At 51.6% G+C, this 57,671-nt stretch carries 46 protein-coding genes (1 of these 46 running past the window's edge); 23 read left to right on the top strand and 23 right to left on the bottom strand.

The genetic code is table 11. The features are described 5' to 3' along the window. From yeiB to mglC, 5 genes are all read left to right on the top strand, one after another. A protein-coding gene (gene yeiB, locus HEM79_RS06545; protein WP_176242217.1) for a DUF418 domain-containing protein YeiB crosses the window boundary here: on the top strand, positions 1–861 show its 3' portion. 297 nt of this gene lie to the left of the window's left edge; only the last 861 of its 1,158 coding nucleotides appear in the window; its start codon lies off the left edge, out of view; its stop codon occupies positions 859–861. 141 nt (positions 862–1,002) lie between these two features. Beyond that, positions 1,003–2,043, top strand: coding sequence for an HTH-type transcriptional regulator GalS (gene galS / locus HEM79_RS06540; RefSeq protein WP_176242215.1), 1,041 nt, complete (start codon positions 1,003–1,005; stop codon positions 2,041–2,043). Positions 2,044–2,322: 279 nt separating this feature from the next. Continuing rightward, positions 2,323–3,321, top strand: coding sequence for a galactose/glucose ABC transporter substrate-binding protein MglB (gene mglB / locus HEM79_RS06535; RefSeq protein WP_001036964.1), 999 nt, complete (start codon positions 2,323–2,325; stop codon positions 3,319–3,321). 60 nt (positions 3,322–3,381) lie between these two features. Next, positions 3,382–4,902: a galactose/methyl galactoside ABC transporter ATP-binding protein MglA gene (gene mglA / locus HEM79_RS06530; protein ID WP_176242213.1), complete on the top strand. Its 1,521-nt coding sequence runs from the start codon at positions 3,382–3,384 to the stop codon at positions 4,900–4,902. A gap of 15 nt (positions 4,903–4,917) precedes the next feature. Continuing rightward, a complete protein-coding gene (gene mglC, locus HEM79_RS06525) occupies positions 4,918–5,928 on the top strand; it encodes a galactose/methyl galactoside ABC transporter permease MglC (protein WP_001275121.1) in 1,011 nt (336 codons plus the stop codon). 126 nt (positions 5,929–6,054) lie between these two features. Here mglC and preA read toward each other — a convergent pair whose 3' ends face one another. From preA to HEM79_RS06485, 8 genes are all read right to left on the bottom strand, one after another. Continuing rightward, a complete protein-coding gene (gene preA, locus HEM79_RS06520; RefSeq protein WP_176242211.1) occupies positions 6,055–7,290 on the bottom strand; it encodes an NAD-dependent dihydropyrimidine dehydrogenase subunit PreA in 1,236 nt (411 codons plus the stop codon). Next, positions 7,284–8,522 (bottom strand): NAD(P)-dependent oxidoreductase, encoded by a 1,239-nt coding sequence (locus tag HEM79_RS06515; RefSeq protein WP_176242209.1) that lies wholly within the window; start codon positions 8,520–8,522, stop codon positions 7,284–7,286. The genes preA and HEM79_RS06515 overlap by 7 nt, the downstream gene beginning before the upstream one ends. A gap of 264 nt (positions 8,523–8,786) precedes the next feature. Continuing rightward, a complete protein-coding gene (locus tag HEM79_RS06510) occupies positions 8,787–9,026 on the bottom strand; it encodes a DUF2542 family protein (protein ID WP_000383083.1) in 240 nt (79 codons plus the stop codon). A 2-nt stretch (positions 9,027–9,028) separates the two neighbouring features. Continuing rightward, complete coding sequence (gene sanA, locus HEM79_RS06505; RefSeq protein WP_000920075.1) at positions 9,029–9,748, bottom strand: outer membrane permeability protein SanA; 720 nt, start codon at positions 9,746–9,748, stop codon at positions 9,029–9,031. 184 nt (positions 9,749–9,932) lie between these two features. Further along, entirely contained in the window at positions 9,933–10,817 is an 885-nt protein-coding gene (cdd, locus tag HEM79_RS06500) for a cytidine deaminase (RefSeq protein WP_000553574.1), read from the bottom strand. A gap of 130 nt (positions 10,818–10,947) precedes the next feature. Next, positions 10,948–11,643, bottom strand: coding sequence for a CidB/LrgB family autolysis modulator (locus tag HEM79_RS06495; protein ID WP_000968208.1), 696 nt, complete (start codon positions 11,641–11,643; stop codon positions 10,948–10,950). Then, positions 11,640–12,038 (bottom strand): CidA/LrgA family protein, encoded by a 399-nt coding sequence (locus HEM79_RS06490; RefSeq protein ID WP_001516704.1) that lies wholly within the window; start codon positions 12,036–12,038, stop codon positions 11,640–11,642. Before HEM79_RS06490 ends, HEM79_RS06495 begins: the two co-directional genes overlap by 4 nt. Before the next feature lie 130 nt (positions 12,039–12,168). Beyond that, on the bottom strand, positions 12,169–13,077 hold the full coding sequence (locus HEM79_RS06485; protein WP_000024643.1) for a LysR substrate-binding domain-containing protein: 909 nt from the start codon (positions 13,075–13,077) through the stop codon (positions 12,169–12,171). 126 nt (positions 13,078–13,203) lie between these two features. Between HEM79_RS06485 and mhbT the strand changes: the two genes are divergently transcribed. The 6 genes from mhbT (at position 13,204) to dusC (ending at position 19,189) form a co-directional block, all read left to right on the top strand. Then, entirely contained in the window at positions 13,204–14,562 is a 1,359-nt protein-coding gene (gene mhbT, locus HEM79_RS06480) for a 3-hydroxybenzoate transporter MhbT (RefSeq protein WP_176242207.1), read from the top strand. 11 nt (positions 14,563–14,573) lie between these two features. Next, positions 14,574–15,602, top strand: coding sequence for a gentisate 1,2-dioxygenase (gene gtdA, locus HEM79_RS06475; protein WP_176242205.1), 1,029 nt, complete (start codon positions 14,574–14,576; stop codon positions 15,600–15,602). 15 nt (positions 15,603–15,617) lie between these two features. Then, positions 15,618–16,319 carry a fumarylacetoacetate hydrolase family protein gene (locus HEM79_RS06470; RefSeq protein WP_000196041.1) on the top strand — a complete coding sequence of 234 codons (702 nt, stop codon included), beginning with the start codon at positions 15,618–15,620 and terminating at the stop codon, positions 16,317–16,319. An 8-nt stretch (positions 16,320–16,327) separates the two neighbouring features. Then, the gene (gene maiA / locus HEM79_RS06465; RefSeq protein ID WP_176242203.1) at positions 16,328–16,972 is read left to right on the top strand and encodes a maleylacetoacetate isomerase; all 645 of its coding nucleotides are present in this window, start codon (positions 16,328–16,330) and stop codon (positions 16,970–16,972) included. 14 nt (positions 16,973–16,986) lie between these two features. Next, positions 16,987–18,180 carry a 3-hydroxybenzoate 6-monooxygenase gene (locus tag HEM79_RS06460; protein WP_000170159.1) on the top strand — a complete coding sequence of 398 codons (1,194 nt, stop codon included), beginning with the start codon at positions 16,987–16,989 and terminating at the stop codon, positions 18,178–18,180. 61 nt (positions 18,181–18,241) lie between these two features. Further along, positions 18,242–19,189 carry a tRNA dihydrouridine(16) synthase DusC gene (gene dusC / locus HEM79_RS06455; RefSeq protein WP_001525051.1) on the top strand — a complete coding sequence of 316 codons (948 nt, stop codon included), beginning with the start codon at positions 18,242–18,244 and terminating at the stop codon, positions 19,187–19,189. Positions 19,190–19,560: 371 nt separating this feature from the next. On the opposite strand, the gene yohP is transcribed toward dusC, so the two are convergent. Then, positions 19,561–19,644 carry a small membrane protein YohP gene (gene yohP, locus HEM79_RS06450; RefSeq protein ID WP_000691708.1) on the bottom strand — a complete coding sequence of 28 codons (84 nt, stop codon included), beginning with the start codon at positions 19,642–19,644 and terminating at the stop codon, positions 19,561–19,563. A 223-nt stretch (positions 19,645–19,867) separates the two neighbouring features. Between yohP and mdtQ the strand changes: the two genes are divergently transcribed. Together mdtQ and HEM79_RS06440 are read left to right on the top strand one after the other, a co-directional pair. Further along, positions 19,868–21,304 (top strand): multidrug resistance outer membrane protein MdtQ, encoded by a 1,437-nt coding sequence (gene mdtQ / locus HEM79_RS06445; protein ID WP_176242201.1) that lies wholly within the window; start codon positions 19,868–19,870, stop codon positions 21,302–21,304. Positions 21,305–21,356: 52 nt separating this feature from the next. Beyond that, a complete protein-coding gene (locus HEM79_RS06440; RefSeq protein WP_176242199.1) occupies positions 21,357–22,118 on the top strand; it encodes an SDR family oxidoreductase in 762 nt (253 codons plus the stop codon). 125 nt (positions 22,119–22,243) lie between these two features. Here HEM79_RS06440 and HEM79_RS06435 read toward each other — a convergent pair whose 3' ends face one another. Beyond that, on the bottom strand, positions 22,244–22,822 hold the full coding sequence (locus tag HEM79_RS06435) for a DedA family protein (protein ID WP_010356678.1): 579 nt from the start codon (positions 22,820–22,822) through the stop codon (positions 22,244–22,246). Between the two features lie 169 nt (positions 22,823–22,991). Here HEM79_RS06435 and HEM79_RS06430 point away from each other — a divergent pair, with 169 nt between their 5' ends. Both HEM79_RS06430 and pbpG read left to right on the top strand, forming a co-directional pair. Beyond that, positions 22,992–23,579 (top strand): Yip1 family protein, encoded by a 588-nt coding sequence (locus HEM79_RS06430; protein WP_176242197.1) that lies wholly within the window; start codon positions 22,992–22,994, stop codon positions 23,577–23,579. Between the two features lie 173 nt (positions 23,580–23,752). Continuing rightward, positions 23,753–24,685, top strand: coding sequence for a D-alanyl-D-alanine endopeptidase (gene pbpG, locus HEM79_RS06425; protein WP_010347193.1), 933 nt, complete (start codon positions 23,753–23,755; stop codon positions 24,683–24,685). Between the two features lie 120 nt (positions 24,686–24,805). On the opposite strand, the gene dld is transcribed toward pbpG, so the two are convergent. After that, positions 24,806–26,521: a D-lactate dehydrogenase gene (gene dld, locus HEM79_RS06420; protein ID WP_085460934.1), complete on the bottom strand. Its 1,716-nt coding sequence runs from the start codon at positions 26,519–26,521 to the stop codon at positions 24,806–24,808. A 195-nt stretch (positions 26,522–26,716) separates the two neighbouring features. Between dld and bglX the strand changes: the two genes are divergently transcribed. From bglX to yehW, 5 genes are all read left to right on the top strand, one after another. Further along, the gene (gene bglX / locus HEM79_RS06415) at positions 26,717–29,014 is read left to right on the top strand and encodes a beta-glucosidase BglX (RefSeq protein ID WP_000871476.1); all 2,298 of its coding nucleotides are present in this window, start codon (positions 26,717–26,719) and stop codon (positions 29,012–29,014) included. A gap of 148 nt (positions 29,015–29,162) precedes the next feature. Continuing rightward, positions 29,163–30,080 (top strand): glycine betaine ABC transporter substrate-binding protein OsmF, encoded by a 918-nt coding sequence (osmF, locus tag HEM79_RS06410; RefSeq protein WP_065227243.1) that lies wholly within the window; start codon positions 29,163–29,165, stop codon positions 30,078–30,080. A gap of 6 nt (positions 30,081–30,086) precedes the next feature. Next, positions 30,087–31,244 carry an ABC transporter permease gene (locus tag HEM79_RS06405; protein WP_176242195.1) on the top strand — a complete coding sequence of 386 codons (1,158 nt, stop codon included), beginning with the start codon at positions 30,087–30,089 and terminating at the stop codon, positions 31,242–31,244. Then, the gene (gene yehX, locus HEM79_RS06400; protein ID WP_176242193.1) at positions 31,237–32,163 is read left to right on the top strand and encodes a glycine betaine ABC transporter ATP binding protein YehX; all 927 of its coding nucleotides are present in this window, start codon (positions 31,237–31,239) and stop codon (positions 32,161–32,163) included. Before HEM79_RS06405 ends, yehX begins: the two co-directional genes overlap by 8 nt. A gap of 4 nt (positions 32,164–32,167) precedes the next feature. Continuing rightward, positions 32,168–32,899 carry a glycine betaine ABC transporter permease YehW gene (gene yehW, locus HEM79_RS06395; protein WP_176242192.1) on the top strand — a complete coding sequence of 244 codons (732 nt, stop codon included), beginning with the start codon at positions 32,168–32,170 and terminating at the stop codon, positions 32,897–32,899. Here the strand turns inward: yehW and HEM79_RS06390 are convergent. Both HEM79_RS06390 and mlrA read right to left on the bottom strand, forming a co-directional pair. Continuing rightward, positions 32,880–32,987, bottom strand: a complete 108-nt coding sequence (locus tag HEM79_RS06390; protein WP_001216965.1) for a protein YohO — start codon at positions 32,985–32,987, stop codon at positions 32,880–32,882. The genes yehW and HEM79_RS06390 overlap by 20 nt on opposite strands. 59 nt (positions 32,988–33,046) lie before the next feature. Beyond that, the gene (gene mlrA, locus HEM79_RS06385) at positions 33,047–33,778 is read right to left on the bottom strand and encodes an HTH-type transcriptional regulator MlrA (RefSeq protein ID WP_001240390.1); all 732 of its coding nucleotides are present in this window, start codon (positions 33,776–33,778) and stop codon (positions 33,047–33,049) included. 221 nt (positions 33,779–33,999) lie between these two features. On the opposite strand from mlrA, the gene btsS reads away from it, so the two are divergent. The 3 genes from btsS to HEM79_RS06370 are packed head-to-tail and all read left to right on the top strand — an operon-like array spanning position 34,000 to position 36,918. Next, positions 34,000–35,685, top strand: a complete 1,686-nt coding sequence (btsS, locus tag HEM79_RS06380; protein ID WP_105280148.1) for a two-component regulatory system sensor histidine kinase BtsS — start codon at positions 34,000–34,002, stop codon at positions 35,683–35,685. Continuing rightward, complete coding sequence (gene btsR / locus HEM79_RS06375; RefSeq protein ID WP_010348973.1) at positions 35,682–36,401, top strand: two-component system response regulator BtsR; 720 nt, start codon at positions 35,682–35,684, stop codon at positions 36,399–36,401. Before btsS ends, btsR begins: the two co-directional genes overlap by 4 nt. A 46-nt stretch (positions 36,402–36,447) precedes the next feature. Continuing rightward, positions 36,448–36,918: a YehS family protein gene (locus tag HEM79_RS06370; protein WP_010354036.1), complete on the top strand. Its 471-nt coding sequence runs from the start codon at positions 36,448–36,450 to the stop codon at positions 36,916–36,918. Positions 36,919–36,960: 42 nt separating this feature from the next. Here the strand turns inward: HEM79_RS06370 and HEM79_RS06365 are convergent, their stop codons facing one another. From HEM79_RS06365 to metG, 10 genes are all read right to left on the bottom strand, one after another. Next, entirely contained in the window at positions 36,961–37,422 is a 462-nt protein-coding gene (locus HEM79_RS06365; RefSeq protein ID WP_010354037.1) for a YehR family lipoprotein, read from the bottom strand. A 106-nt stretch (positions 37,423–37,528) separates the two neighbouring features. After that, complete coding sequence (locus HEM79_RS06360; RefSeq protein ID WP_176242190.1) at positions 37,529–39,547, bottom strand: SWIM zinc finger family protein; 2,019 nt, start codon at positions 39,545–39,547, stop codon at positions 37,529–37,531. Next, the gene (locus HEM79_RS06355) at positions 39,544–40,680 is read right to left on the bottom strand and encodes a VWA domain-containing protein (RefSeq protein WP_176242188.1); all 1,137 of its coding nucleotides are present in this window, start codon (positions 40,678–40,680) and stop codon (positions 39,544–39,546) included. Before HEM79_RS06355 ends, HEM79_RS06360 begins: the two co-directional genes overlap by 4 nt. Beyond that, positions 40,673–42,952, bottom strand: coding sequence for a DUF5682 family protein (locus HEM79_RS06350; RefSeq protein ID WP_176242186.1), 2,280 nt, complete (start codon positions 42,950–42,952; stop codon positions 40,673–40,675). Before HEM79_RS06350 ends, HEM79_RS06355 begins: the two co-directional genes overlap by 8 nt. Before the next feature lie 10 nt (positions 42,953–42,962). Beyond that, entirely contained in the window at positions 42,963–44,051 is a 1,089-nt protein-coding gene (locus tag HEM79_RS06345) for an ATP-binding protein (RefSeq protein WP_176242184.1), read from the bottom strand. A gap of 572 nt (positions 44,052–44,623) precedes the next feature. Next, on the bottom strand, positions 44,624–44,944 hold the full coding sequence (locus HEM79_RS06340) for a hypothetical protein (RefSeq protein ID WP_176242182.1): 321 nt from the start codon (positions 44,942–44,944) through the stop codon (positions 44,624–44,626). Positions 44,945–44,996: 52 nt separating this feature from the next. Beyond that, complete coding sequence (yehI, locus tag HEM79_RS06335; RefSeq protein WP_176242180.1) at positions 44,997–48,629, bottom strand: DUF4132 domain-containing protein YehI; 3,633 nt, start codon at positions 48,627–48,629, stop codon at positions 44,997–44,999. A gap of 9 nt (positions 48,630–48,638) precedes the next feature. After that, positions 48,639–52,400 (bottom strand): DUF4132 domain-containing protein, encoded by a 3,762-nt coding sequence (locus HEM79_RS06330; RefSeq protein WP_176242179.1) that lies wholly within the window; start codon positions 52,398–52,400, stop codon positions 48,639–48,641. Positions 52,401–52,412: 12 nt separating this feature from the next. After that, positions 52,413–56,216: a DUF4132 domain-containing protein gene (locus HEM79_RS06325; RefSeq protein ID WP_176242177.1), complete on the bottom strand. Its 3,804-nt coding sequence runs from the start codon at positions 56,214–56,216 to the stop codon at positions 52,413–52,415. A 139-nt stretch (positions 56,217–56,355) separates the two neighbouring features. Continuing rightward, the coding region (metG, locus tag HEM79_RS06320; RefSeq protein ID WP_183082699.1) for a methionine--tRNA ligase at positions 56,356–57,671 on the bottom strand (1,316 nt) is incomplete at its 5' end.

Genomic DNA, 57,671 nt, shown 5'->3' with positions numbered 1-57,671 from the left:
TTGTTATTCTGGGACGGCGATATTCTGCTGGCTTACGGGCTGGTGGGCTTAATCAGCTGGCGACTGGTGCGCGATGCGCCATCGGTAAAAAGCCTGTTTAATACCGGCGTCATGTTGTATCTGGTAGGGCTTGGCGTTTTGCTGCTGCTGGGGTTGATTTCCGACAGCCAGACCAGTCGCGCCTGGACGCCGGATGCGTCCGCCATTTTGTATGAAAAATACTGGAAACTTCACGGCGGCGTGGAAGCCATCAGTAACCGTGCCGATGGAGTAGGGAACAGTTTACTGGCACTGGGTGCGCAGTATGGCTGGCAACTGGCGGGGATGATGCTAATTGGCGCGGCATTGATGCGTAGCGGTTGGCTGAAAGGGCAGTACAGCTTGCGCCACTATCGCCGTACCGGTTTTGTGCTGGTGGCGATTGGGCTGATGATTAACCTTCCTGCTATCGCACTACAATGGCGGCTGGACTGGGCGTATCGCTGGTGCGCCTTCTTACTTCAGATGCCGCGTGAACTGAGTGCGCCATTTCAGGCGATGGGTTATGCGTCGTTGCTGTTCGGCTACTGGCCACAATTAAGCCGTTTTAAGCTGGTGCTGGCGATCGCCTGCGTTGGACGGATGGCGCTGACCAACTACCTGTTACAAACGCTGATTTGTACCACGCTGTTTTATCATCTCGGTTTGTTTATGCAGTTTGACCGTCTGGAATTGCTGGCGTTTGTTATGCCGGTATGGCTGGCGAATATCCTCTTCTCTGTTATCTGGCTGCGTTATTTCCGCCAGGGGCCGGTAGAATGGCTCTGGCGTCAGCTAACCCTCCGTGCTGCCGGACCGGCATTATCTAAAACATCAAGATAACGATCTCGATCACATTCATTAACAAAACGGCTGTAACCGTTTCCATTGCTGTGACTCGATTCACGAAGTCCTGTATTCAGTGCTGACAAAATAGCCGCCAGCAAGCAGTAACCTACTGCAATCTCACAACAGGTAGTGAATATGATCACCATTCGTGATGTAGCGCGTCAGGCTGGCGTCTCTGTGGCAACGGTTTCCCGGGTGCTCAATAACAGTACTCTGGTGAGTGCGGACACGCGTGAAGCGGTAATGAAAGCGGTGAGTGAACTGGATTACCGACCAAACGCCAATGCCCAGGCGCTGGCAACCCAGGTGAGCGATACCGTTGGCGTGGTGGTGATGGACGTTTCTGATGCGTTTTTCGGCGCACTGGTGAAAGCCGTCGATCTCGTCGCCCAACAGCATCAGAAATATGTATTGATTGGCAACAGCTATCATGAAGCGGAAAAAGAGCGTCACGCCATTGAGGTGTTAATTCGCCAGCGTTGTAATGCGTTGATTGTTCATTCAAAAGCGTTAAGCGACGACGAACTGGCGCAGTTTATGGACAACATTCCTGGTATGGTGCTGATCAATCGCGTTGTACCGGGTTACGCTCATCGTTGCGTTTGCCTGGATAATCTCAGCGGTGCCCGAATGGCGACGCGCATGTTGCTGAATAACGGTCATCAACGCATCGGTTATCTTTCTTCCAGCCACGGCATTGAAGATGACGCAATGCGCAAAGCAGGCTGGATGAGTGCGCTGAAAGAGCAGGATATTGTTCCGCCGGAAAGCTGGATTGGCACCGGCACGCCGGACATGCCCGGCGGTGAGACGGCAATGGTCGAGCTGCTGGGACGCAATCTGCAACTTACTGCTGTGTTTGCTTATAACGACAATATGGCCGCTGGCGCACTGACGGCATTAAAAGATAATGGCATTGCGATTCCGTTACATCTCTCCATCATCGGTTTCGATGATATCCCCATCGCCCGTTACACCGACCCGCAATTAACGACCGTGCGTTATCCCATTGCTTCGATGGCTAAATTAGCTACTGAACTGGCCTTGCAGGGCGCAGCAGGCAATATTGATCCGCGAGCCAGCCACTGTTTTATGCCGACGTTAGTGCGTCGGCATTCTGTCGCAACACGCCAGAATGCGGCGGCGATCACTAACTCAACAAATCAGGCGATGTAACCGCTTTCAATCTGTGAGTGATTTCACAGTATCTTAACAATGCGATAGCTATGATTGCACCGTTTTAACGTTGTAACCTATATGTAACAGTGAATAATCACTTTTATCGAGGCTATAGCGTCATAACAACAATTAAAGCCGTTTTCTGGAGCGTTACCGGGCATGGAAGAACGAATTTTAAAACGTGAGCTTCGGCGTTCAGTAACACTTCATTAACTATACTGCCCCGCCGAGCATTTATCTCAAGCACTACCCTGCATAAGAAAAACCGGAGATACCATGAATAAGAAGGTGTTAACCCTGTCTGCTGTGATGGCCAGCATGTTATTCGGTGCCGCTGCACACGCTGCTGATACCCGTATTGGTGTGACGATTTATAAATATGACGATAACTTTATGTCCGTGGTGCGTAAGGCTATCGAACAAGATGCGAAAGCCGCGCCAGACGTCCAGTTGCTGATGAATGATTCGCAGAATGACCAGTCCAAGCAGAACGATCAGATTGACGTACTGTTGGCGAAAGGGGTGAAGGCGCTGGCAATCAACCTGGTTGACCCGGCGGCTGCAGGTACAGTGATTGAGAAAGCGCGCGGGCAAAACGTGCCAGTGGTTTTCTTCAACAAAGAACCCTCCCGTAAGGCGCTGGATAGCTACGACAAAGCCTACTACGTTGGCACTGACTCGAAAGAGTCCGGCATTATTCAGGGCGATTTGATTGCTAAACACTGGGCGGCGAATCAGGGTTGGGATCTCAACAAAGACGGTCAGATTCAGTTCGTACTGCTGAAAGGTGAACCGGGCCATCCGGATGCAGAAGCACGTACCACTTACGTGATTAAAGAACTGAACGACAAAGGCATCAAAACGGAACAGTTACAGTTAGATACTGCTATGTGGGACACCGCTCAGGCGAAAGATAAGATGGACGCCTGGCTGTCTGGCCCGAACGCCAACAAAATCGAAGTGGTTATTGCCAACAACGATGCGATGGCAATGGGCGCGGTAGAAGCACTGAAAGCGCACAACAAGTCCAGCATTCCGGTGTTTGGCGTCGATGCGCTGCCAGAAGCTCTGGCACTGGTGAAATCCGGTGCACTGGCGGGCACTGTGCTGAACGATGCTAACAACCAGGCGAAAGCGACCTTTGATCTGGCGAAAAACCTGGCCGATGGCAAAGGTGCGGCTGATGGCACCAACTGGAAAATCGACAATAAAGTTGTCCGCGTTCCTTATGTTGGCGTAGATAAAGACAATCTGGCTGAATTCAGCAAGAAATAAGACTGATTGGGCGCAGTCGTTTACTGCGCCCTTATTGTATGGCCAACAAGGTAAAATTATATGGTCAGCTCAACGGCTTCGTCTTCCGGGGAATACTTGTTGGAAATGAGCGGTATCAACAAGTCCTTTCCCGGTGTTAAGGCACTTGATAACGTTAATTTAAAAGTCCGGCCACATTCTATCCATGCATTAATGGGAGAAAACGGCGCAGGAAAATCGACATTATTAAAATGCCTGTTTGGTATTTATCAAAAAGACTCCGGCACCATTTTATTCCAGGGTAAAGAGATCGATTTTCATTCTGCCAAAGAAGCACTGGAAAATGGTATTTCGATGGTACACCAGGAGTTAAACCTGGTATTACAACGGTCGGTGATGGACAACATGTGGCTGGGGCGATATCCCACCAAAGGCATGTTTGTCGATCAGGACAAAATGTACCGTGAAACCAAAGCGATTTTTGATGAACTGGATATTGATATCGATCCGCGTGCGCGGGTCGGGACATTATCTGTTTCGCAAATGCAAATGATCGAAATCGCCAAAGCGTTTTCCTATAACGCGAAAATCGTGATTATGGATGAGCCGACTTCTTCGTTAACCGAAAAAGAGGTCAATCATCTGTTCACTATTATTCGTAAATTAAAAGAGCGCGGCTGCGGTATTGTTTATATCTCGCATAAAATGGAAGAAATTTTCCAGTTATGTGATGAAGTCACCGTATTGCGCGACGGTCAGTGGATCGCCACCGAACCGCTGGCAGGACTGACGATGGACAAGATCATCGCCATGATGGTTGGGCGTTCTCTTAACCAGCGTTTCCCGGACAAACAAAACACGCCAGGCGAAGTGATTCTGGAAGTGCGTAACCTGACGTCGCTGCGCCAGCCTTCCATCCGCGATGTCTCGTTTGATCTGCACAAAGGGGAGATCCTCGGTATTGCCGGTCTGGTGGGAGCGAAACGTACTGATATTGTTGAGACGTTATTTGGTATCCGTGAGAAATCTTCCGGCACCATTACGCTGCACGGGAAAAAGATCAATAACCATAATGCCAACGAAGCTATTAACCACGGATTCGCGCTGGTCACTGAAGAGCGCCGCTCGACGGGAATTTATGCCTATCTGGATATTGGTTTTAACTCGTTAATTTCCAATATTCGCAACTACAAAAATAAAGTTGGGTTACTGGATAACTCGCGGATGAAAAGCGATACCCAGTGGGTTATTGATTCGATGCGGGTAAAAACGCCGGGGCATCGAACACAAATTGGTTCGCTCTCCGGCGGTAATCAGCAAAAGGTGATTATTGGTCGCTGGCTGCTAACGCAACCGGAAATATTAATGCTTGATGAACCGACGCGCGGTATTGATGTTGGGGCGAAGTTTGAAATTTATCAGTTAATTGCCGAACTGGCGAAGAAAGGCAAGGGGATTATTATTATCTCCTCAGAAATGCCAGAGTTGTTAGGGATAACAGACCGTATTCTGGTGATGAGCAATGGTCTCGTTTCTGGAATTGTCGATACAAAAACAACAACGCAAAACGAAATTCTGCGTCTTGCGTCTTTGCACCTTTAAGATTAGGGGCTTCCCATGAGTGCGTTAAATAAGAAAAGTTTTCTTACTTACCTGAAAGAGGGCGGTATTTACGTCGTTCTTTTAGTTTTGCTGGCGATTATAATTTTCCAGGATCCTACTTTTTTAAGTCTGTTGAACTTAAGTAATATTCTCACCCAGTCATCGGTACGTATTATTATCGCGCTTGGCGTGGCAGGATTAATTGTCACCCAGGGAACTGACCTTTCTGCCGGGCGCCAGGTAGGGCTGGCAGCGGTGGTGGCAGCGACGTTATTGCAGTCGATGGAAAACGCCAACAAAGTGTTCCCGGAAATGGCGACGATGCCGATCGCGCTGGTTATTCTGATTGTCTGTGCCATTGGTGCGGTTATCGGTTTAATCAACGGCCTGATCATTGCTTATCTCAACGTGACGCCGTTTATTACCACGCTTGGTACGATGATTATCGTCTACGGCATCAACTCGCTCTATTACGATTTTGTTGGTGCGTCACCGATTTCCGGTTTTGATAGCGGCTTCTCCACCTTTGCCCAGGGCTTTATTGCATTGGGGAGTTTCCGGCTCTCTTACATCACCTTCTACGCGCTGATTGCCGTGGCGTTCGTTTGGGTACTGTGGAACAAAACCCGCTTCGGTAAGAACATTTTTGCTATCGGCGGTAACCCGGAAGCGGCGAAGGTTTCTGGTGTCAACGTCGGCCTGAATCTGCTGATGATTTATGCGCTGTCTGGTGTGTTCTATGCCTTCGGCGGAATGTTAGAAGCCGGACGTATCGGCTCTGCGACTAACAACCTCGGCTTTATGTATGAGCTGGATGCTATCGCGGCGTGCGTGGTGGGCGGCGTATCGTTCAGCGGCGGTGTGGGGACGGTGATTGGCGTGGTGACCGGGGTAATTATCTTTACGGTCATCAACTATGGCCTGACGTACATCGGCGTAAACCCGTACTGGCAGTACATCATTAAAGGGGCGATTATTATCTTCGCCGTGGCGTTGGATTCACTGAAATACGCGCGTAAGAAGTGATATGAATGTGGCTCGCATTCGGTCATAAATGCACATAACATCATGATCTGTGTGGTTTTGTAGGCCGGATAAGGCGTTCACGCCGCATCCGGCGACAGGAGCCAAATGCCGGATGCGATGCTGGTTCTACAACGTTACCGGGTGTTCTTTCTCTCCTTTTTTAAACTTCACTTCCCCGAGATCAATACACCCCACCGGACAAACATGACCGCAAAGCAGACAACCGACGCACTTCTCGGTATTACAGTGCGGCGTGCGCGATTTCTCATCCCATTCCATCGCCTGATGCCCACCGTCGTAGCAGGAAATATAACAGCGCCCACAGCTGACACATTTATCAAGATTAATATGGGGATAGACGATATAACTGCGGTCTAAATCTTCCGCCGGGACAATATTATGATTCGCCAGGCCAACCATCTCCTGCAACGAATCAAATCCCTGATCGGCAAGATAATGTGACAACCCGCTCGCCATATCTTCCACAATGCGATAACCGTACTGCATGATGCCAGTGGTCACCTGTAACGTTGCCGCACCGAGTAATAAAAACTCCGCTGCATCTTCCCAGGTCTCAATACCACCGATACCGCTAATCGGGAAATCACGCAGTTCCGGATGGGTGCGCATTTGCTGAATAAAGCGCAGGGCGATCGGTTTCACCGCTTTACCGGAATAACCGGAAATACTCGATTTACCGTTGACGATCGGCATACCAATTTTCTGATTCAGATCGATATTGGTGATGGATTTGACGGTGTTAATCGCCGCAATGCCATCTGCGCCGCCGCGTTTCGCCGCCAGCGCCACTTCGCACATATCACCGATATTCGGCGTCATCTTCGCCAGCATCGGCAAAGTGGAACCGCGTTTCACCGCACGACAATATTTTTCTACCAGTTCCGGACTTTGCCCGACATCGCTCCCCATCGCATGAGAAGTCATCTGCGGGCAGGAGAAATTACATTCGATCATATCGGCGCCTGCTTTTTGCACCAGACGCGCCAGATCCTCCCATTGTTGCTCATTTTCCCCCATGATCGAGGCGATCAGCACCTTGTCAGGGTAATCTTCTTTCAACCGACGCAAAGCGGCCAGATTCTCCTCCAGGGGATGTTCGGCAATCTGCTCCATGTTTTTGAAGCCAATAAAACCGGTATCTTCTTTCACCAGATGATCAAAACGTGGCGAAACTTCGTTAGCGATAAAAAAGCCGATCGTTTTGAACACCACGCCGCCCCAGCCGGTGTCGTAGGCTTTGGCGCACATCTCGTAGCAGTTGCCGACCGGCGAAGAAGAGAGGCAGAACGGATTGGGAAACTTCACGCCGCAAAAGGTAATAGAAAGATCTTTCGTTAACATGAGCAAGCTCCCTCTAAATAGTGATGAATCGCCCCGGCGGCTTCTTTCCCGGTCTTCACGGCATAAACCACGGTTTTGTCACCCTCAACAATATCGCCAGCGGCAAACAGTTGTGGGTCGCGAGTCTGGTAATTTTTCGTTTCGATAATATTGCGCTGCGGCTCCAGCGCCGCAAAAGCGGTAAGTTCGGCATGTTGACCGACGGCGAGAATAATTTTGTCCGCTGCCATTGTCAGTTCGCCTGGCAAACGAACATGTTTAAAGGTAACTTTATTGCCATCTACCGCCACTGGCGTAAAGCCATCAATAATCGATACCCCCAATTTCTGGGCGCTGGTGAACTCTTTCTTGCTTGCCGGAAATTCATCTAACTCTTCGCGCGCTACACAGGTCACCGCCTGGCAGCCGAGAACTTTCAGCGTGCTGGCAACGTCCATCGCGACATCGCCGCCGCCAATAATTAATGCGCTTTGCGGGATGCTGATATCGCCTTGTGCCTGGCGCGCGCGTTGCAGGAAATCGACGGCGATCTCAACGTCGCTATGCTCAAACAGCGGCAGCCGAGAACCGCTCGATAACCCCACGGTGACCAGCACTGCGCGGTTTTCTGCTTTCAGTTGTTCCAGCGAAAGCGTTTTGCCAATTTCACAGTTGCACTTAATGGCTACACCCATTTTTTCGATGCGAGTGATTTCCGCTTCCAGCACTGATTGCGGCAAACGAAATTGCGGAATACCGTTACACAACCAGCCACCGGGCTGCGCTTCTTTTTCATAAATTGTGACGTCGTAGCCCAGATTGGTCAGCGTCACGCTGGCTTGTAATCCGGCAGGACCAGCACCAATAATCGCGACTTTACCGCGCGTCTTGCTGCCTGGTTGATAAATTTCCATTCCAGTTTGTTGTTCAAAATCAGTAACAAAACGTTGTAAGCGACCAATATCAATGGGGTCATCGACACCCGCACGGGTACAACCGCTCTGGCATAATTTTTCCGTAGGGCACACTCTGGCGCAAACGGCACCAAGGGCATTATTTTCGCGAATTGTCTCGGCAGCACCTTTAAAATTACGAAAATAGATTGAGCGAATAAATTTCCCCGGATCGGTTTGCGCCGGGCAAGCCTGGCTGCAGGGCGCGTCGTGACATAATAAACAGCGGGAGGCTTCTTTAATCGCCAGTAAAGGCGTAAAAGCCGGAGTGAGTTCATCCAGATAATTTTGTTGCGGCATGTGATCTTCCTTAATGCTATGGGTAATTAAGGCGAACGCCTGTTTTACCCGCAATACTTCAAGTGGCATGTGCTGCGACATCGCACCTTTCTGCAACTCAAATTATTTTGGGTAAATATAACGTACTAATATTAAGGCTAAGCGTGTGGGGGAATTTAAACTGTGAAAAGATTCACAAATAGCTGCGGTTCAGAATGTTATATCCGCAGCCTGGTGGGTGAACTAATAATTATTCTCAATAATTAGCAAGAGGAAGAAATAATATTATCTGTAAAAAATAAGATAAATAATCATGCCGATGGATAAAAGTCCGAAGCCGCTATATGCCACTATATAAGCGAAGAAGAGTCCGGGATTTTTGTCACGCCAGACATACACCGGTTCCAGGGAATTTTTAACCCGTTTATCAATTGCGCCAGCACGCCAGCCTTTCCAGGCTTCGCGAAAACAAAATACAGGGATCAGGAAAAAAACGGCAATGACAAAAAACTGCTGAACATCCATAACTACTTTCCTTGTTTCTTTTCTAATTCAAGTAATTGTTCGGGGGTAACGGCCGGATACCCCTGCGCATCTTCCGGCACCTGGTGCATTGCCGGAATTGGAACCAGCGGACCTAAAAAGCGTGGCTCACGTTTAAAGATATAAAGATCAGCCAGAGCGCCGAAACGAGCGGCAAATTCACGAATACGTACCGACCACATATCTTTGGGTGATGGTACGGCATAACACTGTGCCTGAATACCCATATGCAGAGCGATAAATAATGCCCGTTCACAGTGGAAACGCTGAGTGATAATAATGAAGTCGTTAGTATCGAACACTTTGCGCGTGCGTACGATAGAGTCGAGGGTTCGAAAACCTGCGTAGTCGAGAACAATATCAGCCGGATCGACACCAGCGGCAATTAAATCTTTGCGCATGGTCATCGGTTCGTTATAACTCTGCAACGCGTTATCGCCGCTAAGTAATAGATAATTCACCTTACCGCTGTTATAGGCATTTATTGCGCCCTGAATACGGTAGCGGTAATACTGATTAATTACCCCGGTGCGATAATACTTCGCGGTGCCAAGTACCACGCCGACCTGGCGGTAGGGGAGATCCTGTAACTCGTCGTAGATATAAGGCGCAGTTTTCCAGCTCATCCAGCGATCGAGGCCGAGCACAGTCAACAGCAGCAAGCCGATCAGGACTAACAGGCTGTAAAACACGCGCTTTAACATGCAGAAAACTCGATCTTGGGGAATTTCAATCAGGCTACTTTACCTGCGGGCTTTGCGCAAGAAACGGCAAACTGTTTGCCGGGATTTTCGACACCAGGATAAGTTGGCAAGCCTGATGCGACGCTTATCAGTGTGCCAGACCTGTAGGCCGGACAAGGCGTTCACGCCGCATCCGGCACCAGGCTTAAGCGAGAAGAACGCGGTCGATATTGTTGCAGCCGAGCGCTTTAAGCGTTGCGGAGGTTGCATCCCACTGAATCAACGGCGCATCGGCTTTTTCTGCCAGAATCGCGCGCTGAATATCCGGGTAGTCATAACCCTTGAGATTCAACAGAATTAACGCTCCTTGTAATGGCGGCAGAGTCGGGTTAAACGCCGCGTTTTCAGCGTAGCTACCGCTGAAAATACGACCGTCTTTACATTCCAGCGCCACGCCGCTTGGGGAGTTGCTGTAAGGCATGTGTGAACGGTTTGCCGCTGCGATCGCCGCCTGAGAAAGCGCATCGCCGGTCAGTGCAAAGCCGTGATCCTGCTCATCCATCAGCAGCGTTTTAATCTCCAGATCTTTCGGCCCAAAAGCATCCGGCAGATAGTCACGCAGCGCGTGCGCTTCGCGACCCGGTAGATGAATACGCAGATCCAGACCGCTATTCAGTTCATTCATAAACTGGCGGCAGTGACCGCAAGGCGTGTAGTTAACGGTGATGGCGGCGAGTGCTTTCTCACCGCTCAACCAGGCGTGGCTGATAGCACTTTGTTCGGCATGAACGGTTTGCTGCATTGTCGCGCCAATAAATTCCATATTGGCACCAAAATACCAGGTTCCACTCACGCCGCGCGCAATAGCGCCAACATTAAAATTCGACAATGGCGTGCGGGCACAGGCCGCCGCCAGCGGCAGCAGTGCGAAAGCCAGCGCGTCTTCGTCCAGCCCCGTTGCGCTCTTCAGCGAAGAGACCTGCTCTTTGGTCAACAACGCGGGAAAATACTTGTCTGCCAGAATGGGTTCCAGTGCAGATTGCAAGTTATCCGCAAGTTGGGCAAAAGCAGTTTGAAAACGTGGATGCATGGCGTTGCCTCATAATCATGTAATGGGATAACAGTTTACGAACCCGTTATGCCTTTATATGTGATCTGAATCTCATTAATTATGCAACGCGTGAAACTTACATCAAAAATGCGCGACGCATCGCAAAATTTTAGCCCATTACAGCCAGAATTATCGGGAAAAGGAACGGTGCGATCAGCGAGGTAATAATCCCGCACAGCACCAGCGCCAGCGAACTAAATGCGCCTTCCTGATAATCCAGCTCGGCACAGCGTGCCGTACCGAGGGCGTGTGAGGCCGTCCCCATCGCCAGACCGCGCGCCGCTTTGGTGCGAATACGCATCGCATTAAGCAATGTATGACCAAACACCGCGCCCAGAATACCGACGAAAATGACGCAAACTGCGCTAATTGCAGGGATACCGCCAATACTGCCGCCAACCGCCATCGCAATTGGCGTAGTCACCGATTTCGGCAGAATTGACGCGGCGATTTCCGGTGAAGCGCCCATCAGCAATGCCACGGACGTGCCTGTCACCATCGCGACCACGCTGCCGATAAAGCAAATGGTGATGATCGACTTCCAGCGCGCGCGGATCTGATGCAGCTGTTCATATAAAGGATAGGCCAGCGCCACCACCGCCGGTTGCAGCAGATCGTTTAAAACCTCACTACCTTTAAAATAGCTGTCGTAAGAGATACCGGTCAGCATTAAAAAAGGAATGATCACCACCATTGCCACCAGCAACGGATTGAGCAATGGAAATTTATACCGCGCTGCCAGTTTGCGGGCGGCAAAAAAGACAATCAATGTCAGCGGTAATGACCACCAGATATTCGCCATCATTTCTCTGATCCTTTCTGACCTATGACTTTACGTTCACCGTGTACCAGGTGCGAACTCCAGCTCACCACCAGAAAAACCACCAGCGTACTAATGGCACAGGAAACCACTACCGGGCCAAACTGTGCGCGTAGCAAATCAAAATATTGCATAACGCCTACGCCAATTGGCACAAACAATAGCGCCATATAGCGAATCAGTACGTAGCACCCCGGATTGACCCACTTCGCCGGAAGAATTTGCAAGGCCAGCAGGACAAACAGGATCAGCATCCCGATGATGCTGCCCGGAATGGTTACCGGTAGCAGGGAAGCAATGAAAATGCCTGCATACAGGCAGGCATAAATAAGGACAAAAGCGCGTAAATATTGCCAGATAATGTTCAGTGTCTTACTCATGATCAACACCCCAGATGAGATGGATTCATCATACAATTAATCTGTAAAACGTGCTACCGATCACATCATGAAATCTGAGCATAGTTGAATTACAGGAGATGGAGATCGGGCAAGCGCCCAATTCAGTGGTCTAATTCTGGTTCAAAAAGTGCAGAAACCGACTTAGCGCACGGGAGGGCGTTTCGTTATTACGCCAGAACACGCCGACGCTGCCTTTCTGTTCTATCTTCGGCAGATTCAGGATCACCAGTTGCCCCTGACTGGCATAGCGTTGCGCCAGACGTAAAGAGAGTATAGAAATCATGTCGCTGCTTTGGAGCAGGTTGGTGCTGACGTTCATTGACGCCGATTCAATGGTGTTTTCTGGCAGCATCACGCCATGTTCTACCAGCGCATTATCAATACTGAGACGAATAGGTGTTCCGGTCGGCCAGACTATCCAGCGCCAGTTAGCCAGATCATTCCAGCCAAGAGCGGCATATTTCGCCAGTGGATGGTTCGGGCGAGCGACAAAGCACACAGGCTCGGTGTAGAGCACCTGATAATTCAGCGGCAGTTGCAGCGCACGACCACCAATACGACCAACCACTACATCCACAGAACCTGCCAGCAGGTCTTGCAGTAATGGCGTCATCACCTTCTCTTCGATATTCAGGTGTAGCGTCGGCATCTCTTTTAGCAAATGCAAAATCGCCTGGGATACGCAGTCAGTGGCGACAGGAGAACAACCTATTTTCAGACTGCCGACCAGTCCGCCTTGTTTAAAGCGCGCCAGTTCATGTTGCGATCGCTCCATGTCATTGATTAACCGTTGAGCATGTTGCAGTAACAATTTGCCGCCTTCGGTCGGACGTAGCCCTTTGCTGTGCCGCTCAAAGAGTGTGAGGCCGATCTCATCTTCGAGTTGTGACAGCCATTTCGACAGCGCAGGCTGGGTGATATTCATCATCCGCGCTACATGGGTCAGATTGCCTTGTTCGCCCAGCGCCACCAGCATTTGTAGGTGATGAAGTTTTAATTTCTGCGCCCAGTTTGCCATTTGCCATAACCTCCAGGTTATCTCTCTGCCGAAAATGCCATTGTACATTTCATCTCTTTAATCACAATATCGCAACATATACAAAACAATAGAAACATCTACCTTACCTGCACTGAGGCATTCACTATGACTCAACGACGTGATTTACAAGCACTGATTGATGCCGCTCCAGTCGGCAAGATGCAGTGGCGCGTTATCATCTGCTGTTTTCTGGTGGTAATGCTCGATGGTTTTGACACGGCGGCTATCGGCTTTATCGCTCCCGATATTCGTACTCACTGGCAACTCTCCGCAGGCGATCTCGCGCCGCTGTTTGGCGCGGGTCTGTTGGGATTAACCGCAGGCGCACTGCTTTGCGGCCCGTTGTCCGATCGCTTTGGGCGCAAACGGGTCATTGAGTTGTGCGTCTTTTTATTTGGTGCGCTAAGTCTTGCCTCTGCTTTTTCACCAGATCTGCAAACACTGGTAATCCTGCGCTTTCTCACCGGGTTAGGGCTTGGCGGCGCAATGCCGAATACCATCACCATGACGTCGGAATATCTGCCAGCTCGTCGTCGCGGCGCGCTGGTAACGCTGATGTTTTGCGGTTTCACGCTGGGGTCAGCCTTTGGCGGGATTGTCAGCGCACAACTGGTGCCGGTGATTGGCTGGCACGGCATTCTGGTGCTGGGAGGCGTATTACCGCTGATTTTATTTGTCGCGCTGCTGGTGGTTTTGCCGGAATCGCCTCGCTGGCAGGTGCGCCGCCAGTTACCGCAGGCGGTAATTGCAAAAACCGTGAGCGCCATTACCCGCGAGCGTTATGTCGATACCCACTTTTATCTCAATGAATCAGCCGCTATTGCCAAAGGCAGCATTCGCCAGTTGTTTGCCGGGCGTCAGTTAACCATCACGTTGATGCTGTGGGTCGTTTTCTTTATGAGCCTGCTGATCATTTATCTGCTCTCAAGCTGGATGCCGACGCTGCTTAACCATCGTGGTATCGACCTGCAACATGCGTCCTGGGTCACCGCCGCATTCCAGATTGGCGGCACGTTGGGCGCGCTGGCGCTGGGCGTACTGATGGATAAATTCAATCCTTTCCGCGTGTTGGCTGTGAGCTATGCCATAGGCGTTGTATGCATCGTGATGATTGGCTTAAGTCAGGACGGATTATGGCTGATGGCACTGGCTGTCTTTGGCACCGGCATTGGTATCAGCGGATCGCAAGTGGGGCTGAACGCGCTGACCGCCACGCTCTACCCAACGCAAAGCCGCGCCACGGGCGTGAGCTGGTCAAACGCCGTCGGCCGCTGCGGTGCGATTGTCGGTTCGCTTTCTGGCGGCGTGATGATGGCGATGAATTTCTCTTTCGACACTCTGTTTTTCATTATCGCTGTGCCTGCGGCGATCAGTGCGGTGATGTTAACGCTGCTGATTACCGTCGTTCGCCAGTCGACCTCTGTCCCTGACTCACTGCCTCGCGCAGGCGTTGTGAACGAATAAGGAGCATCTCAATGACTGATAACAATCAAAATAGCCGCGAGCAATTTTATCAGCATATTTCCGGGCAAAACCTGACCCCGCTGTGGGAGTCGTTGCACCATCTGGTGCCGAAAACACCCAACGCTAATTGCGCGCCAGCGTACTGGAATTATCAGGAGATCCGCCCATTGTTGCTGGAAAGTGGCAGCCTGATTGGCGCGAAAGAGGCGGTGCGTCGCGTACTGGTGCTGGAAAACCCGGCGCTGCGCGGTCAGTCCTCCATTACCGCCACCTTGTATGCCGGTTTGCAACTGATCATGCCAGGCGAAGTGGCACCAAGCCATCGTCATAACCAGTCGGCGCTGCGTTTTATTGTTGAAGGTAAAGGCGCATTTACCGCCGTTGATGGCGAACGCACGCCAATGAATGAGGGCGATTTTATCCTGACCCCGCAGTGGCGCTGGCACGATCACGGTAACCCTGGTGACGAACCGGTTATCTGGCTCGATGGACTGGATCTGCCATTAGTGAACACTCTGGGCTGCGGTTTTGCCGAAGATTACCCAGAAGAGCAACAACCGGTAACGCGCAAAGAGGGTGATTACCTGCCGCGTTATGCCGCCAATATGTTGCCGCTGCGCCATCAGACGGGGAACTCTTCGCCGATCTTTAACTATCGTTATGACCGAAGCCGCGAAGTGCTGCACGATTTAACCCGCCTGGGCGATGCCGATGAGTGGGATGGCTACAAAATGCGCTACGTCAACCCGGTCACCGGCGGCTATCCGATGCCGTCGATGGGCGCTTTCCTGCAACTGTTGCCGAAAGGGTTCGCCTCCCGCGTGGCGCGTACTACTGACAGCACCATCTACCACGTGGTGGAAGGCGGCGGGCAGGTCACTATCGGCAATGAAACCTTCACCTTTACCACAAAAGATATCTTCGTGGTGCCGACCTGGCACGGCGTGTCATTCCAGACCACGCAAGATACCGTTTTATTTAGTTTTTCGGACAGACCGGTACAAGAAGCCCTGGGGCTGTTCCGCGAAGCGCGTTATTAATTTGGGAGAGAAAAAATGACTCAATACGTATTCGAACCGCAAGCGCCCGTTACCGTACCGGTTGTTGGCAGTGATGAACAATTCCCCGTGCGCCGCGTTTACTGCGTCGGACGTAACTATGCTGCCCACGCCCGCGAAATGGGCTTCGATCCGGATCGTGAACCGCCATTCTTCTTCTGCAAACCGGCGGATGCCGTTGTTCCGGTTGCCGCTGGCGAAACGCTGGCGCTGCCGTATCCGGCGCAGACCGATAACTACCACTATGAAATTGAGCTGGTAGTGGCAATTGGTAAAAAGGGCAGCGATATCCCGCTGGAAAACGCCCATGAATATGTCTGGGGTTATGCCACGGGGCTTGATATGACCCGTCGCGATCGTCAGATGGAGATGCGCCAGATGGGACGCCCGTGGGAAATCGGCAAAGCGTTTGATCTCTCTGCGCCCATCGCGCCGCTGCACAAAGCCAGCGAAACCGGCGGTATTGATAACGCGCCAATCTGGTTACAGGTTAACGGCGAAGATCATCAGCGCAGCGATATTCGTCATCTTATCTGGTCAGTGAATGAAACCATCAGCTACCTGTCCGGCTTCTTTGAACTGCAACCGGGCGATCTGATCTTCACCGGCACGCCGGAAGGTGTTGGCCCGGTGGTGAAAGGTGATGTGATCACGGGCAACGTTGAGGGTTTAACCCCTATCGCGGTGAAGATTGTCTGAGGTGCAAGATGAAGCTGTACAGTTTTTTTAATAGTTCAGCGTCGTACCGGGTGCGCATTGCGCTGGCGCTAAAGGGCATTGATTACCAGACCGAAGGGGTGAATATCCGTATTGGTCAGCAAAACGAACTGGCCTACCGGCGGATGAATCCGGTCGGGCTGGTGCCGACGCTGCTGACCGATGATGGCGAGTCACTCGGTCAATCGCTGGCGATAATTGACTGGCTGGATCGTCATTACCCGCAAGTTCCGCTGTTACCGCAGGAAGAACCGGCTCGCAATAAAGTCCTGGAAATTGTTTATGCCATCGCTTGCGACATTCATCCTCTGAATAACCTGCGCGTGCTGCGCTACCTGACCGAAGAACTGAACGTCAGTGAAGAAGAGAAAAAACGCTGGTATGCGCACTGGATCCAGCAAGGGTTAAGCGCGGTGGAACAACTGCTGCGCCAGAGCCAGTCGGGACAATTTTGCGTGGGCGAGACGCCGACGCTGGCAGACTGCTGCCTTGTCCCACAATGGGCAAATGCGTTACGCATGAACTGCGACCTGAGTGCATATCCGCGCTGTAAAGCAGTGTACGACGCCTGCACGCAGCTGCCAGCGTTCATCGCTGCCGCACCAGAAAATCAACAAGATAAAATTTCAGCCTGACCAGGAGAACCATAATGACGAAAGTGACACGCGCAGTAATTGTGGGAGGCGGGATCGGCGGTGCGGCAACTGCGCTGTCACTGGCCCGCCAGGGGATCAAAGTGGTGTTGCTGGAGAAGGCGCATGAGATTGGTGAGATTGGCGCGGGCATCCAGTTGGGGCCAAACGCGTTTTCGGCGCTGGACAGCCTTGGCGTCGGCGAAATTGCCCGCCAGCGCGCGGTGTTTACCGATCACATCACTATGATGGACGCGGTAAACGCCGAAGAAGTGGTGCGCATTGAAACCGGTCAGGCTTTTCGTGACCATTTCGGCGGCCCTTATGCGGTGATCCACCGCGTTGATATTCATGCCTCGGTGTGGGAAGCGGTACTGACCCACCCGGACGTCGAATATCACACCTCTACGAACGTCGTGGATATTCGCGAGACGCCGGACGATGTTACCGTTTTCGACGATCGCGGCAATAGCTGGAGCGGCGATATTCTGATTGGCTGTGATGGCGTGAAGTCAGTGGTGCGTCAGAGCTTATTAGGCGATGTGCCGCGCGTTACCGGGCATGTGGTCTACCGTGCGGTTATCGATTGTGCCGATATGCCGGAAGATTTGCGTATTAACGCGCCGGTACTGTGGGCGGGGCCGCACTGTCACCTGGTGCATTACCCTTTGCGCGGCGGCAAGCAGTATAATCTGGTGGTAACATTCCACAGTCGCCAGCAGGAAGAGTGGGGCGTGAAGGATGGCAGTAAAGAGGAAGTGCTCTCCTATTTTGAAGGCATTCATCCACGCCCGCGCCAGATGCTGGATAAACCGACCTCATGGCGACGCTGGTCAACTGCCGATCGCGAACCGGTGGCGAAGTGGGGAACGAAGCGCATAACGCTGGTGGGCGATGCGGCGCATCCGGTGGCGCAATATATGGCGCAGGGTGCCTGTATGGCACTGGAAGACGCGGTGACGCTCGGTAAGGCGCTGGCAGAATGTGACGGCGATGCGGCACAAGCCTTTGCGCTGTATGAGTCGGTACGTATTCCACGCACCGCGCGCATCGTCTGGTCGACACGTGAAATGGGGCGGGTATACCACGCTGCGGGAGTAGAACGCCAGGTGCGTAATCTGCTGTGGAAAGGGAAATCGCAGGCAGAGTTTTATCGTGGTATGGAGTGGTTATACGGCTGGAAAGAAGATAACTGTCTGCAACCACGCTGAGCACTTTAATCCGCTGACCGGAGGCGCTACCATAGCGCCTCATTTTTTTGCGGGTGATGATATGCGTGTACTACTGGCGCCGATGGAGGGTGTGCTTGACTCTCTGGTGCGTGAATTGCTGACCGAAGTTAACGACTACGATCTGTGCATCACCGAATTTGTCCGCGTGGTCGATCAACTGCTGCCGGTAAAAGTCTTTCATCGCATTTGCCCTGAACTACAAAATGCCAGTCGAACGCCATCCGGTACGCTGGTGCGGGTACAACTGCTGGGACAGTTCCCACAATGGCTGGCGGAAAATGCTGCTCGTGCGGTGGAATTAGGTTCCTGGGGCGTGGATCTCAATTGCGGCTGCCCATCGAAAACGGTTAACGGCAGCGGCGGCGGAGCAACGTTACTCAAAGATCCTGAACTCATCTACCAGGGGGCAAAAGCGATGCGCGAAGCTGTACCGGCGCATTTACCCGTCAGCGTGAAAGTGCGGCTTGGCTGGGACAGCGGCGAGAAGAAGTTTGAAATTGCCGATGCTGTCCAGCAGGCCGGAGCCACGGAACTGGTGGTGCATGGTCGGACAAAAGAGCAGGGTTACCGTGCGGAGCATATTGACTGGCAGGCGATTGGCGAGATTCGCCAGCGGCTGAATATTCCGGTGATTGCCAACGGAGAAATCTGGGACTGGCAGAGCGCGCAACAATGTATGGCGATCAGCGGCTGCGACGCGGTGATGATTGGGCGCGGGGCGCTGAATATTCCCAACCTGAGCCGGGTGGTTAAATATAACGAACCGCGAATGCCGTGGCCGGAGGTTGTTGCTTTGCTGCAAAAATATACCCGTCTGGAAAAGCAGGGCGATACCGGGCTATATCACGTCGCGCGGATTAAACAGTGGTTGAGTTATTTGCGTAAAGAATACGATGAAGCAACGGAATTATTTCAGCATGTTCGGGTGTTGAATAATTCCCATGATATTGCAAGGGCTATTCAGGCAATTGATATCGAGAAACTCTAAAAACCATAGTGATGTTTTTTGACAATGTGTTAGCTCTTTATCAATAGGCCGCACGGTTGTTTGGTGGCGCCAAAATCGCCGAGGCGTTCCCTGGAGGCCGGGGCAGCCCACATGGATGTGGGCTGAGGGCGCGTTTTACAGGGATGTTACCTCGCGCCCGACCCGGTAGCCGCAAGGGATAAGCCGAGGGCACCGCGCAGCGGCGATTTTGTTCGCCAGAGCCCGGGGGTGCAGGGGGCGGCGGCGATTGGCCGCCCCCTGCGCGCTCCTTGCGCCAGTGATTATATGAAGCAATGCACATGACAGGAGCGCAACAGGATGAGAGACTGAAATACTCTTGTTATTTTCGGATCTGATGACATTAATTAATTTTAAAATATCATCTTAAATACGCCAGTCACCACCAGTAGCCCAATCAGGAAAATAATCAATACAGCCCAGAGTATAATTTTCATTGGCGTTCCTTTATTTGTGAGTGCTGAATAAGTATAGGAAAAAATAAAACCCTTTGCCGTTGTTCATAAACGATTAAGATAAATCGGAAGATATCATTCACTTACTGTATATTTTTCTGAATGTGTCGTTTTATTGCTGCTGATGTATTGCCACGCGAAACTAAAAAATACATTGCAACACACGGTAATCTCCGCGCACCTTTTCTTACCTGATTATTCCCCCATGAATCGTGATTCCTTTTATCCAGCTATCGCCTGTTTTCCGCTGTTCCTCATTCTGGCTGGGTGTGCGCCTGTGCACGAAACCCGCCAGGCGTTAAGCCAGCAAACGCCCGCTGCGCAAGTTGACAGCGCATTACCCACGGCGCTGAAAAATGGTTGGCCAGACAGTCAGTGGTGGCTGGAATATCACGATAATCAACTCACTTCCTTAATTAATAACGCATTACAGAACGCACCGGATATGCAGGTGGCTGAACAGCGCATTCAACTGGCTGAAGCGCAGGCGAAAGCTGTAGCCACTCAGGATGGTCCGCAGATCGATTTTTCTGCGGATATGGAGCGACAAAAAATGTCGGCGGAAGGGTTAATGGGGCCGTTTGCCCTGACCGATCCGGCGGCAGGTACTACCGGGCCGTGGTATACCAACGGTACTTTTGGTCTAACGGCGGGCTGGCATCTCGATATCTGGGGAAAGAATCGGGCTGAAGTCACAGCGCGCCTCGGTACGGTTAAAGCACGGGCGGCGGAACGCGAGCAAACCCGCCAATTGCTGGCTGGCAGTGTGGCTCGCCTGTACTGGGAGTGGCAGACCCAGGCGGCGTTAAACACTGTCTTACAGCAAATCGAAAAAGAACAGAACACCATTATCGCGACCGATCGCCAGTTGTATCAGAACGGAATTACCTCTTCGGTTGAAGGTGTGGAAACCGATATCAACGCCAGTAAAACCCGGCAACAGCGCAATGATGTGGCAGGAAAAATGAAAATTATTGAGGCGCGGTTAAATGCGCTGACTAACAGCCAGACGAGCGGTTTAAAGCTGCATCCGGTTGTGCTGCCTGAAGTGACAAGCCATCTTCCTGATGAACTGGGTTATTCCTTGCTGGCGCGCCGTGCCGATTTGCAGGCGGCGCACTGGTACGTTGAATCATCCTTAAGCAGCATCGACGCGGCAAAAGCGGCCTTTTACCCCGACATAAACCTGATGGCCTTCCTGCAACAAGATGCATTGCACTTAAGCGATCTGTTCCGTCATTCCGCGCAGCAAATGGGCGTTACGGCAGGCCTGACGCTACCCATTTTCGATAGCGGTCGTCTTAACGCCAATCTCGATATTGCGAAAGCCGAAAGCAACTTGTCTATCGCCAGCTACAACAAAGCGGTGGTTGAGGCGGTGAATGACGTGGCGCGGGCAGCCAGTCAGGTTCAGACGTTGGCGGAGAAAAACCAGCATCAGGCGCAAATTGAGCGCGATGCCCTGCGTGTGGTAGGTCTGGCGCAGGCACGCTTTAACGCGGGCATCATTGCTGGTTCCCGCGTCAGCGAAGCCAGAATCCCGGCGCTGCGTGAACGGGCGAACGGTCTGCTCTTGCAGGGGCAGTGGCTGGATGCCTCCGTTCAACTCACCGGCGCGCTGGGCGGGGGCTATAAACGCTGATGATATGCGGCTTCTATACTTAACGTTTATTCAGCGTTAAGTGGAGAACTCCATGGCACAGGTCGCGATTATTACTGCCTCCGATTCAGGGATCGGTAAAGAGTGCGCGTTATTACTGGCGCAGCAAGGGTTTGATATTGGCATTACCTGGCACTCAGATGAAGAAGGGGCAAAAGATACCGCGCGTGAGGTAGTTAGTCACGGCGTCCGTGCGGAGATGGTGCAACTGGATCTCGGCAATCTACCAGAAGGTGCGCAGGCGCTGGAGAGCCTTATTCAACGACTGGGGCGTATTGATGTGCTGGTGAATAACGCGGGAGCGATGACCAAAGCGCCGTTTCTTGATATGGCTTTTGATGAGTGGCGCAAGATTTTTACCGTTGATGTCGATGGTGCATTTTTATGCTCGCAAATTGCTGCCCGCCAGATGGTGAAACAGGGGCAGGGTGGTCGCATCATCAACATTACATCGGTACATGAACATACGCCGCTGCCGGATGCCAGCGCCTACACCGCCGCTAAACATGCACTCGGCGGGTTAACCAAAGCGATGGCGCTGGAACTGGTCAGGCATAAGATTCTGGTGAATGCGGTCGCGCCAGGTGCAATTGCCACGCCAATGAACGGCATGGATGACGGCGACGTGAAGCCCGACGCAGAACCATCAATTCCCCTGCGGCGTTTCGGCGCAACGCATGAGATTGCCAGCCTGGTGGCCTGGCTATGTTCCGAAGGCGCAAATTACACCACCGGGCAGTCGTTAATTGTCGATGGTGGTTTTATGCTGGCGAATCCGCAGTTTAAGCCGGAGTAGTGCAATGGGATATGTGGATATTTCAATGGGTATGTTGTAGGCATGATAAGACGCGCCAGCGTCGCATCAGGCATGGAACACCTGATGTCGGATGCGGCGTGAATGCCTTATCTGTGGCAACTGCTTTACGCCTGATTATCCGGCTTTTTCTTCCCGCGCCGTTTCAGCCACCAGCGCACGCCAACCACCAGAACCACGACCAGAATCAACCAGACCCAGTGTTTCAGATGCTGATCAAGACTGTGCAACCACGGCGCAATCACCTGACCACCGGCGTAACCGATAGTGGTAAAAATCAGCGCCCAGGCAAATGCGCCGAGAATATTCAGCGGCAGAAAGATTTTCGGCGGCAACTGACTGGCACCAATCAGCGTCGGGCCAATTACCCGAAAGCCATACATAAAACGCGTACCAATAACAAACAGATACGGATGGCGCTGGATCAGTTTCTGCGCCCGCTCAATTTTATCCTGATGTTTTGAGATACGACGCAACAGCTTGCCGCCAAACCGCCGTCCGCACAGATAAAGTACCTGGTCGCCAATCATGCCGCCAAGCGCCACAGAAAGAACCACGAGCGGGAATTTTAATAATCCCTGATGTGCCGCAACGCCTCCCAGCAAAGTCACGGTTTCACCCTCTGCCAGACTGCCGAGCACCAGCGCGGCATAACCATATTGTGAGATGAGTGTATTGAGATCCATAGGCCAGTCAGTCTCCCTTTGGTTGCCTGTAAGCATACACCCTGTGAATTGTTTGCGCAGAAAAAGGCGTTTCATCACGCGACGCAAATTTCACAACAGGGCAAAAAATAACCACAAGCTGACTTATACTTGAACTGTCAGGTTCAGCAACTCACAAAAAGGGGGCGGTATGAGCCATGTCTGGGGACTGTTTTCCCATCCCGATCGTGAAATGCAGGTGATTAATCGTGAAAACGAAACGATTTCTCATCACTACACCCACCACGTTTTGCTGATGGCGGCGATTCCGGTGATCTGTGCCTTCATTGGCACCACGCAAATTGGCTGGAATTTTGGCGATGGCACTATCCTGAAGTTATCCTGGTTTACCGGACTGGCGCTGGCTGTCTTGTTTTATGGCGTTATGCTGGCTGGGGTCGCGGTGATGGGGCGAGTCATCTGGTGGATGGCGCGCAAATATCCGCAACGTCCATCGCTTGCGCACTGTATGGTCTTTGCCGGATATGTCGCGACGCCGCTGTTTTTAAGCGGCCTGGTGGCGCTTTATCCGCTGGTCTGGCTGTGCGCGCTGGTGGGTTCGGTGGCGCTGTTTTACACCGGCTATCTGCTTTATCTCGGTATTCCGAGCTTCCTGAATATCAACAAAGAGGAAGGTCTTAGTTTCTCCAGTTCGACGCTGGCGATTGGCGTACTGGTGCTGGAAGTGTTGCTCGCTATTACCGTTATTCTGTGGGGGTACGGTTATCGGCTGTTCTAGAAAGTTCTTTTGCGTTGCATTGCTGGCGTAAATGTCAGCAATGCAGCATTTCCTCACGATTCTCCTTTGACGATCGCACTTTTTGCTCGTTATGATGGCGTCGCTAGCCTCAGTAAATCCTTACTCCGGCGGTGCGCAACCCGTGCGCGTGAACCACTATCTGAATGCTCATCATGCCGAAATTTCGAGTTTCTTTATTTAGCCTGGCTCTAATGCTGGCTGTGCCTTTTGCACCGCAGGCCGTTGCGAAAACGACTGCCGCTACCACCGCTTCGCAGCCGGAAATCGCTTCCGGTAGTGCGATGATTGTTGATCTGAATACCAACAAAGTGATCTATTCGAACCACCCGGATCTGGTGCGTCCGATTGCGTCAATCACCAAATTAATGACCGCAATGGTGGTGCTTGACGCACGACTGCCGTTGGATGAAAAACTGAAAGTGGATATCAGCCAGACGCCAGAGATGAAGGGGGTCTATTCGCGCGTGCGACTGAACAGCGAAATCAGCCGTAAAGATATGCTGTTGCTGGCGCTGATGTCTTCAGAAAACCGCGCGGCGGCAAGCCTGGCGCACCATTATCCTGGTGGTTATAACGCTTTTATTAAAGCGATGAATGCGAAAGCGAAATCACTCGGAATGAACAACACGCGCTTTGTTGAACCGACCGGATTGTCGGTGCATAACGTTTCGACAGCCCGTGACCTGACCAAATTGCTGATTGCCAGCAAACAATATCCGTTGATCGGTCAGTTGAGTACCACCCGTGAAGATATGGCGACCTTCTCTAATCCGACGTACACCCTGCCGTTCCGCAATACTAACCATCTGGTGTATCGCGATAACTGGAATATTCAGTTAACCAAAACCGGTTTTACCAATGCCGCAGGGCATTGCCTGGTGATGCGCACGGTTATCAATAATAAACCGGTGGCGCTGGTGGTGATGGATGCATTTGGCAAATATACCCATTTTGCCGATGCCAGCCGCCTGCGTACCTGGATTGAGACTGGTAAAGTGATGCCTGTTCCGGCTGCGGCGTTGAGCTATAAAAAACAAAAAGCTGCCCAGATGGCGGCAGCGGGGCAGACGGCACAGAACGATTAAGTTTGCTTGCCTGTAGGCCGGATCAGGCGTTTACGCCGCATCCGGCATTAGGTGCCAGTGCCTGATGCGATGCTTACGCATCTTATCAGGCCTCTATCTGCATCAGGCATCCAGCCGTATTTACTCTGCTTCCTGCCAGTTTTTCCGCTTACTGGTCTTACCGATCCCAGGGTTCATACTGTTGGTCGGATCGTTCTCGCGATAAAACTTCTGCAGCGTCTCCGGCGCTTTATATAAATGACCGACGTTATGCTCGGCAGGGTATTGCGCGCCGCGCTGGCGTAACAGCTCCAGCATCTGTTCCTTCAACGCATGTACATCCACACCTTTTTTGACGATGTAATCCTGGTGGAAGACATAGCACATAAAATGACCGTAATAGAGCTTGTGTACCAACTGGCTGTCGATCTCCGGCGGCAAATGCTCATACCACTCGGTATCGTTACGACGCAGAGCAATATCCAGAGCCAGAATGTCTTCGACTTCATCGGAATGCACCGCCTGATAACGGATCGCTGCGCCCGCAGCCGCAAAACGATGCAAAAATGCTTTGCTGCCTTCCTCCGGCGTACAGACAAAGAAATCGCCTTCAGCCTGTTTGAAATAATCCACCAGCCACGATTTAGCTTCGCCAATGCCATCGCCCGCCATTTTTAACAGCAGATGATGTTCATATTTATCGCGCCAGCTGTTCATGCGTGGGGGTAAATGGCTGGGGAACAGATGACCGAATTTTTGCATCGCACGGTCGGTAAAATGCGGACGGAAGAATTTCACTTTCTCCAGCATCGCATCGGTACGCCCTTTGATATTAAAGAAGAGAGGCATCTTGTCGGTGCCAAGTTTATCGATCATCAGGAAGGTGTCTTTGCCATATTTTTCCGCGATATCGTAGATATCCCGGTGCATATATTCCCCTGCAACCGGCAGATTTTCGAAATTAGCCAGAATATGGCGGCGGATTTCAGTCAGCACTTCCGGCTGATTGGTGCCGATATAAAACACCTGCTGATTTTTTTCTGCTTCGAAGGTATCAAGACGTACCGCGAATACCGCCAGTTTTCCGGCGCAACCGGAGGATTCAAACAGGCGATCCGGGTCGGCGTTATAACGTGCGGGCGTGTCGGCTTCAATATCCCGAACGCGGTGAACATAGTCATAATCGTGGGCGTGACGACCATCGTGGCGAACATCATCTTCTTTGATACGATCGTCATCCAGCTTGCTGAGGATCTGCTCCGGTGTTTCGCCCAGATCAATCCCCAGATGGTTCACCAGCGTCAGTTTGCCGTCTTCATTTATGCGCGCGAATAACGACATTTCGGTATACGCCGGGCCACGCTGCACCAGCGAGCCGCCGGAGTTATTACAGATACCGCCGATGACCGATGCACCTATACACGACGAACCAATCACCGAGTGCGGTTCGCGCCCCAGCGGTTTGAGAGCTTTTTCCAGCGAATAGAGCGTGGTGCCAGGATATGCCAGCACCTGTTCGCCCTTGCCGAGAACGTGCAGTTTGTCGAGACGCAGGGTGCTGATGATAACGATATCGCGATCATAGTCGTTACCGTTTGGCGTCGAGCCTTCGGTCAGGCCGGTATTGGCGGCCTGCATCAGAATAATTTTGTCAGCGGTTACACAGGCTTTCAGCACCCGCCACAATTCCAGTAGCGAACCAGGGAAAACGACAGCCAGCGCGTCGCCCTGACCAGAACGGAAGCCCTTGCGATAGCGGGCCGTTTTTGCGGGATCGGTGAGCAGGTGTGAATGACCGACCAGACGGGCAAGTTCATTCAAAAAGGCTTTATTATCAGTTGTTGTCATGGAAGACATTTTCCACTCCTTGTGGTGGCGAAAAAATATCACAAACTAGAATAGCGCCTTGTATGACAATTCAGCGAGTGAATATTTTGAAAATTCAGACAATAAACTGAGCATTCTTTTTCTCTCTCCATCATGCTTATGGCAAACTACGGTTTTTGCACCATTTTCGCTGCCACATCGGGCAACAAAGGAAGAAAAATCCACATGAAATGGCTATGTTCAGTAGGTATCGCGGTAAGTCTGGCCTTACAGCCAGCACTGGCGGATGATTTGTTTGGTAACCATCCATTAACGCCCGAAGCGCGTGATGCGTTCGTCACCGAGCTGCTCAAAAAAATGACGGTTGATGAGAAGATTGGTCAACTGCGCTTAATCAGCGTCGGCCCGGATAACCCGAAAGAGGCGATCCGCGAGATGATTAAAGACGGGCAGGTTGGGGCGATTTTCAACACCGTAACCCGTCAGGATATCCGCGCCATGCAGGATCAGGTGATGGAATTAAGCCGCCTGAAAATTCCTCTTTTCTTTGCTTACGACGTGCTGCACGGTCAGCGCACTGTCTTCCCTATAAGCCTTGGTCTGGCCTCTTCTTTTAACCTCGATGCGGTGAAAACAGTAGGGCGCGTCTCTGCTTATGAAGCGGCAGATGATGGTTTGAATATGACCTGGGCGCCAATGGTCGATGTCTCGCGCGATCCGCGCTGGGGACGTGCTTCTGAAGGTTTTGGCGAAGATACGTATCTCACCTCAATAATGGGTAAAACCATGGTGGAAGCGATGCAGGGTAAAAGCCCGGCAGATCGCTACTCGGTGATGACCAGCGTCAAACACTTTGCTGCATACGGTGCGGTAGAAGGCGGCAAAGAGTACAACACCGTCGATATGAGCCCGCAGCGCCTGTTTAATGACTATATGCCGCCGTACAAAGCGGGGCTGGATGCAGGCAGCGGCGCGGTGATGGTGGCGCTGAACTCGCTGAACGGCACGCCAGCCACCTCCGATTCCTGGCTGCTGAAAGATGTTCTGCGCGATCAGTGGGGCTTTAAAGGCATCACCGTTTCCGATCATGGCGCAATCAAAGAACTGATTAAACACGGCACGGCGGCAGATCCGGAAGATGCGGTGCGCGTGGCGCTGAAATCCGGGATCAACATGAGCATGAGCGACGAGTACTACTCGAAGTATCTGCCTGGTTTGATCAAATCCGGCAAAGTGACTATGGCAGAGCTGGACGATGCCGCGCGTCACGTACTGAACGTCAAATATGACATGGGACTGTTTAACGATCCGTACAGCCACCTTGGGCCGAAAGAGTCTGACCCGGTGGATACCAATGCCGAAAGTCGCCTGCATCGCAAAGAAGCGCGTGAAGTGGCGCGAGAAAGCCTGGTGCTGCTGAAAAACCGTCTCGAAACGTTACCGCTGAAAAAATCGGCCACCATTGCGGTGGTTGGGCCACTGGCGGACAGTAAACGTGACGTGATGGGCAGCTGGTCCGCAGCCGGTGTTGCCGATCAATCCGTGACCGTACTGACCGGGATTAAAAATGCCGTCGGTGAAAACGGTAAAGTGCTGTATGCCAAAGGGGCGAACGTTACCAGTGACAAAGGCATTATCGACTTCCTGAATCAGTATGAAGAAGCGGTCAAAGTCGATCCTCGTTCTGCTCAAGAGATGATTGATGAAGCAGTGCAGACCGCGAAACAATCTGATGTGGTGGTGGCGGTAGTCGGTGAAGCTCAGGGGATGGCGCACGAAGCCTCCAGCCGTACCGATATCACTATTCCGCAAAGCCAACGTGACTTGATTGCGGCGCTGAAAGCCACCGGTAAACCGCTGGTGCTGGTGCTGATGAACGGGCGTCCGCTGGCGCTGGTGAAAGAAGATCAGCAGGCTGACGCGATTCTGGAAACCTGGTTTGCGGGTACGGAAGGGGGGAATGCGATTGCCGATGTATTGTTTGGCGATTACAACCCGTCCGGCAAGCTGCCGATGTCCTTCCCGCGTTCTGTCGGGCAGATCCCGGTTTACTACAGCCATCTGAATACGGGTCGCCCGTATAACGCTGACAAGCCGAACAAATACACTTCACGCTATTTCGATGAAGCTAACGGTGCGCTTTACCCGTTCGGTTATGGTCTGAGCTACACCACTTTCACTGTCTCTGATGTGAAACTCTCTGCCCCGACCATGAAGCGTGACGGCAAAGTGACTGCCAGCGTGCAGGTGACGAACACCGGCAAACGCGAAGGGGCGACGGTGGTTCAGATGTATTTGCAGGATGTGACCGCTTCTATGAGCCGTCCGGTGAAGCAGCTGAAAGGCTTTGAGAAAATCACCCTGAAACCGGGCGAAACTCAGACTGTCAGCTTCCCGATCGACATTGATGCGCTGAAGTTCTGGAATCAGCAGATGAAATATGACGCCGAGCCAGGCAAGTTCAACGTCTTTATCGGCACCGATTCCGCACGCGTTAAGAAAGGCGAGTTTGAGTTGCTGTAATGCTTTAGTAAGGGCGCGACGTTTGCGCCCTTTAAGTATTTATCTGATTCTGCAACTGAATCCGTCCGCTCAGGCTAACTCCGCCATTATCAACTATGCTTTTCTCTTAATTCGCTGAAAACAACAGTAAAAGAATGAGGAAAGCATCATGCCACTCTCAAAGGTCTGGGCAGGTTCACTGGTTTTGTTGGCAGCCGTGAGCCTGCCGCTGCACGCGGCTTCCCCCGTTAAAGTCGGTTCAAAAATCGATACCGAAGGCGCGCTACTCGGCAACATCATCTTGCAGGTACTCGAAAGCCACGGCGTACCGACGGTCAATAAAGTGCAACTCGGAACGACTCCTGTGGTGCGCGGGGCGATTACTTCCGGTGAACTGGATATCTATCCGGAATATACCGGCAATGGCGCTTTCTTCTTTAAAGATGAAAACGATGCAGCGTGGAAAAATGCCGGACAGGGCTACGAGAAAGTCAAAAAACTCGATGCAGAGCAAAACAAGTTAATCTGGCTGACGCCCGCACCTGCGAATAACACCTGGACCATCGCCGTGCGTCAGGATGTGGCAGAGAAAAACAAACTCACTTCGCTTGCCGACCTGAGTCGTTATCTGAAAGAGGGCGGCACCTTCAAACTGGCAGCCTCGGCAGAGTTTATCGAACGCGCAGATGCCTTACCCGCTTTTGAAAAAGCCTATGACTTTAAGCTCGGTCAGGATCAGTTGCTGTCACTGGCCGGTGGCGACACGGCGGTAACGATTAAAGCCGCTGCCCAACAAACATCCGGCGTTAATGCGGCGATGGCTTACGGCACCGACGGCCCGGTAGCGGCGCTGGGGCTGCAAACTTTAAGCGATCCACAAGGTGTTCAACCTATCTACGCGCCTGCGCCAGTGGTGCGTGAGTCGGTGTTGAAGGAGTATCCGCAAATGGCACAGTGGCTACAGCCAGTTTTCGCCAGCCTCGATGAAAAGACGTTACAGCAACTGAATGCCAGCATTGCCGTTGAAGGACTGGATGCCAAAAAAGTGGCTGCCGACTACCTGAAACAAAAAGGGTGGACGAAGTAATTTCTCGTGACTTATCTACGTATTAATCCTGTTCTGGTGCTGCTGCTGTTGCTGACGGCAATCGCAGCGGCGCTACCGTTTATCAGTTACGCGCCTAACCGTTTAGTTTCTGGTGAGGGGCGTCATCTCTGGCAACTGTGGCCGCAAACGATCTGGATGCTGGTGGGTGTTGGTTGCGCCTGGCTGACAGCCTGTTTTGTTCCCGGTAGAAAAGGCAGCATTTTTGCTCTCATCCTTGCGCAATTCGTCTTCATCTTGCTGGTATGGGGCGCAGGAAAGGCCGCGACGCAACTGGCGCAAAGTGGCAGTTCGCTGGCGCGTGCCAGCCTCGGCAGTGGTTTCTGGCTGGCTGCGGCGCTGGCATTGCTGGCCTGTAGTGATGCAATCCGCCGGATCACCATGCATCCGTTGTGGCGCTGGTTGTTGCATATACAGATTGTCATCATTCCGCTGTGGCTGCTGTACTCAGGCACGCTTAACGATCTCTCGCTAATGAAAGAGTACGCCAACCGTCAGGATGTGTTCGATGACGCGCTGGCGCAGCATCTGACGTTGTTGTTTGGTTCGGTGCTTCCTGCGCTGGCTATCGGTGTGCCACTGGGCATCTGGTGTTACTTTTCCACTGCGCGGCAGGGGACGATTTTTTCTCTGCTCAATGTCATTCAGACTGTGCCTTCGGTGGCGCTCTTTGGCCTGTTGATTGCGCCGCTTGCCGGGCTGGTCAGCGCATTTCCGTGGCTCGGAACGCTTGGTGTTGCAGGAACCGGAATGACACCCGCACTGATTGCGCTGGTGCTTTACGCCTTACTGCCGTTGGTGCGCGGCGTGGTAGTTGGGTTGAATCAGATCCCGCGCGACGTGCTGGAGAGCGCCACAGCGATGGGCATGAGCGGGACGCAGCGATTCCTGCATGTGCAGTTACCGCTGGCGTTACCGGTATTTCTGCGCAGCCTGCGGGTGGTGATGGTGCAGACTGTCGGTATGGCGGTGATTGCGGCGTTAATCGGCGCTGGCGGTTTTGGCGCACTGGTTTTCCAGGGGCTGCTAAGCAGTGCCATTGATTTAGTGTTGCTGGGAGTGGTCCCGGTGATTGTACTGGCGGTGCTAACCGACGCGTTGTTCGATTTGCTTATCGCACTGCTGAAGGTAACAAACCATGATTGAATTTAGCCATGTCAGCAAACTGTTCGGCACACAAAAAGCCGTTAACGACCTCAATCTCAATTTTCAGGAGGGGAGTTTCTCGGTGCTGATTGGCACATCAGGCTCCGGCAAATCCACTACCCTGAAGATGATTAACCGCCTGGTGGAGCATGACAGTGGCGTGATCCGCTTTGCCGGAGAAGAAATTCGCTCGCTGCCAGTGCTGGAGCTGCGCCGCCGGATGGGATACGCCATCCAGTCGATAGGTTTATTTCCCCACTGGAGCGTGGCGCAAAACATCGCCACCGTGCCGCAATTACAAAAATGGTCGCGGGCGCGGATTGACGATCGCATCGATGAATTAATGGCGCTGCTGGGGCTGGAGGCGAATTTACGCGAGCGTTATCCGCATCAGCTTTCCGGTGGTCAGCAGCAACGTGTGGGAGTGGCGCGCGCACTGGCTGCCGATCCGCAAGTCTTATTGATGGATGAACCCTTTGGCGCGTTGGATCCGGTGACGCGCGGCGCGTTGCAACAAGAGATGACGCGCATTCACCGTTTGCTGGGGCGCACTATTGTGCTGGTCACTCATGATATTGATGAGGCGCTACGGCTGGCAGAACATCTGGTGTTAATGGATCATGGTGAAGTGGTGCAGCAGGGCAATCCGCTGGCGATGCTTACTCGCCCGGCGAATGATTTTGTGCGCCAGTTTTTTGGTCGCAGCGAGCTGGGCGTGCGCCTGTTATCGTTACGTAGTGTGACCGATTATGTGCGCCGCAACGAACATGCTGAAGGTGAGGCACTGGCAGAAGAGATGACGCTACGCGATGCGCTCTCATTGTTTGTCGCTCGTGGTTGTGAAGTGTTGCCGGTGGTTGACGCTCAGGGTAAACCTTGCGGCACATTGCATTTTCAGGATCTGCTGGTGGAGGCGTAAGCGTATGAAGATGTTGCGCGATCCGCTGTTCTGGCTCATTGCTCTGTTTGTGGGGCTGATTTTCTGGCTACCCTATAGCCAGCCACTGTTTGATGCTTTGTTCCCACAACTGCCGAGACCTGTTTATCAGCAGGAAAGCTTTGCTGCCCTGGCGCTGGCTCATTTCTGGTTGGTGGGGATCTCAAGTTTGTTTGCCGTGATCATTGGTACTGGTGCCGGAATTGCTGTCACTCGCCCGTGGGGCGCGGAGTTTCGCCCGATGGTGGAAACCATTGCCGCCGTTGGGCAGACTTTTCCGCCCGTAGCTGTGCTGGCGATTGCTGTTCCGGTGATGGGGTTTGGTCAGCAACCGGCGATTATTGCTTTGATCCTTTACGGCGTGCTACCGATCTTACAGGCAACACTTGCCGGACTGGGAGCGATTGATGCCAGCGTGACAGACGTTGCCAAAGGGATGGGAATGAGCCGGGGTCAGCGATTACGTAAAGTGGAGTTACCGTTGGCAGCGCCAGTGATTCTGGCCGGCGTGCGGACTTCAGTGATTATCAACATTGGTACGGCGACCATTGCCTCAACGGTAGGAGCCAGCACGCTGGGGACGCCCATCATCATCGGACTTAGCGGATTTAACACTGCTTATGTGATTCAGGGGGCGTTGCTGGTGGCACTGGCGGCGATCATCGTAGACCGCCTGTTTGAACGACTGGTGCAGCGACTCAGCCAGCACGCAGAATAAAGGTATAACCTGCGAGCATGACGCCACCGATACCGCCTAACGCCATCAACAGGAACAGGGTGATAACCCCAATTTTCGCTATGCGCATAATGCACTCCTTATGTTAACGAAAGGATTGTACAGTAAAGCGCATTTGTTAACGAATCATTAAATGCCGAGTGGGAAAATATCATGGCCTTGTTCCTGCCAGCTGGTGAGTTGCTGCTGCTGGGCGGGAGACTGGTTTTCACCGCACCACACTAATAGTGTGCGGCCTTCAAACAGTTCCGGGCGTAGTTGATTGAGCGAGTGGGCGAGGACATCAATGCGCCATCCCTGCTGGCTGGCAATCCAGCCTTCCAGCCACAGACGCGTGGTATCCTGAATATTCCAGCCAACCACCAGCGCATCTTTGCCCTGTTTTTTACGTGCTGAGGCCAGACAAATGGCGATGTAGTTGATCAGTACACCGTCAAGGATCGCCAGTAACGCCTGGAGAGTTGGTTGCTGACACTGAAGACGTCGGCGCAGAGGAATGAACAGATGTGTGGTGAGCGTCTGGGCGGGGTAATCCTGACCACGCTCTTTGATCCACATTCGCAGACTTTGTAGATTGCCACTTTGCAGGTAATTAAGCAGAGTTTCTTGCTGATCGCGCCAGCCGTTTTGCACATCAACATTCTCATTACTGAGTAGCATTTTAACTTTGCTGACCTGCACGCCGTTATCGATCCAGCGTTTGATCTCGCGGATCCGGTCAATATCGGCATCGTTGAACAGGCGATGTCCGCCGTCTGTGCGCTGCGGTTTCAATAATCCGTAACGCCTCTGCCACGCGCGTAACGTGACAGGATTGATATCACAAAGCAACGCCACTTCACCAATTGTGTAAAGCGCCATCCTACCACCCATGCTCGCGAGGTCCCGGTTTAACTTTAGACGCAGATTTGCGAACCAGGTAGTTTTGTCCGTTTTTAGTTCATCGTTAGGGTGATTTTATTTTTGCCAGGCGATTTTGAGTGATCGTACTCACGAATTCTCATTTTTCTGCAAGAGTTCAAAGAAAGTTAAACGCAGGCAATGTATGTTACGCGTTTTAAAGGGAAGTGTGGTTTGCGGGTATGTACGATTTTAATCTGGTGTTGCTGCTGCTTCAGCAGATGTGCGTTTTTTTAGTCATTGCGTGGTTAATGAGTAAAACGCCATTATTCATACCGTTAATGCAGGTCACGGTTCGTCTGCCGCATAAATTTCTCTGCTACATCGTCTTTTCCATCTTCTGCATCATGGGCACCTGGTTCGGGTTGCATATCGACGATTCGATTGCTAATACGCGGGCGATTGGCGCGGTGATGGGAGGCTTACTCGGCGGCCCGGTGGTGGGCGGTCTGGTTGGTCTGACCGGCGGGTTACATCGATACTCAATGGGGGGGATGACCGCGCTAAGTTGCATGATCTCGACTATCGTCGAAGGATTGCTCGGCGGCCTGGTACACAGCATCCTGATCCGTCGTGGACGCACTGATAAAGTCTTTAACCCCATTACCGCAGGTGCCGTCACGTTCGTTGCTGAAATGGTGCAAATGTTGATCATCCTGGCGATCGCCCGACCTTATGAAGATGCGGTGCGTCTGGTGAGTAATATTGCTGCGCCAATGATGGTCACCAATACCGTCGGCGCGGCGCTGTTTATGCGTATATTGCTTGATAAACGCGCGATGTTTGAAAAATACACTTCGGCTTTTTCCGCCACCGCGTTGAAAGTCGCAGCCTCGACGGAAGGCATTTTGCGCCAGGGCTTTAACGAAGTGAACAGCATGAAAGTGGCACAGGTGCTGTATCAGGAACTGGATATTGGTGCTGTAGCCATTACCGATCGCGAGAAATTGCTGGCCTTTACCGGAATCGGTGACGACCATCATTTGCCAGGCAAACCGATTTCCTCGACCTACACCTTAAAAGCGATTGAAACCGGCGAAGTGGTCTACGCCGATGGCAACGAAGTGCCTTACCGTTGCTCTTTGCATCCGCAATGCAAACTGGGTTCGACGCTGGTGATTCCATTGCGTGGAGAAAATCAGCGGGTGATGGGCACCATCAAATTGTATGAAGCGAAAAACCGTTTGTTCAGCTCAATCAACCGCACGCTGGGGGAGGGGATTGCGCAATTGCTTTCGGCGCAGATCCTCGCCGGGCAATATGAGCGGCAAAAAGCCATGCTCACCCAGTCAGAAATTAAACTGCTTCACGCCCAGGTGAATCCCCATTTCCTGTTCAATGCGCTTAACACCATTAAAGCTGTTATCCGCCGCGACAGCGAACAGGCCAGCCAGTTGGTGCAGTATCTTTCCACTTTTTTCCGCAAAAACTTAAAGCGGCCTTCGGAGTTTGTTACTCTCGCCGACGAGATTGAACATGTGAATGCTTATCTGCAAATTGAAAAGGCGCGCTTCCAGTCGCGATTGCAGGTCAACATTTCTATTCCAGAGGAGTTATCCCGGCAGCAGTTGCCCGCGTTTACCCTGCAACCAATAGTGGAAAACGCTATTAAACATGGAACATCACAACTCCTGGATACAGGGCGAGTGGCAATTAGCGCAAGACGTGAAGGGCAACATTTAATGCTGGAGATCGAAGACAATGCCGGTTTGTATCAACCGGCAACTAATGCCAGCGGGCTGGGGATGAATCTGGTGGATAAGCGTTTACGTGAGCGTTTTGGCGATGACTATGGGATAAGCGTCGCCTGTGAGCCTGATAGTTACACCCGAATAACGTTACGACTGCCATGGAGGGACGAGGCATGATTAAAGTCTTAATTGTCGATGATGAACCGTTAGCACGGGAGAACCTGCGCGTATTTTTGCAAGAACAGAGCGATATTGAAATTGTCGGCGAGTGCTCAAACGCCGTGGAAGGGATCGGCGCGGTGCATAAACTGCGCCCGGACGTGCTGTTTCTCGACATCCAGATGCCGCGCATCAGCGGTCTGGAAATGGTGGGGATGCTCGACCCGGAACATCGTCCGTATATCGTTTTTCTCACCGCGTTTGACGAATACGCCATTAAAGCCTTTGAAGAACATGCCTTTGATTATCTCCTGAAGCCAATTGATGAAGCGCGACTGGCGAAAACGCTGGCGCGTTTGCGTCAGGAGCGGAGCAAGCAGGATGTTTCGCTGTTACCGGAAAATCAGCAGGCGCTGAAATTTATTCCTTGTACGGGGCATAGTCGGATTTATTTGCTGCAAATGAAAGATGTGGCGTTTGTCAGCAGTCGGATGAGCGGTGTTTATGTCACCAGTCACGAAGGGAAAGAAGGTTTTACCGAACTGACTTTGCGCACCCTGGAGAGTCGTACACCGCTACTGCGTTGTCATCGTCAGTATCTGGTTAACCTCGCGCATTTGCAGGAGATTCGCCTGGAAGATAATGGCCAGGCCGAGTTAATTTTACGTAATGGCTTAACCGTGCCGGTCAGCCGCCGTTATCTGAAAAGCTTAAAAGAGGCGATTGGCCTTTAAAAGACTGCTAAAATGGCTTTTTGCCTCATCAACACCTGAAGGCCTCATGCTAAGTAACGATATTCTGCGCAGCGTGCGCTACATTTTAAAAGCCAATAATAACGACCTGGTGCGCATTCTGGCGCTGGGCAATGTCGAAGCCACTGCCGAACAGATTGCCATCTGGTTGCGTAAAGAAGACGAAGAAGGTTTTCAACGTTGTCCGGACATTATTTTGTCCTCATTCCTGAATGGCCTGATTTACGAAAAACGCGGCAGGGATGAGTCTGCACCGGCACTGGAACCGGAACGTCGTATTAATAACAACATCGTGCTGAAAAAATTGCGCATCGCGTTTTCACTGAAAACCGATGACATTCTGGCGATCCTCACCGAACAGCAGTTTCGCGTTTCTATGCCTGAAATTACTGCGATGATGCGTGCACCGGAGCATAAAAACTTCCGCGAATGCGGCGATCAATTCTTGCGTTATTTTCTGCGTGGACTGGCTGCGCGCCAGCATGTGAAGAAAAACTAAGACAGGTCTGGAGGCCATGCAGAGAGCATGGCCTCCGGCAGATTATTTCACTTCTTTAAAGCCAGCGGCTTTCATCACCAGTTCCATTTGCGCCATAGTGATGCCTTTTTTGGCATCGTCAGCAGAAATGTTAATGCCGGAAATACCCTGCAGGGCTTTAAAATCAACTTTTTCCATATCGATAGTTACGTTTTCCTGCGCGTAAGTATCAGTAAAGGTTAATTTTTCTTCAACGCCAGTAATGTTTTTATATTTTGCACTTAACGGCTCAAGCTTTTTAGCCGCCTCTTCTTTGTTAGCTGCACCGATGGTTGCAAACTGAATTTTGGTTTCTGAAGATTGCTTAAGCACCTTGTCGCCTTTGTAGACATAGGTAATGGCAATTTCAGTACCGTTCAGATTGGCACTAAATTTCTTTGATTCTTCTTTATCACCACAGCCAGCGAGAGAGAAAACCAGAACAGATGCAACAACGAGGGAAAACAGTTTGTTGAAAGCCTTCATGTAAAACTCCATTTTATCAAGATCAGAAAACTGGTGACTCTCACCAGGGCGCTATAGAATATTCTTTATACCTCGTCTTGAGCAGTCCGGAAATGGAGTAGATCTCTTAATAAAAAGCATTTTTTCCTCCTTGTTGCTCAAGCATCAGTAACAACTGTTCGCAGAGTAAAACACAGTTATTCAATACTTCTGCCAGTGTCTCGCCTTCCGCATTGCGTAATTGCTTCAATACATGCGCCAGCCGATAAAAACCTACTACGGTGAGTTCGTTCGCCAGAAAATCAGCCTGACTAATGGCGCTCTGTTGCTGATAGCGCCAGCCGTTATGGAGCAGTTGAATAAGCAACGCCTGGCAGCGCATCAGCAATTGATGAGCGGTGGACGGCACAGGAAGAACGTGGGCGGAAGGTAGCGGTGCCACAGGCGCAGTTTCTGCATCCAGCGCCCAGGCGCGAGTTTGCGTCATCATCACCCGTGGCTCCAGCGTCAATTGCCCCTCAACAAAACTGACAAAACCAGAAACCAGACACACAGGATCATCCTGCTGTTGTAAAAGGGACGCCATACGTTCAACTGCAAAGGGCGCACTGGTTGAAGCTGGCAGTGATAACGTCAGCACGTTATCTTCGCCTTCGCCACTGATTACCTGCGCATCCAGCGTCTGGCGGCTGCTATCCCAGCCAAGGGAAAGACATTCCGCCACTGGCAGAATAAATAAATTATCCACCTGGTTAAGAGGTCGTATGCAGGCTGGTGGACGCTGGCATAGGTATTCCCGCAGAGCCACAATGCCTGGCTGACGTAACGGTGACCCCAGCATTTGCCAGGCATCAGGTGACAGTGGCACAACGCTACTTAAGCGGTTGCGCGTACCTAATAACAGTTCGCCTTCGGCGCTCCGACGTGCAGCTTGTGAAACAATTTGCCCACCCGCCAGCGCGGCAGCCTGAAAGGTAAACAGCCGACGCGTAGCTGCTGGCGCCTTTTCTTGTTCACTTCTTGACCAACTGCGTGACAGATGCAAAATACTGCCAGTGTCGGGGTCGCTAAACCAGATCCGTAAACCATACTGTTGGAAGTCCTGCCAGCAACGCATACCTAACGATACCAGCCGCAGATGATCAAGCTTTGCTTCTCCGGCAATACCTGCACCGACGACCGTGCGCCAGGGCATGGGCGGGACTTCACTAACACCATCGCGTCGCGCCATCTCTTGTGCACAGTTCAATCGACTGTTTAATGCCGCAAGCTGATGTAAGCATTCTCCGGCATGATAGTGACTGGCGCGGGCGTGGGAGGCATCAATACTGGCGCGCAGTTGCCGTAGCGATTCACTCACCCATCGCCAGTTGCAGCGTTCCGCCGCTTGCTGTGCGCGGCTGAATGCTGCCTCGTAGTGGAGTAACGGCTGGCTGATGCCGCCCAGCCATAATGCCTGGCTTAATTGTTGGACATATTGACGACATGCTTTGCCTTCGTCGCTGGCAAATGGATCGTCGTTCGAGGCGATGTGTTCGCTGCGCATCTGCCAGATTAAATGGGTAAATTCTGCCTGCTGCGTTTTGGCCTGGGCAAATGCCTGCACTGCCAGTACTACGTGTTCGCATAGCGTTCCTTCAATGCAATCACAACGGGCGAAACGAATGCTGCTGCGGGAATAAAAACGCACATCGCTCATCGGTAAGCGGGCAGAGGGAATTTCGCCTGGCGCACAGAACAGTTCAATGGTGATACCTTTGGCGACCAGGGATTGCGCGCGTTTGTGCGTGGCAGTGGGCAGGGTAGTCAGTTCTTCCGGCCAGATTGCCGGGTTCCATTCCTCTTCTTTTTCCGTGGGCTGAGAGGTAGCACAAAGTCGCTGATAACTTAACACCAGCATCACGCGATGGCGGCACATACCGATAGCTCCGCAGCTACACTGAGCCTCCTTCAGCGCCTGACCGCTTGCCAGTTGGCTGCATGTACCGTCACTAAATGTGGCGATCAGCGTGCCGTTTTCATGGCTGATTTGCGGGATATTGCCATTTTCCAGTTCCTTAAGACTGCGCTTAACAAAACCAGCATTGCTTAACGCCGTCAGGGCTTGTGGCGTCAGTTCTAATAATTCCGGGTGTAGTGCATTCATGACTGAAGTTTCTCCGCCAGCCATGACGCCAGTTCGCCCGGCGTCATGGCAGCAATTTGTGCACCGACATTAACCAGCGCCTGGGCCATATCACGGTCATAACAGGGCGTTGCTGTGCTATCGAGCGCCGCCAGTCCCAGCACTTTGATGCCGCTTTGAACACATTGTTTCACCTGGTGGATGAGTGATGATGATGCTCCTCCCTCATAAAAATCGCTCACCAGAATAATTACACTTTTACCCGGCTGTTCAATAAGTTGACGGGCATACTCCATCGCACTGGCGATGTGCGTTCCGCCGCCTAACTGTACTTTCATTAATAACTCCACCGGATCGGCAACGTCTGCCGTGAGATCGACCACGCTGGTGTCAAAAGCGACCAGATGTGTGCGGATACCGGGTAGTTGCCATAGACAGGCCGCCATCACTGCCGAGTGGATCACCGAATCCACCATTGATCCACTTTGATCAACCAGTAAAACCAGTTGCCATTGTTCGCTATGGCGCTTAATTCGGCTGTTAAAGCGGGGCGATTCGATATACAACTTGCCGTGTTGCGGATGCCAGTGTTGCAGGTTGGCGCGCAGAGTACTTTTGAAATCGAAATTACGCGCCAAGGGAATATGCGAGCGGCGTCGACGGTCACGTACACCAGAAAAAGCCTGACGAACTTCCTTCGCCAGTCGTGCCATAATTTCTTCCACCACCTGGCGCACTATCCGGCGAGCGGCAGCCAGCACGTCCGGATTCATCAAATGTTTAGTGTGCAAAACGGCGCGTAACAGGCTTTCAGAGGGCTGCATACGTTCCAGCACCTCAAGATTTGTCACCACATCTTCAATGCCGTAGCGCAGCACCGCGTCACTTTCCAGCCGCTCAATGACCTGCTGCGGAAAGAGCGTATGAATACTATTGATCCATTCTGGCGTGGTGAGATTTGAGCTACCTAATCCACCGGATCGTTCACCACGCTGGATACGTTCGGGATCGCGCCCATACAGCCACTCCAGCGCATGGTCTATCTGCCGGGCATTGCCATCCAGAGCACCAAGGGTCGTTTCTGCCGCTTCGCCAAGAATCAATCGCCAGCGTTGTAGCTCACGGGTAGTCAGAAGATCGTTCAGTTCAGACATGGAATACTCCCCAGTGTTGCAGCGACGCCAGTGCCTGCTGTTCGAGTTGTTGATGATGTGCAATGGCTTGCGGTGGGCAATGCAACGGCATTTGCAGCGCCGAAACGGGAAGTTGCGCCAGTTGATAATGCTCAAGCACCTGATGCGCCAGCGTCCCGCGTTCTCGTGGTGGTAGCCAGGCCATCGCTGCACGTAAATCGGGCAGAGCGGTAATAAAATCGGCGTCACTGAGTTGATTTAAATGACGGCTGAAACCAGCGATAAATGCAGGCTGGCAAGCCAGTTGATGACGGGCCAGCGCCAGCAAACCGTGCAGAGCTTCGCCTGACTGTGCCGGAGACAATTGGGTTAGCATCGTCAGCGCCGCTTCGGCACTGGCGTTGGGATGTTCCAGACGCATCAGTGCGCCAAGAGCCGCGCCGCGATCCAGCGCCGTTGCATGAGTGCTCTGGCTGCGGCGTTCCAGTAATGCCAGAGCGGCGGAAAGCGAGACGCCCGGCAGTTGAATGCCGCTATGAAGGTCGCGCAGGATATGACACAACGCTCGCCAGCTATGCAAATGGGTGTGAAATTCTTTTTCGTCCGGTCTGCCGTTGGATTCACATAGCCATAGCGTGCGGTCGATGGCCGCACATAACGTTGTTTGTAATATCTGTGAGCCTTGCATACCGCTGATTTCATCCAGCCGCCACAAGGCGTAAAGCACTTCCAGCGCCTGGCCCATCTCAGCAAACTGATTTTCCTGGGCGATGAGCAACGCGAGTTGTTCCAGTAACTGCTCACTAAAGTTCGCCAGACCGGCTAATGCTGCCTGGCTCAGACACGCAGTGATGCTGCTAATTCCTCCTGCATCCAGCATGTCTGCTTCTAATTTGTTACGTGCAGCTTCCTGAAGTGTGGCACCAAAGCAGGCTGCTTCAATCAATGCGGCATGTTGGCTAAGTGGTTGAGTTAATTTCCACTGTTCTTCGCCGTTACCCGCAAGCGTCAGTGTACTTCCGTGTTGACGAGTGATGCCGGGGAGTTCGAGGATTGCCAGCCGATGCAGCACCTGACTTTGTGCCAGGCCGCCGGGGGTAAAGCGGTTCAACGCCAGGTCGGATGGTAGGGTGATTTCGGTACGTTCCAGTTCGGATGTTACATCTTTTGGTAGAGGAGGCAGAGGCGTGGAAGGTGCAAGTTTGCCAAATCCATCTCCTGCCAGGACATCAATCAGCGTCAGCAAAATGGGATCGGTATCCGGGTGAATGACTCCGCGATAGCTCCACGGTAGCGGCGCGTTTAATGCTTCTTTGATAAGCGAGCCCGCTAATGCATCCAGCCAGTCAGTACGTAGCGGCAGAGTATGACCGCGCAGTTGTGCCAGAGCCATCGAATGCAGATGGGCGGCAGCCATATCGGCGGTGGAGGCAGGTAAGTGGTGCTGACGTAAACGGGTTAGAATCGTTTTAAGTAACAGCTCTCCGGCGCGTTGCAAACCAAATTTCCAGCACCAGTTTTGCCAGACCGGAGCTGGCATTCCTGAAAGGTATCCCGCCAGCACATCAAGGCGTTTTTCACTGTATGGTGTGAGATAACAACCAGTAACAGCTTCTGGCAGTGATGGTAATTCTGGTTTTTGACTTTCCTGCAAGCATTCGCGCCATCTTTTTGCCAGCGCCGGGGCGTGCCAGCCGCCGCAGACGACTAACACATTGCCATTGTTTTGCCGCATAGCCCATGCAATCCAGCGAGCCATAAAGGTTTCACGCTGGCAGTTGAGAGCATCAGCAGGGGTTTCTCCCCGTAGTTGTTCAAAATAGTGAGCCAGTGATGATGGCAGCACAGCTTGCTGGCTTTCATCTTCGAACAGGTGATCCCACAGCGTGTCGCTGTTATCCATGCGGGTAGCGCGTAGCAGTAAGGCCTGACCGCCATCAGCCGCAGCCGATTCATCGTCATCCTCTTCACTCTGCGCCCAGCAAGGTAAATCGATAAAGTACGTTTGCGCCTGAATGCGACGCGCGGCGTGCAATGCCTGCCACTCCGGGGAGAATTCGGCAAACGGGGTCCAGGCACCGCGCCCCGTGACCTTACTGTCCTGATATTGAGAATAACTGTATATGGCAACAGGAAGCTGGTGGGCTAAAAACAATTCATCTACCCGGTCATTAAAATCGGCTGGACCTTCAATCAACACGTATCGTGGTTGCTTACTTTCGATTAGCGATTTTACCAGCCGGGCACAGGCCGGGCTATGATGCCGGATGCCGACAATTAACGGCTCGCTCATACAACTTTCCTCACGGCAGACGGTGGCGAGCTTGATAATAAGCCTGCCAGTGAGCTTCTTTATACGTGGCAACACGCTGTTCAAAGTAACGGCGCAGCCGAGCGCGATCTTCTTCGTTATCTTTGACGATGGTGCCTGCAATACAGTCCACCAGATCGGCAGGCTCTCCCGGGCGATTCGCTAAAAACCAGGCGCGGACCCCCACGGCGTGTGCCACGTTAACGGCTTCAGCGGTAGACATAATGGCCGTCAGGGTATCCATTGACGTTTTCTTTTCGCCGTTGGCACGCAGATCGCGGAAGGTACGCACCAGTAGTTCCAGTACCGCGTCAGGCACTTTGTGCGGAATGCCACTATGAGCCAGCAAACGCGCCGAAGCACTGGCGACCAGTTCCAGTTCCTGGGCGAAATCCATAATCGGAAAGACGGTTTCAAAATCGAAGCGACGTTTTAGCGCCGCGCTCATTTCATTGACGCCGCGATCGCGGGTATTGGCGGTGGCAATAATGTTAAAGCCTGCACGGGCGTAGAGTTGACTTGCTTCACCGGTAAGTTCCGGAACCGTCATAACCCTGTCAGAAAGCATACCTAACAGACAGTCTTGTACTTCCAGCGGTGTACGCGTTATCTCTTCAAAACGGACGATTTTGCCATCACGCATCCCCTGGTAGAGCGGAGCCGGGACAAGAGCTTCTGTTGACGGACCGTGGTTGATTAGCAGAGCGTAGTTCCAGCCGTATTTGATTTGGTCTTCGGTGGTTGATGCGCCGCCCTGAATGGTTAAACCGGCATCGCCGCTAATGGCTGTTGCGAGCAATTCAGAAAGGAGAGATTTTGCCGTACCCGGCTCCCCAACCAGCATTAAACCGCGCCCGGTGGCAAGAGTCACTAACATGCGTTCGATAGCAGAAGGGCTGATTACGACTTTACGGCTGATGTTTTGCGCCTCATCGCCAAGAATAAAAGCACGGGCTGCTGGCAAACTTAACTGCCAGCCGGGAGGGCAGGGCACGCGATCATTTTGTTTTAATTTTGCCAGTTCATCGGCATATAACACAGCGGCAGGCGGACGCTGCAGATGATTATTCTGTGGTGACATATATTCATCCCTGAAATGTATTAGTGAAATAAACGATATTCTACGCGCAATAATTGTTTGGCGCATTAATTGTTTGAGTGGAAAATATCTGGAAAGTAGATCACGGGAAATAAAAAAACCTGCTGGTGAGGCAGGTTTTTTTATTTACGACTTTGATGCTAAATTACTGATTGTGCAACATTTCGTACCAACGAATGAATTATAACCATACCTACGCTCCATTGCAATTCAGCAAGTGAGATTTATAATCCTGTCCGTTGGGAGGTTGTTCTGGATCGGGCCAATTTCAAGTCCTGGCTGCCGGACGGGTGGTGCCGCAGGCGGTGCCCTGATCCGGAGAGCAACGTTTCGTACCAACATACGTAAACCGGCATCGACAGGCAGCGTAAGGGTAAGGTGCTGGTGTTGCGCTCCTTAATAAGGAGAGCGAATGGACACGCTGACACGAAAGTTAACCGTGCTCATTGCTGTACTGGAGCTGTTAGTGGCTCTGTTACGGTTGATTGATTTGTTGAAGTAATTAGCAAATTGAAACGCATCTAAGGGGGAATACCTCTTCCCCCTTTAATAAATTATAATTCTATTTGTTGACTGAATATATTATGTAGTTCACGATTAAAAATTGCTATTACAGTTTCTGGTGATTCACCTCGTAATATTCTCTCATCAATAAATTCATCTCTTATATAAATCAAAGCATCATTTATTAGCGGGTCGCTATCATCTCGATCAAATTGATTAAATGTTGGATGCAACCGGAAGCGTTCCAGTCGATAGACCGTTCCAGTAAATAATTGGGCATATTTATGTATTTCAAGTCGGAAGGAAAAGGGTTCTTCAGGATCAATGACCTGATAGTCGTAAATAGCGACCAGTTCACTTTGCACGATCATGGATTTTCTCAGTTGTCAGACAGCGGGCAGTTTTGTTACTACCCGCAGTGCGTTAGTGAAAAATGATGTCCGGCGTACTTAAGGCTTCACTCAAATCAAATACATCGAGTTCGGCAAAAGTGACAGATTGATTGTCACGATACACTTTAAGAGAACTGAAACTCATCAACGCCTTGCTATCAACATTGTAGTGGTGAAAACCGGGTGAAAACTTAAGCACCAGACGATACTCACCTAAGCCATAGACAAATTCGTCTTCATACCCTGATGCCCAGCCCTTGTAACGCATCCCCATCAGTTGCCCAACGGTGGCTGACTTCCCCTGCCAGCGGTTCAGGCTATTGTTTGCTGCTTCATCTGGCGTGAGAAGTACCGTGCGTCGTGCCAGTTGACGAAATGGCGGAATAATCTCGTAATCGGCAAAAAGTTGTTCAAATTCACCACGTATTTCTGTTGGCATTTCTAACGGGTGCGCAATGCCAATCAGGCAATCTGGAGGTAGATCAATAACATCGTCCTGGGCATTACAGAATTCCCCTTCTGCCGCTACGCGAAATGCATTAAGTAAACGACGTGGTTCATTTGCCGGATAAATGCCCCATATCAGTCGCTGGGCAACCAGTCGGGTAAAAGGATGTTTAACAAACAGAGAGTAAAAATCTGCCAGCGACCAGCGTCGGGCGGTGCGCAGTGCCGATTCCAGACGCGGCAGTAGATCTTTGCTGATCTGAGTAGCGTCTTTTCTCAATCCTTTCAGGAGAGCCAGTGCTTCAGGCGCTTTAAGTTGATCGTCATCGGCTCGCAACCGGGGAACACTTTTCTGGCGCACGTTTTGCTGATCGTAGATAACCGGGGTGAGGTTTTCATCGAAACGAACGCTAAACTGTCGTGAACCAAAATCGAAGATAAGCGCCTGTGGATCATCAAGGCCCAGTGTTGGGACTAATCTGTCCGCTAACTCTTCCTGGCTTAGTCCGCGATTTTCTGCGACCACCTGAAGAAATTCCGCCGCGTTATCACGTAAGGGGCGCGATTTCGCTCGTTGCGAGATATGGTGCAGTTGTATTAGCGCCATATCATTATTCATCAGGGTAAGTATATTCAGGCCACTGACAGCCCGGGCAGATTTGCCTTCCTGCGGCCAGGCGAGGATCTGCGTCGTCAGATCCCGTGCCGTGCTTTCGTCGCCAAAAAGACTTAACGCCAGAAATGCCCAGTTGTCTTTTGCGGGGGCGCCAGCTTGTTGCCAGGCGGTGAAAAGATCCCAGGCAAACGCGGCCAGCGTCTGCGCCTGGCAGATGGTTTTCAGTTGTTCCAGTCCGCTATAAAAACGTCCGCCCTGGGTAAAGCGCAGCATTTCGCCAATAATTTCCAGAGCATCATCGGTAACAGGCAGATTATTATTGATAAGCCGTGGCCTGTGCCACATTGTCGGATGCCAGAAATCAGGGGCTTTCGGAATGCGCGGCGGGTAAATTTCCAGTGGGTTCTGTATAAGCAATGTTTCCAGGGCAAGCCACACATCAGCGCGCTGCCAGCGGTTTGCCACGGTTTGCAGTAATTCGCTATGTCCCTGTTCATACAGTAAACGCAGGGCAAGTAATGCAGCTTCGCGGTTGTCGCTGGGCTTAGTAAAGACGAGAGGGATAAGTGCGGTAGCCGTATGTTCCGGCCATTGTAAAATCCACTGACGTGCCAGATCACGCTGAGTGGCAAAACGGTGCCAGACGCGAGCAACGGGCAGCGCCAGTTCGGTAGCGCCGAAATTTAAAATTAACGGAAATGTTTCTTTTGGACGATGCGAAAAAGCCAACAACAGGCCGGGTAGTGCATCCAAACCGAGGATGCTGAGAAAATAGTTTTCACCCACGAACAGATGTTTTTTCTCATTGATACGCAGCCAGAAAGTCACTGCCATCTCACGCGGAAGCTGTGCCAATAAATACAGATTCCAGACACTCTTTTCCTGATGATAAGGCGAATGATTGTCCTTTTCCCAGATGTCAATTAACGTTTCAACGTCGCCGCTGCGAAGCGCCTGTTCTGCTGATTTTGCTTGCGGAGAATGCCAGCCATTGTTGATTTCCTCGACTCTGTCCTGGTGGTAATGCCACTGAACCACTAATGATTCGCGCGCCGCATCCAGTTTACCGGGCAGTATATAATTCAGGAACAGCCATACATCATTCCCAAAACCTAGCTCCTGTAGTACAACCCGACCACTTTTTCGTTCCATGCGTTCCGCAAGTGATTCCGTGCTGAAATAACGGGCAGGCTCTGTGGTGGCAAGCCTCTCTCGTTCGCCTGGTTGCCAGCGGGCTTTGGGCGCTAATTTGAGAGGCGCTAAATCAAGGCGCAGCAATGCCGTTTTTTTCTTACCTCGCCACGGTGGAGAAACAAGTATTTCTGGCAGGTCGTTGCTATGAGTACTCTCGAAAGCAGGTTTCGGCGGTGCCGATAAATAACTATTCAGCACGGCCTGGGCTTGAGCACTTAACCATGGACTTACGTCTTCTGCCAGTTGTGGCTGCGATGCCATCAACGTTTGTAACAGCGTGCGCCAGTATTCATCACGTGCTTTTTGCTGTGCAGGCAGTTTTTTGTCTTCAATGACTGGATAACCAGGACGAGCAGGTGGTTCTTTTAACGCCAGCAGTTCAGCCAGTGCGGTGAGTGTCGAATGGGGGAAATTTTTACTGTATTTAGCAACACGTTGCAGGCTGGGTTTGTTTTTATCAGCCACCAGTAACAAGATGCGGATGACCAGCGGGTGGTTTATTTGTACCAGCAGACTGCCGCAGTCGTCTTTATGAGCATACATTGCCAGACGTGGCACGGCAGCTAACCCTTGTTCGCGTAAAAGGGCGGCACAGGCAGCGTAACCGAAGTGGTTTTCATGCGACATGTAGCTGGCTTCGCGATCGCTAAATACGTCCAGGCTCCAGTATCGTTCGAGTTTTTTTACCGCCGTATTATCAGTAGCAACGACCTTTAACCACTCCTTTGAGTGAAAACTTGTTGATGGGCTTTCAAGGCTGGCAAGCTCATTCGCTATATTTGGTTTTTCTGGAAGCATCAGCGCAATAAAAGGGCGGCGAACAGTGGGGATCTCTGGCAGTGCAGCAATGAGTTTGTCGGCGCAACGCTGCCAGCAGTATTCCTCCGCCAGTGAAAGATGTTTACGCAGACGAAAATCGAAATTGCTATAAGTCTCTGAGCGATAGCCATAGCCTGTATCTTCGTTAGGTGTCATTAAACACACTGTTGATGGATCAGCATGATAACTCTGTGTAATGAACTGACGCGCTATCACCACATCCGTTGCATATTCCAGCCCATATTTTTGCACGATTTCATCAAGCAACTGTTGGCTATCATTTTTCTCGATACAGATCAGAGCCGCCATGGTAAGGGCTGGGATTGACGGTTTATGCTCGCCAGTCAAATTGATTGCCTGCTGGATGGCGGACTGCCACTCCAGTGAACATTCATCATAATTCCAGGTGATATTTTTCTTCTGGCCTGCTTGTTGTAGTAATTCATCTCCCAATGTCTGGATGAGACTTTCAGTGATAACGGGCACTGGTTCGCCCGGCCAGCGGCGATGACTGAGCGGCGTTTTGCCTTTTTTAAATTTCAGTTCCAGTTGCGCGTCGTCCGCCAGCCACGGTAATTCCTTGCTCATGTTCTTTCCTTATTCAAATAGAGCTTCAATGTCATTAATTAACTCGCTGGTGGTGATGTCATCGAGCACGGAGAACTGGGCTTCCTGTGTTGCGTTATTCCTCCAGCCATAGCTTTCTGCTTTGCCATCCCATAGCCACAGTTTGCTTAAGAGTTGCTCGGCGCTAAGTTCGGCTGGTGACATGCCTACCGCAAAACCTTCATCTATTTCCATGATTAACGACCAGCGACCAAGAGGTTTGATCATCCAGCCGATCCAGCCTCCATCCTGCGGTTCGCCACGCAACCAGCCTTTATTTGCCAGCCCCATGACCCGACCGCTCGGGCATTTTCTGCCTGTCCAGCGGGTCAGTTCGCTGGCATTGCGTTCGGCTTCTGTCAGGGGGTAACTGTTGCGGTCAAGCTGGCGGAACGGCGGTAACAGTTCGTAGTCGGCAAAAAGCTGACCAAAAGCGGCGGCATCAGTTGGCGATATTTCCAGTACGTGAGGGATACCAACAGAAATGGTGCCTTCTGGCAGAGTGAAGAGATCATCGTTAGCGGTGCTGTAGCTGTTGTCTTCCGCTACACGAAAGCAAGCCAGTAGCTGGTTGTCGGCGCTATAAACGCCCCAAATCAGGCGGCGGGTTAAGTGGCGTACCAGTGGGTGTTCAACCAGAAAGAGTCGAAAGTTTTCCTCTGACCAGCGGCGGCGCAGGCACATGGCGGATTCCAGCCTTGCTACCTGCTGGGCGGCAACGGTACGGGCATCTTTTTTCAGCAGTTTGTAGCGGTTAACCGCGTCGTTCGCCCGCGATTCATCATCGCTTTTATTGGGTTTAGGTAAGTCTTTCAGGCGGCTGCCGGAAACATCACGTACAAACGGTTTTAAGGTTTCATCAAAGCTGACGGTGAACTGACGTGGGCCGAAATCCAGCAGCAGCGAACCGTTATCATCCAGACCGAGATCCGGTGCTAACCGGTCTTCAAGCTCCGCGACCGTGAGTTCGCGGCTCTCGGCAATGTCGGCAATCTTTTCTTTTGCCCGCTCCTGCAATGCTTTGAATTTCAGCTTCTGGGCGATACCGTTAAGTTGCATCAGAGCAATATCACTGCCGATAGCGGCGAGAATATCCAGTCCGACGGTGGCCCGTTTATGCTGGGATTCGCCAGGCCATGCGCGGATAAGCGGCGTCAGTCTACGGGCGGTGTCATCGTTGCCGAGAACACCTAACGCACTGAACGCCCAACTCTCTTTCGATGGCGCGCCAGCCGTCTGCCAGGCGATAAATAGATCCCAGGCAAATTCAGCCAGTGAGTCTGCGGTACAGACATCTTTCACCTGTAATAATCCCGGATACAGCGCGTCTTCCTGGGGGAAGCGGAGCATTTCGCCGAGGTGGAGGAGGGCGTTATCTGGTAGTGATTGGGCGTTTGCTTTTAATACCGGGCGCGTCCAGAGCGATGGCTGATAAAAGGTCGGAAGAGTAGGGATTTTTGTCGGGTGATTATCCAGCGGATCGAGAGCCAGCAGGGCGTTGATGGCGGCTGTTACTTCCGGTTGGTTATAACGCAGGGCGACTTGTTCCAGTAATGGCTGATGACCATTTTCAGTCAACATACGCAAGGCGGCGCGGGCATTATCCTGGGCTTCACCGGCTTTGCCGAGAGCCGCTGGCAGCAGGCCGGTAATGGCATGTTCCGGGTATTTAAGAAGCCAGGTACGGGCGTCTTGTCGTAGGGTTTTGAGTTTGTTGAAGGCGCGAGCAATCAGCGGCGCTAATTCGATAGCCGCAAAATATTGTGCTACAGGCAACGCTTCCTGTGGATAGCGTGAAAAGGAGTGAATAAAACCCTGCAACCCGCTGAGTTGCAGGTGCGTCATGACATATTCGACACCGACGTGTGGCTCTTTACTAAGGATATTCCACGCCTGCGCTGTTTTTTCGATAGGCAGTGCAGCTAACATGTAGAGCTGCCATTCCCGTTGATAGGAGTGCCAGAAGGTTTTAAATTCGCTGATCAGCGCGGAATAATCTCCCCGCAGCCAGACCTCTACAGCAACATCAGGCGCTTTCATATAGTGATCATTATTCCAGCGATTGAAACCCAGGCGCGTCAGGTAATTCTGAGTATCCTCTTTTTGTCCGATATCTATTTGATGTGCGTACCAGCGATGCCTTGCATGAATCTCTTTTTCTGCCGTCTCGGTCAATGTGCAGCGTGACTCCAACGCTAATGGCGCTAAGTCCAATACCGGCATTACAGATTTTTTCTTTTTCACCCGCCACGGGGGCGAGACTAATACGGCTGGCAGCATATCGGCGCAGGCATGGTTTGAGGGTTGTGTCAGTTGTTGCTGGCATGATTTCAGCACTGTAGCTGCTGGCGACGTTAGCCAGGGAATTACCCGTTCTGCTAATGCTGGTTGAGAGATAAGCATTGTCATCAGCATCATACGCCAGCTTTTTTCCTCTTTTTGCGCCAGCAATTCAGCTAATGCCGCCATAGCAGCATGTGGAAAGCGAGCGAAAGCCTTTGTCATCCGTTCGTGGCAACGCTTTCCTTGCTCGCTCGCATGGATAAGCGACGTAAGTGCCTGCGGGTGGTTGATATGCATCAACACTTCACCGCATGTGTCGCCGGAAGCATAAGGGGTGAAACGGGCTAGCGCAGCGACACGTTGTTCCTGAAGTACCGTCGCACACCAGATTTTACCGCAGTAATAATCATCAAATACCTGCCCTGGGTGCCCAGGATGGTATTTTTCCAGCTCCGTCAATACCTGCTCATCTGTGGCCACTAGTTTTAGCCATTCCAGTGCATATAACCCTTTTTGCCCGCAAAGTCGTCTGGCAATTTCATGAGCTACTTCTGGTTTTTCTGGCAACAATAACGCAACTAGTGGCTGGTTCCAGGCAGGCATGTTTCCGAGTGCAGCAATCAGTTTGCCGGCGCAGCGTTGCCATACCTCGTCATTTGCTAGTGACAGATGCTTACGCAGGCGCATTTCAATTGCGGCGAACCGTGACAGATAATTAGGCTGCGTTTTAGCCGGGGTGACCGTAATGAGACTGGCGTCATAATTCCAGCTAAAACAGATGGATTGCCACGCAATGATCACTTCAGTGGCATATTCCAGACCACCTTCCTGGACAATTTGATCCAGTAACTCTTCGTGATCATTACGATTGAAACCTTGTTCCAGAGCAACCAATACCGCCAGAACTTGTGGCGGCAGCGTGGTATGAATGGGGGAGTCGATAAGGTCAACAGCCCGGGCTATTGCTTGCTGCCAGTCTGGTGAACAGGCGCTGTAATCAAAGGTGACCATCTTTTTAAAACGCCGATGAGTATTTGCGGCGACGGTGCGAAGTAGAGTTAATTCACCCTCTTGTGGCACAGGATTGCCTGGCCAGCGTCGATGACTTAGAGTTGTTGGGGCTACTTCTGTAGGCAGAATGATTTGGGCATTGTCTGCCAGCCAGGGAAGAGTAGCTCCAGCAGATGTTGGTTTGGCTTGTGGCAAAGGGGGTATTTCAGAGCTTTCGGTAACTTTGGCGAGGGCAGATGATGGTGTTATCACAATGTTCTCCGCCACATACCCCTTTTTCGTTTTCTCCGCAATCAGCTTCAGCTCCGCTTTTTCCGCCGCCGCAGCGTCCGCAAAGTTTTTTACCTGGCTTTGCCCGTTGGTGCCGACCTTACCCCAACTGATATGTAACTCGTTTCCCTGCTGCTCAACCGCCCAGAATTTATGTGATTTTTCGTCCTGATAAATATAGGTTTTCATTGTTAAATCCTTTTAATCAAACAGTGATTCAATATCGTTAATGAGTTCGCTGGCGGTGATGGCATCAAGCGCCGAGAAAGTGAGCGAGGACTGTGTACTGTAGCGTTCCCCTGGCGAAGTGATTTTTACGCTTTCAACAGGTAGTAAATCGCCATAACCCGTTTCACCATAAATCAATGAGAAGGGTTCTGTTTCAAGTTCGAGATCGCCATAAAGGGTAGATTTGCGCATTGCATAGACGCTGCCGCTTTCTTCCAGGCGTTGCCAGCCTCTGCGTTCCAGTCCGACAATGCGCCCGGCCTGGCAAAGCCGTCCGCTCCAGCGTGTCAATTCATGGGCGCTGCGTTCATTGTCAGCAAGGTGGTAACTACAACGGTCGAGCTGTTGGAAGGGGGGAAGCAGTTCGTAATCAGCGTAAATTTGCCTGAATGCAGCGGCGGATTCAGGGGAGATTTCCAGCACATGCGGAATACCGATGTTCCCTGCTGGCAGCGTGAATAGCTCATCCTGCGCATCGCTGTAAGTGCTGTCTTCTGCCACGCGGAAACAGGTCATAAGGGCGTTTTCATCGTTATATACTCCCCATAACAGCCGTCGGGTTAAGTGACACATCAGCGGATGTTCTGCCAGGAACAGGCGGAACTGCTCTGCCGTCCAGCGTCTGCGCTGGCACATAGCCTGTTCCAGGCGAGCAATCTGCTGGCTGGCTATGGCGCGTACATCTTTTTTCAACTGTTTGAAGAGGTTAACGGCGTCAGTTGCCAGTGTTTTATCATCGCTCTGGTTGGGTTTAGGTAAATCTTTCAGAACTTTGCCGTTTGCGTCGCGAACCACGGGTTTTAAGGTTTCATCAAAACCAACGGCGAATTGACGTGAGCCGAAATCCAGTGTCAGAGAGCCGTGGGTATCAAGTCCTAAATCGGGAGCCAGTCGGTCTTCCAGTTCGGCCATTGTCAGCCCGCGATTTTCGGCGACCATATTGATTTTGTCGCGGGCATGTTCCTGCAATGCTTTGAATTTAATCTTTTGCGCAATGCCATTAAGCAACATCAGCGCCATATCGCTACCGATACTGGCTAACACATCCAGCCCGGAAACTGCTCGTTTATGCTGGGATTCCCCCGGCCAGGCACGGATAAGCGGGGTTAATTTACGTGCGGTGTCGTCATTGCCTAAAATTCCCAGCGAGGTAAATGCCCAGTTTTCTTTTGCGGGGGCGCCAGCTTCTGTCCAGGCGGTATACAGATCCCAGCCAAATTCAGCCAGTGATTCGCGGGTGAAGGTTTCTCTAATGATATCCAACCCAGCGTAGGCGGTAATGTCGCGAGGAAAACTCAACATAGTGCCGAGGTAGCGCATAGCGTCATCTGGCAGAGGCAGGTTGTTACTTTTAAGCCGTGGTCTGCGCCATAAGGTGAACTGATAAAAGCCGGGCAGTGGGGCGATTTTTGCGGGATATTCTTCCAGTGGGTCGCTATCAAATAATGTTGCCAGCGCAGCTAAAACATCGGGTTGGTTATATCCTTGGGCGATTTCCTCAATCGTTTCTCGCTGGTTTAATTTCACCAGCAGACGGAGTGCCTGGCGGGCACAATCACGATCTTTTCCTTGTTTGCCCAGAGCCACAGGAAGTAGCCCTGCGGCAGCATGGCGTGGGAATTTAACCAGCCATTTTCGGGAATCTTCAGCAGACATTGTTTTCTGTAATCGCTGCGCCATCTGTAATGCTAATTCGCTGACGCCCAGGAAGAGAGTGAATATCCACAACTGTTGTGGCTTACGTTGCAGACATTTCATAAACGCAGGAATGGCCGCATCACCAAAAATCGCCAGAATCTCGTTCTCGCCGGAGAATTCTTCTTCATTGATTATTTGATTGAGGAAAGAAATAGCATGTTGAGTGGGTAGGAAACAGAGAGCGTACAACTGCCAGGATTTACTGCCTTTGTTATGGTATTGCGCAAACTCTGCTTTCAGCGCCGGGAAATCGAAACGTAACAGGGCATCGACTGCGCTTTGTGGCATTATGTTTTTTTCGTATTGTTCTTCTCCGGTTCTGCGCCATTCCTTAAACCCCAGTCGCCAGAGAATTTGTTGTTCTGGTGTAAAAGGAATGAAAGATGTCTCCCAGCTTTCTTTTTCAATTAGTGGCAGATCGGTAAATAATGTTTGCTGTGATGCCTGATATTTTGCGATTTCACTGAATCTGGATATGTCAGTATAACTGATTAATTCTGTAATTCCTGGTGTGACATCAGTGACGGCAGGAACGGGAAGTACCGGTAAATCAAATACGGGGATTGCATTCTTTTTCTTATTTATTACCCACGGTGGAACGGCAAACAGCTCCGGCAACATATCCGCAGTGGCATATTCAAATTCATTAGTCACAGGTTGCGGACGACATTCAGATAAGATGCCTGCCGCTTTGACATTAACCCAGGGAATGACGTCACATACTAACTCTGGCGTGACGGTAATCAGTTTGACAAGTGCGTTACGCCACTGTGCATCTTCATGTATTGCCAGCAAAGTAGCATAAGCGGCAATAGCCGCAGCGGGATGTTTTTGACAGGCTTTGCTTAAGTATTCCAGGTGCTTTTTCTTGCCATTTACACTGAGGATCAGAATTTGAATCGCATCCGGGTGATTCGTTTTCCATAGCCATTTGACAAGGTTTTCGGTTTCACTGATGCGCTCGAAGAGATAACAGGGATTGTCAGAATGATCTTCCGTTAACTCAAAAAGTATCCGACTTACACCATGCACCCCATGATTCGCCACCAACATTGCCAGATAAGCGCGAAAATTACGATGCAATGATGGGAAGTCGTATTTTTCCACTGTATTCAGTGCAGCATCATCGGTTACCACCAGTCTTAACCAGGTCATCGCCGGAACGTTTTGATCTGCATAACGTAGCGCCATGGCATTGGCGATATCCGGTCGTTCAGGGATCAGTAGCGCCGCAAAAGGTTGCCGTGCCGGGGAGAGCGAGGGAATAGCAGCAAGTACTTTATCCACACAGCGTTGCCACTCATCTTCTGATGCGAGTGAAAGATGATGACATAGACGTTGATGCCAGTTCGGTAGCGATTCTGCTTCGAGATCGGGAGGAATTATGGTCGTGACGGCAGCTTTTACTGTTTTATATCTAAGTTGAAGAGCGAGAAGGGCGATTTCAACGGTAGTTTCCAGGCCACAACGAACGACTAAGTCATCGACCAGTTCATCTGTTGAGTAAGAGTTCCAGGAGTGCCAGAGTAATGCCGCATCAGACTGCGCACTACCTGTCTGTAGATTATCCTGGATTCGCAACTGTAATTCGGCAAACGCCTGCTGCCAGTTTTCCGGATAAGAACTGTAGTATTTTTTTAAATCATATGCATAAGTGCTATCTGCAATGCGCTTCCATACCTCACCTTTATTGCGCAGATAATTAATTTCTCTTGGCCTGGTGCGATGAGGAAAAGCAAATCGATTAATATCGTCAGTTAACGCAATGGCTGCATCATCAGCAAGCCATGGCCGTTTGTTTTTACTTACAACTGCGGTTTTAACTTCAGAAGGGGGACTTTCTTTTGTGACTGGCGGGAGAACCATATTTACCGAGTCGCCTTCCACATAACCCTTCTTCATTTTCTCCGCGATTAGCTTCAGCTCTGCTTTTTCCGCCGCCGCAGCATCCGCAAAGCTTTTTACCTGGCTTTGCCCGTTGGTGCCGACTTTTCCCCAGCTAATATGCAGTTCGTTTTCCTGCTGTTTCACCGCCCAGAATTTATGTGATTTCTCGTCCTGATAGATAAAGTGTCTCATTCTGCATCCCTGTAATTTTATCCAGTTTAATGCAGATGCTAACAGCATTTGCGCAGGTTACAGAGCGACAAAAAGGCGAGAAAACAACTTTAGGAATTTATAAAGAAAAGGCGCTGTCGATGCAGCGCCTTGAAGGGGATTATTTCACTTGATGACCCGGTTTAGCACCGGCATCCGGGCTTAACAGGAAGATATCTTTCCCGCCAGGACCTGCGGCCATCACCATGCCTTCGGAGATACCAAAGCGCATTTTACGCGGTGCCAGGTTAGCCACCATAATGGTGTGACGACCAATCAGCGCCTGCGGGTCCGGGTAGGCAGAACGAATGCCGGAGAAGACATTACGTTTTTCGCCGCCGAGATCCAGCGTCAGGCGCAGCAGCTTATCAGAACCCTCAACAAACTCTGCGTTTTCAATCAGCGCCACGCGCAGGTCAACTTTGGCGAAGTCGTCAAAGGTGATGGTTTCCTGAATCGGATCATCAGCCAGCGGGCCAGTAACTGGCGCGGCAGTGGCTTTCACTTCTTCTTTAGAGGCTTCCACCAGTGCTTCAACCTGCTTCATGTCGATGCGGTTATACAGTGCTTTGAACGGATTAACTTTGTGTGCCAGCAGCGGTTGCTGGATGCCATCCCAGGTCAGTTCCGTATTGAGGAATGCTTCTGCTCGCTCGGTCAGTTTCGGCAGTACCGGTTTCAGGTACGTCATCAGCACGCGGAACAGGTTAATGCCCATTGAGCAAATCGCCTGCAGGTCGGCATCGCGGCCTTCCTGTTTCGCCACCACCCACGGAGCCTGCTCGTCGACATAGCGGTTAGCCAGATCAGCCAGCGCCATGATTTCGCGCACAGCTTTACCAAATTCGCGGCTTTCCCACGCTTCGCCAATCGCTTCGGCGGCATCGGTAAAGGTTTTGTACAGTTCAGGGTCTGCCAGCTCGCTTGCCAGCACGCCGTCAAAACGTTTGTTGATAAAGCCCGCGTTACGGGAGGCCAGATTCACCACTTTGTTGACGATATCGGCATTTACACGCTGAACGAAATCTTCCAGGTTGAGATCGATATCATCAATACGCGAAGAGAGTTTCGCGGTGTAGTAGTAGCGCAGGCTGTCGGCGTCAAAGTGATTCAGCCAGGTGCTGGCTTTAATGAACGTGCCACGAGACTTGGACATCTTCGCGCCGTTCACCGTTACATAGCCGTGAACAAACAGATTGGTCGGCTTGCGGAAGTTGCTACCTTCCAGCATGGCTGGCCAGAACAGGCTGTGGAAGTAAACGATATCTTTACCGATGAAGTGGTACAGTTCGGCGGTGGAATCTTTCTTCCAGTACTCATCGAAGCTTACGCTGTCGCCGCGCTTGTCACACAGATTCTTGAAAGAACCCATATAGCCAATTGGCGCGTCCAGCCAGACGTAGAAATATTTGCCCGGCGCGTTCGGAATTTCAAAAC

The sequence above is a fragment of the Escherichia sp. 93.0816 genome, from assembly GCF_013368855.2.
GTDB classification, from domain to species: domain Bacteria; phylum Pseudomonadota; class Gammaproteobacteria; order Enterobacterales; family Enterobacteriaceae; genus Escherichia; species Escherichia ruysiae.
This window is presented reverse-complemented; position numbering and strand designations above follow the sequence as displayed.

Coding starts and splice junctions, on each gene's coding strand:
- cdd (WP_000553574.1), bottom strand. CDS start 10,817: ATGCATCCACGTTTTCAAACTGCTTTTGCCCAACTTGCGGATAACTTG.
- maiA (WP_176242203.1), top strand. CDS start 16,328: ATGAAGCTGTACAGTTTTTTTAATAGTTCAGCGTCGTACCGGGTGCGC.
- HEM79_RS06350 (WP_176242186.1), bottom strand. CDS start 42,952: ATGAGCGAGCCGTTAATTGTCGGCATCCGGCATCATAGCCCGGCCTGT.
- HEM79_RS06370 (WP_010354036.1), top strand. CDS start 36,448: ATGCTAAGTAACGATATTCTGCGCAGCGTGCGCTACATTTTAAAAGCC.
- dld (WP_085460934.1), bottom strand. CDS start 26,521: ATGTCTTCCATGACAACAACTGATAATAAAGCCTTTTTGAATGAACTT.
- HEM79_RS06515 (WP_176242209.1), bottom strand. CDS start 8,522: ATGCCGCAACAAAATTATCTGGATGAACTCACTCCGGCTTTTACGCCT.
- HEM79_RS06495 (WP_000968208.1), bottom strand. CDS start 11,643: ATGATGGCGAATATCTGGTGGTCATTACCGCTGACATTGATTGTCTTT.
- HEM79_RS06490 (WP_001516704.1), bottom strand. CDS start 12,038: ATGAGTAAGACACTGAACATTATCTGGCAATATTTACGCGCTTTTGTC.
- HEM79_RS06330 (WP_176242179.1), bottom strand. CDS start 52,400: ATGAAAACCTATATTTATCAGGACGAAAAATCACATAAATTCTGGGCG.
- pbpG (WP_010347193.1), top strand. CDS start 23,753: ATGCCGAAATTTCGAGTTTCTTTATTTAGCCTGGCTCTAATGCTGGCT.
- HEM79_RS06345 (WP_176242184.1), bottom strand. CDS start 44,051: ATGTCACCACAGAATAATCATCTGCAGCGTCCGCCTGCCGCTGTGTTA.
- HEM79_RS06470 (WP_000196041.1), top strand. CDS start 15,618: ATGACTCAATACGTATTCGAACCGCAAGCGCCCGTTACCGTACCGGTT.
- osmF (WP_065227243.1), top strand. CDS start 29,163: ATGCCACTCTCAAAGGTCTGGGCAGGTTCACTGGTTTTGTTGGCAGCC.
- sanA (WP_000920075.1), bottom strand. CDS start 9,748: ATGTTAAAGCGCGTGTTTTACAGCCTGTTAGTCCTGATCGGCTTGCTG.
- galS (WP_176242215.1), top strand. CDS start 1,003: ATGATCACCATTCGTGATGTAGCGCGTCAGGCTGGCGTCTCTGTGGCA.
- mlrA (WP_001240390.1), bottom strand. CDS start 33,778: ATGGCGCTTTACACAATTGGTGAAGTGGCGTTGCTTTGTGATATCAAT.
- mdtQ (WP_176242201.1), top strand. CDS start 19,868: ATGAATCGTGATTCCTTTTATCCAGCTATCGCCTGTTTTCCGCTGTTC.
- HEM79_RS06325 (WP_176242177.1), bottom strand. CDS start 56,216: ATGAGACACTTTATCTATCAGGACGAGAAATCACATAAATTCTGGGCG.
- yehI (WP_176242180.1), bottom strand. CDS start 48,629: ATGAGCAAGGAATTACCGTGGCTGGCGGACGACGCGCAACTGGAACTG.
- dusC (WP_001525051.1), top strand. CDS start 18,242: ATGCGTGTACTACTGGCGCCGATGGAGGGTGTGCTTGACTCTCTGGTG.
- yehX (WP_176242193.1), top strand. CDS start 31,237: ATGATTGAATTTAGCCATGTCAGCAAACTGTTCGGCACACAAAAAGCC.
- HEM79_RS06440 (WP_176242199.1), top strand. CDS start 21,357: ATGGCACAGGTCGCGATTATTACTGCCTCCGATTCAGGGATCGGTAAA.
- gtdA (WP_176242205.1), top strand. CDS start 14,574: ATGACTGATAACAATCAAAATAGCCGCGAGCAATTTTATCAGCATATT.
- btsR (WP_010348973.1), top strand. CDS start 35,682: ATGATTAAAGTCTTAATTGTCGATGATGAACCGTTAGCACGGGAGAAC.
- bglX (WP_000871476.1), top strand. CDS start 26,717: ATGAAATGGCTATGTTCAGTAGGTATCGCGGTAAGTCTGGCCTTACAG.
- btsS (WP_105280148.1), top strand. CDS start 34,000: ATGTACGATTTTAATCTGGTGTTGCTGCTGCTTCAGCAGATGTGCGTT.
- HEM79_RS06430 (WP_176242197.1), top strand. CDS start 22,992: ATGAGCCATGTCTGGGGACTGTTTTCCCATCCCGATCGTGAAATGCAG.
- HEM79_RS06340 (WP_176242182.1), bottom strand. CDS start 44,944: ATGATCGTGCAAAGTGAACTGGTCGCTATTTACGACTATCAGGTCATT.
- HEM79_RS06510 (WP_000383083.1), bottom strand. CDS start 9,026: ATGGATGTTCAGCAGTTTTTTGTCATTGCCGTTTTTTTCCTGATCCCT.
- yehW (WP_176242192.1), top strand. CDS start 32,168: ATGAAGATGTTGCGCGATCCGCTGTTCTGGCTCATTGCTCTGTTTGTG.
- HEM79_RS06360 (WP_176242190.1), bottom strand. CDS start 39,547: ATGAATGCACTACACCCGGAATTATTAGAACTGACGCCACAAGCCCTG.
- HEM79_RS06460 (WP_000170159.1), top strand. CDS start 16,987: ATGACGAAAGTGACACGCGCAGTAATTGTGGGAGGCGGGATCGGCGGT.
- HEM79_RS06485 (WP_000024643.1), bottom strand. CDS start 13,077: ATGGCAAACTGGGCGCAGAAATTAAAACTTCATCACCTACAAATGCTG.
- mhbT (WP_176242207.1), top strand. CDS start 13,204: ATGACTCAACGACGTGATTTACAAGCACTGATTGATGCCGCTCCAGTC.
- yohP (WP_000691708.1), bottom strand. CDS start 19,644: ATGAAAATTATACTCTGGGCTGTATTGATTATTTTCCTGATTGGGCTA.
- preA (WP_176242211.1), bottom strand. CDS start 7,290: ATGTTAACGAAAGATCTTTCTATTACCTTTTGCGGCGTGAAGTTTCCC.
- HEM79_RS06355 (WP_176242188.1), bottom strand. CDS start 40,680: ATGTCTGAACTGAACGATCTTCTGACTACCCGTGAGCTACAACGCTGG.
- mglA (WP_176242213.1), top strand. CDS start 3,382: ATGGTCAGCTCAACGGCTTCGTCTTCCGGGGAATACTTGTTGGAAATG.
- mglC (WP_001275121.1), top strand. CDS start 4,918: ATGAGTGCGTTAAATAAGAAAAGTTTTCTTACTTACCTGAAAGAGGGC.
- HEM79_RS06365 (WP_010354037.1), bottom strand. CDS start 37,422: ATGAAGGCTTTCAACAAACTGTTTTCCCTCGTTGTTGCATCTGTTCTG.
- HEM79_RS06435 (WP_010356678.1), bottom strand. CDS start 22,822: ATGGATCTCAATACACTCATCTCACAATATGGTTATGCCGCGCTGGTG.
- HEM79_RS06390 (WP_001216965.1), bottom strand. CDS start 32,987: ATGCGCATAGCGAAAATTGGGGTTATCACCCTGTTCCTGTTGATGGCG.
- mglB (WP_001036964.1), top strand. CDS start 2,323: ATGAATAAGAAGGTGTTAACCCTGTCTGCTGTGATGGCCAGCATGTTA.